This window comes from Pseudomonas sp. MPC6, assembly GCF_006094435.1.
In the GTDB taxonomy this organism is placed as follows: Bacteria; Pseudomonadota; Gammaproteobacteria; order Pseudomonadales; family Pseudomonadaceae; genus Aquipseudomonas.
Genome location: NZ_CP034783.1, coordinates 1,871,285 through 1,926,674 on the forward strand (window position 1 = coordinate 1,871,285; position 55,390 = coordinate 1,926,674).

At 60.4% G+C, this 55,390-nt stretch carries 56 protein-coding genes, 3 tRNA genes and 1 pseudogene (2 of these 60 cut by a window edge); 27 read left to right on the plus strand and 33 right to left on the minus strand.

Annotation, left to right across the window (positions count from 1 at the left end; translation table 11 throughout):
• A protein-coding gene (locus ELQ88_RS10810) for an NCS2 family permease (protein ID WP_138964970.1) crosses the window boundary here: on the minus strand, positions 1-99 show its start. 1,251 nt of this gene lie to the left of the window's left edge; 99 of the gene's 1,350 nt are visible here — the first part of the coding sequence; the start codon lies at positions 97-99; its stop codon lies off the left edge, out of view.
• A 123-nt stretch (positions 100-222) separates the two neighbouring features.
• Between ELQ88_RS10810 and ELQ88_RS10815 the strand changes: the two genes are divergently transcribed.
• Positions 223-462, plus strand: coding sequence for a hypothetical protein (locus ELQ88_RS10815; RefSeq protein ID WP_128871842.1), 240 nt, complete (start codon positions 223-225; stop codon positions 460-462).
• A 125-nt stretch (positions 463-587) separates the two neighbouring features.
• Here the strand turns inward: ELQ88_RS10815 and ELQ88_RS10820 are convergent, their stop codons facing one another.
• From ELQ88_RS10820 to ELQ88_RS10840, 5 genes are all read right to left on the minus strand, one after another.
• Positions 588-959, minus strand: a complete 372-nt coding sequence (locus ELQ88_RS10820; RefSeq protein ID WP_064676623.1) for a glutathione S-transferase N-terminal domain-containing protein — start codon at positions 957-959, stop codon at positions 588-590.
• Positions 960-1,061: 102 nt separating this feature from the next.
• Positions 1,062-1,607 carry a GTP cyclohydrolase I FolE gene (gene folE, locus ELQ88_RS10825; protein ID WP_128871843.1) on the minus strand — a complete coding sequence of 182 codons (546 nt, stop codon included), beginning with the start codon at positions 1,605-1,607 and terminating at the stop codon, positions 1,062-1,064.
• 77 nt (positions 1,608-1,684) lie between these two features.
• The gene (locus tag ELQ88_RS10830) at positions 1,685-2,242 is read right to left on the minus strand and encodes a Smr/MutS family protein (RefSeq protein ID WP_007898817.1); all 558 of its coding nucleotides are present in this window, start codon (positions 2,240-2,242) and stop codon (positions 1,685-1,687) included.
• 76 nt (positions 2,243-2,318) lie between these two features.
• On the minus strand, positions 2,319-2,639 hold the full coding sequence (locus ELQ88_RS10835; protein WP_128871844.1) for a hypothetical protein: 321 nt from the start codon (positions 2,637-2,639) through the stop codon (positions 2,319-2,321).
• 131 nt (positions 2,640-2,770) lie between these two features.
• Positions 2,771-3,361, minus strand: coding sequence for a cysteine hydrolase family protein (locus tag ELQ88_RS10840; RefSeq protein ID WP_128871845.1), 591 nt, complete (start codon positions 3,359-3,361; stop codon positions 2,771-2,773).
• Between the two features lie 239 nt (positions 3,362-3,600).
• On the opposite strand from ELQ88_RS10840, the gene prmB reads away from it, so the two are divergent.
• Positions 3,601-4,509 carry a 50S ribosomal protein L3 N(5)-glutamine methyltransferase gene (prmB, locus tag ELQ88_RS10845; protein WP_128871846.1) on the plus strand — a complete coding sequence of 303 codons (909 nt, stop codon included), beginning with the start codon at positions 3,601-3,603 and terminating at the stop codon, positions 4,507-4,509.
• Positions 4,510-4,714: 205 nt separating this feature from the next.
• On the opposite strand, the gene ELQ88_RS10855 is transcribed toward prmB, so the two are convergent.
• The gene (locus ELQ88_RS10855) at positions 4,715-5,506 is read right to left on the minus strand and encodes a hypothetical protein (RefSeq protein WP_138964972.1); all 792 of its coding nucleotides are present in this window, start codon (positions 5,504-5,506) and stop codon (positions 4,715-4,717) included.
• A gap of 99 nt (positions 5,507-5,605) precedes the next feature.
• Positions 5,606-6,559: an alpha/beta fold hydrolase gene (locus ELQ88_RS10860; protein ID WP_138964974.1), complete on the minus strand. Its 954-nt coding sequence runs from the start codon at positions 6,557-6,559 to the stop codon at positions 5,606-5,608.
• Positions 6,560-6,688: 129 nt separating this feature from the next.
• Between ELQ88_RS10860 and aroC the strand changes: the two genes are divergently transcribed.
• From aroC to ELQ88_RS10875, 3 genes are read left to right on the plus strand one after another with little or no spacing between them, the layout of a single operon-like run.
• On the plus strand, positions 6,689-7,780 hold the full coding sequence (gene aroC, locus ELQ88_RS10865) for a chorismate synthase (RefSeq protein ID WP_128869692.1): 1,092 nt from the start codon (positions 6,689-6,691) through the stop codon (positions 7,778-7,780).
• A 34-nt stretch (positions 7,781-7,814) separates the two neighbouring features.
• A complete protein-coding gene (locus tag ELQ88_RS10870; protein WP_128869691.1) occupies positions 7,815-8,960 on the plus strand; it encodes an MFS transporter in 1,146 nt (381 codons plus the stop codon).
• Between the two features lie 31 nt (positions 8,961-8,991).
• Positions 8,992-9,537 (plus strand): acireductone dioxygenase, encoded by a 546-nt coding sequence (locus ELQ88_RS10875; protein ID WP_138964976.1) that lies wholly within the window; start codon positions 8,992-8,994, stop codon positions 9,535-9,537.
• 1,086 nt (positions 9,538-10,623) lie between these two features.
• On the opposite strand, the gene ELQ88_RS10880 is transcribed toward ELQ88_RS10875, so the two are convergent.
• Entirely contained in the window at positions 10,624-10,902 is a 279-nt protein-coding gene (locus ELQ88_RS10880; protein WP_064676634.1) for a DUF3509 domain-containing protein, read from the minus strand.
• A 344-nt stretch (positions 10,903-11,246) separates the two neighbouring features.
• Here ELQ88_RS10880 and ELQ88_RS10885 point away from each other — a divergent pair, with 344 nt between their 5' ends.
• Together ELQ88_RS10885 and ELQ88_RS10890 are read left to right on the plus strand one after the other, a co-directional pair.
• A complete protein-coding gene (locus tag ELQ88_RS10885; protein ID WP_138964978.1) occupies positions 11,247-13,082 on the plus strand; it encodes a long-chain-acyl-CoA synthetase in 1,836 nt (611 codons plus the stop codon).
• Positions 13,083-13,192: 110 nt separating this feature from the next.
• Positions 13,193-13,711: an ankyrin repeat domain-containing protein gene (locus ELQ88_RS10890; RefSeq protein ID WP_138964980.1), complete on the plus strand. Its 519-nt coding sequence runs from the start codon at positions 13,193-13,195 to the stop codon at positions 13,709-13,711.
• Between the two features lie 238 nt (positions 13,712-13,949).
• Here the strand turns inward: ELQ88_RS10890 and ELQ88_RS10895 are convergent, their stop codons facing one another.
• Entirely contained in the window at positions 13,950-15,290 is a 1,341-nt protein-coding gene (locus ELQ88_RS10895) for a phosphate ABC transporter substrate-binding/OmpA family protein (protein ID WP_138964982.1), read from the minus strand.
• A 126-nt stretch (positions 15,291-15,416) separates the two neighbouring features.
• Here ELQ88_RS10895 and ELQ88_RS10900 point away from each other — a divergent pair, with 126 nt between their 5' ends.
• Positions 15,417-17,777, plus strand: coding sequence for a DNA polymerase II (locus ELQ88_RS10900; RefSeq protein WP_138964985.1), 2,361 nt, complete (start codon positions 15,417-15,419; stop codon positions 17,775-17,777).
• Here ELQ88_RS10900 and ELQ88_RS10905 read toward each other — a convergent pair.
• Positions 17,763-18,212, minus strand: a complete 450-nt coding sequence (locus ELQ88_RS10905) for a DUF1810 domain-containing protein (RefSeq protein ID WP_138964987.1) — start codon at positions 18,210-18,212, stop codon at positions 17,763-17,765. The genes ELQ88_RS10900 and ELQ88_RS10905 overlap by 15 nt on opposite strands.
• A 30-nt stretch (positions 18,213-18,242) precedes the next feature.
• The gene (locus ELQ88_RS10910) at positions 18,243-19,064 is read right to left on the minus strand and encodes an aldo/keto reductase (protein WP_138964989.1); all 822 of its coding nucleotides are present in this window, start codon (positions 19,062-19,064) and stop codon (positions 18,243-18,245) included.
• Positions 19,065-19,429: 365 nt separating this feature from the next.
• On the opposite strand from ELQ88_RS10910, the gene ELQ88_RS10915 reads away from it, so the two are divergent.
• Complete coding sequence (locus ELQ88_RS10915; RefSeq protein ID WP_128869683.1) at positions 19,430-20,179, plus strand: hypothetical protein; 750 nt, start codon at positions 19,430-19,432, stop codon at positions 20,177-20,179.
• 302 nt (positions 20,180-20,481) lie between these two features.
• A complete protein-coding gene (locus tag ELQ88_RS10920; RefSeq protein ID WP_138964991.1) occupies positions 20,482-21,267 on the plus strand; it encodes a sulfite exporter TauE/SafE family protein in 786 nt (261 codons plus the stop codon).
• A 19-nt stretch (positions 21,268-21,286) separates the two neighbouring features.
• On the opposite strand, the gene ELQ88_RS10925 is transcribed toward ELQ88_RS10920, so the two are convergent.
• Positions 21,287-21,655, minus strand: coding sequence for a VOC family protein (locus ELQ88_RS10925; protein ID WP_138964993.1), 369 nt, complete (start codon positions 21,653-21,655; stop codon positions 21,287-21,289).
• Between the two features lie 45 nt (positions 21,656-21,700).
• Positions 21,701-22,168 carry a GNAT family N-acetyltransferase gene (locus tag ELQ88_RS10930; RefSeq protein WP_138964995.1) on the minus strand — a complete coding sequence of 156 codons (468 nt, stop codon included), beginning with the start codon at positions 22,166-22,168 and terminating at the stop codon, positions 21,701-21,703.
• 231 nt (positions 22,169-22,399) lie between these two features.
• On the opposite strand from ELQ88_RS10930, the gene ELQ88_RS10935 reads away from it, so the two are divergent.
• Positions 22,400-22,957, plus strand: a complete 558-nt coding sequence (locus ELQ88_RS10935; protein WP_138964997.1) for a DUF4174 domain-containing protein — start codon at positions 22,400-22,402, stop codon at positions 22,955-22,957.
• 15 nt (positions 22,958-22,972) lie between these two features.
• Here ELQ88_RS10935 and ELQ88_RS34090 read toward each other — a convergent pair whose 3' ends face one another.
• The 8 genes from ELQ88_RS34090 to ELQ88_RS10985 all read right to left on the minus strand — a co-directional run bounded on the left by ELQ88_RS34090 (position 22,973) and on the right by ELQ88_RS10985 (position 34,615).
• On the minus strand, positions 22,973-23,608 hold the full coding sequence (locus ELQ88_RS34090; RefSeq protein WP_161599954.1) for a hypothetical protein: 636 nt from the start codon (positions 23,606-23,608) through the stop codon (positions 22,973-22,975).
• Positions 23,609-23,796: 188 nt separating this feature from the next.
• Entirely contained in the window at positions 23,797-24,951 is a 1,155-nt protein-coding gene (gene ampC / locus ELQ88_RS10955; protein ID WP_346342815.1) for a class C beta-lactamase, read from the minus strand.
• A 172-nt stretch (positions 24,952-25,123) separates the two neighbouring features.
• Positions 25,124-25,393, minus strand: a complete 270-nt coding sequence (locus ELQ88_RS10960) for a PAAR domain-containing protein (protein WP_138965001.1) — start codon at positions 25,391-25,393, stop codon at positions 25,124-25,126.
• A 2-nt stretch (positions 25,394-25,395) separates the two neighbouring features.
• On the minus strand, positions 25,396-27,069 hold the full coding sequence (locus ELQ88_RS10965) for a DUF2875 family protein (RefSeq protein ID WP_138965003.1): 1,674 nt from the start codon (positions 27,067-27,069) through the stop codon (positions 25,396-25,398).
• Complete coding sequence (locus ELQ88_RS10970; protein ID WP_138965005.1) at positions 27,066-29,096, minus strand: DUF3274 domain-containing protein; 2,031 nt, start codon at positions 29,094-29,096, stop codon at positions 27,066-27,068. Before ELQ88_RS10970 ends, ELQ88_RS10965 begins: the two co-directional genes overlap by 4 nt.
• The gene (tssI, locus tag ELQ88_RS10975) at positions 29,093-31,654 is read right to left on the minus strand and encodes a type VI secretion system Vgr family protein (protein WP_138969493.1); all 2,562 of its coding nucleotides are present in this window, start codon (positions 31,652-31,654) and stop codon (positions 29,093-29,095) included. The genes ELQ88_RS10970 and tssI overlap by 4 nt, the downstream gene beginning before the upstream one ends.
• A 237-nt stretch (positions 31,655-31,891) precedes the next feature.
• Positions 31,892-33,235 (minus strand): glucarate dehydratase, encoded by a 1,344-nt coding sequence (gene gudD / locus ELQ88_RS10980; RefSeq protein ID WP_138965007.1) that lies wholly within the window; start codon positions 33,233-33,235, stop codon positions 31,892-31,894.
• Between the two features lie 33 nt (positions 33,236-33,268).
• The gene (locus ELQ88_RS10985) at positions 33,269-34,615 is read right to left on the minus strand and encodes an MFS transporter (RefSeq protein WP_138965009.1); all 1,347 of its coding nucleotides are present in this window, start codon (positions 34,613-34,615) and stop codon (positions 33,269-33,271) included.
• A 279-nt stretch (positions 34,616-34,894) separates the two neighbouring features.
• Between ELQ88_RS10985 and ELQ88_RS10990 the strand changes: the two genes are divergently transcribed.
• Entirely contained in the window at positions 34,895-35,611 is a 717-nt protein-coding gene (locus ELQ88_RS10990) for a FadR/GntR family transcriptional regulator (protein ID WP_138965011.1), read from the plus strand.
• Positions 35,612-35,700: 89 nt separating this feature from the next.
• Entirely contained in the window at positions 35,701-35,931 is a 231-nt protein-coding gene (locus tag ELQ88_RS10995) for a hypothetical protein (RefSeq protein ID WP_128871003.1), read from the plus strand.
• Positions 35,932-36,115: 184 nt separating this feature from the next.
• Here the strand turns inward: ELQ88_RS10995 and ELQ88_RS11000 are convergent, their stop codons facing one another.
• A complete protein-coding gene (locus ELQ88_RS11000; RefSeq protein WP_138965013.1) occupies positions 36,116-37,027 on the minus strand; it encodes an EamA family transporter in 912 nt (303 codons plus the stop codon).
• A 96-nt stretch (positions 37,028-37,123) separates the two neighbouring features.
• Here ELQ88_RS11000 and ELQ88_RS11005 point away from each other — a divergent pair, with 96 nt between their 5' ends.
• Positions 37,124-37,987 carry a LysR substrate-binding domain-containing protein gene (locus ELQ88_RS11005; RefSeq protein ID WP_138965015.1) on the plus strand — a complete coding sequence of 288 codons (864 nt, stop codon included), beginning with the start codon at positions 37,124-37,126 and terminating at the stop codon, positions 37,985-37,987.
• Here the strand turns inward: ELQ88_RS11005 and yegQ are convergent.
• Positions 37,905-39,317: pseudogene (gene yegQ / locus ELQ88_RS11010) on the minus strand (tRNA 5-hydroxyuridine modification protein YegQ); the annotation flags it as partial. The gene ELQ88_RS11005 and the pseudogene yegQ overlap by 83 nt on opposite strands.
• Positions 39,318-39,480: 163 nt before the next feature.
• Here yegQ and ELQ88_RS11015 point away from each other — a divergent pair.
• Positions 39,481-40,542 (plus strand): AI-2E family transporter, encoded by a 1,062-nt coding sequence (locus ELQ88_RS11015; protein ID WP_138965017.1) that lies wholly within the window; start codon positions 39,481-39,483, stop codon positions 40,540-40,542.
• On the opposite strand, the gene ELQ88_RS11020 is transcribed toward ELQ88_RS11015, so the two are convergent.
• The 3 genes from ELQ88_RS11020 to ELQ88_RS11030 all read right to left on the minus strand — a co-directional run bounded on the left by ELQ88_RS11020 (position 40,539) and on the right by ELQ88_RS11030 (position 41,705).
• Positions 40,539-40,721, minus strand: coding sequence for a hypothetical protein (locus tag ELQ88_RS11020; RefSeq protein WP_128871008.1), 183 nt, complete (start codon positions 40,719-40,721; stop codon positions 40,539-40,541). The genes ELQ88_RS11015 and ELQ88_RS11020 overlap by 4 nt on opposite strands.
• Before the next feature lie 100 nt (positions 40,722-40,821).
• Positions 40,822-41,016, minus strand: coding sequence for a hypothetical protein (locus ELQ88_RS11025; RefSeq protein WP_003179723.1), 195 nt, complete (start codon positions 41,014-41,016; stop codon positions 40,822-40,824).
• 317 nt (positions 41,017-41,333) lie between these two features.
• Positions 41,334-41,705 carry a hypothetical protein gene (locus tag ELQ88_RS11030; protein ID WP_128871009.1) on the minus strand — a complete coding sequence of 124 codons (372 nt, stop codon included), beginning with the start codon at positions 41,703-41,705 and terminating at the stop codon, positions 41,334-41,336.
• Between the two features lie 244 nt (positions 41,706-41,949).
• Here ELQ88_RS11030 and ELQ88_RS11035 point away from each other — a divergent pair, with 244 nt between their 5' ends.
• Positions 41,950-42,768 (plus strand): shikimate 5-dehydrogenase, encoded by an 819-nt coding sequence (locus ELQ88_RS11035; protein WP_138965019.1) that lies wholly within the window; start codon positions 41,950-41,952, stop codon positions 42,766-42,768.
• Between the two features lie 115 nt (positions 42,769-42,883).
• Here the strand turns inward: ELQ88_RS11035 and ELQ88_RS11040 are convergent, their stop codons facing one another.
• Positions 42,884-43,531: a DUF480 domain-containing protein gene (locus ELQ88_RS11040; protein ID WP_138965021.1), complete on the minus strand. Its 648-nt coding sequence runs from the start codon at positions 43,529-43,531 to the stop codon at positions 42,884-42,886.
• A gap of 139 nt (positions 43,532-43,670) precedes the next feature.
• On the opposite strand from ELQ88_RS11040, the gene ELQ88_RS11045 reads away from it, so the two are divergent.
• Entirely contained in the window at positions 43,671-44,180 is a 510-nt protein-coding gene (locus tag ELQ88_RS11045) for a DUF1993 domain-containing protein (RefSeq protein WP_128871012.1), read from the plus strand.
• A 184-nt stretch (positions 44,181-44,364) separates the two neighbouring features.
• On the opposite strand, the gene sstT is transcribed toward ELQ88_RS11045, so the two are convergent.
• Positions 44,365-45,597 (minus strand): serine/threonine transporter SstT, encoded by a 1,233-nt coding sequence (gene sstT, locus ELQ88_RS11050; protein ID WP_138965023.1) that lies wholly within the window; start codon positions 45,595-45,597, stop codon positions 44,365-44,367.
• Positions 45,598-45,877: 280 nt separating this feature from the next.
• Here sstT and ELQ88_RS11055 point away from each other — a divergent pair, with 280 nt between their 5' ends.
• Positions 45,878-47,032, plus strand: coding sequence for an MFS transporter (locus tag ELQ88_RS11055; RefSeq protein ID WP_128871014.1), 1,155 nt, complete (start codon positions 45,878-45,880; stop codon positions 47,030-47,032).
• Positions 47,033-47,036: 4 nt separating this feature from the next.
• On the opposite strand, the gene nhaR is transcribed toward ELQ88_RS11055, so the two are convergent.
• Entirely contained in the window at positions 47,037-47,936 is a 900-nt protein-coding gene (gene nhaR, locus ELQ88_RS11060) for a transcriptional activator NhaR (protein ID WP_128871015.1), read from the minus strand.
• Between the two features lie 293 nt (positions 47,937-48,229).
• Here nhaR and ELQ88_RS11065 point away from each other — a divergent pair, with 293 nt between their 5' ends.
• Entirely contained in the window at positions 48,230-48,472 is a 243-nt protein-coding gene (locus ELQ88_RS11065) for a hypothetical protein (protein ID WP_128871016.1), read from the plus strand.
• Positions 48,473-48,500: 28 nt separating this feature from the next.
• Entirely contained in the window at positions 48,501-49,250 is a 750-nt protein-coding gene (locus tag ELQ88_RS11070; protein ID WP_128871017.1) for a TerC family protein, read from the plus strand.
• Between the two features lie 80 nt (positions 49,251-49,330).
• Here the strand turns inward: ELQ88_RS11070 and ELQ88_RS11075 are convergent, their stop codons facing one another.
• Positions 49,331-49,513, minus strand: coding sequence for a hypothetical protein (locus tag ELQ88_RS11075; protein ID WP_128871018.1), 183 nt, complete (start codon positions 49,511-49,513; stop codon positions 49,331-49,333).
• 223 nt (positions 49,514-49,736) lie between these two features.
• Here ELQ88_RS11075 and ELQ88_RS11080 point away from each other — a divergent pair, with 223 nt between their 5' ends.
• The 3 genes from ELQ88_RS11080 (at position 49,737) to ELQ88_RS11090 (ending at position 50,963) form a co-directional block, all read left to right on the plus strand.
• Positions 49,737-50,411 carry a peptidase C39 family protein gene (locus ELQ88_RS11080; protein ID WP_228761593.1) on the plus strand — a complete coding sequence of 225 codons (675 nt, stop codon included), beginning with the start codon at positions 49,737-49,739 and terminating at the stop codon, positions 50,409-50,411.
• A 115-nt stretch (positions 50,412-50,526) separates the two neighbouring features.
• The gene (locus ELQ88_RS11085) at positions 50,527-50,733 is read left to right on the plus strand and encodes a DUF6021 family protein (RefSeq protein WP_064676671.1); all 207 of its coding nucleotides are present in this window, start codon (positions 50,527-50,529) and stop codon (positions 50,731-50,733) included.
• Between the two features lie 17 nt (positions 50,734-50,750).
• Positions 50,751-50,963: a hypothetical protein gene (locus tag ELQ88_RS11090; RefSeq protein ID WP_128871020.1), complete on the plus strand. Its 213-nt coding sequence runs from the start codon at positions 50,751-50,753 to the stop codon at positions 50,961-50,963.
• Positions 50,964-51,346: 383 nt separating this feature from the next.
• Here the strand turns inward: ELQ88_RS11090 and pbpG are convergent, their stop codons facing one another.
• Together pbpG and folD are read right to left on the minus strand one after the other, a co-directional pair.
• Positions 51,347-52,285 (minus strand): D-alanyl-D-alanine endopeptidase, encoded by a 939-nt coding sequence (gene pbpG, locus ELQ88_RS11095; RefSeq protein WP_128871021.1) that lies wholly within the window; start codon positions 52,283-52,285, stop codon positions 51,347-51,349.
• Positions 52,286-53,415: 1,130 nt separating this feature from the next.
• Positions 53,416-54,270: a bifunctional methylenetetrahydrofolate dehydrogenase/methenyltetrahydrofolate cyclohydrolase FolD gene (gene folD / locus ELQ88_RS11105; protein WP_128871022.1), complete on the minus strand. Its 855-nt coding sequence runs from the start codon at positions 54,268-54,270 to the stop codon at positions 53,416-53,418.
• A 279-nt stretch (positions 54,271-54,549) separates the two neighbouring features.
• On the opposite strand from folD, the gene ELQ88_RS11110 reads away from it, so the two are divergent.
• From ELQ88_RS11110 to tig, 4 genes are all read left to right on the plus strand, one after another.
• Positions 54,550-54,626: transfer RNA gene (locus ELQ88_RS11110), tRNA-Arg, on the plus strand.
• Between the two features lie 48 nt (positions 54,627-54,674).
• A tRNA-His gene (locus ELQ88_RS11115) sits at positions 54,675-54,750 on the plus strand.
• Between the two features lie 56 nt (positions 54,751-54,806).
• Positions 54,807-54,891, plus strand: a tRNA-Leu gene (locus ELQ88_RS11120).
• Positions 54,892-55,291: 400 nt separating this feature from the next.
• On the plus strand, positions 55,292-55,390 hold the start of the coding sequence (tig, locus tag ELQ88_RS11125) for a trigger factor (protein WP_128871023.1). It continues 1,212 nt past the right edge of the window; the window shows 99 of its 1,311 coding nt (coding positions 1-99); its start codon is at positions 55,292-55,294; the stop codon falls past the right edge of the window.

The window sequence follows — 55,390 nt, forward strand, 5'->3', positions numbered from 1 at the left end:
GGTGCCATGCATGCTCAGTTTGAAGATGCGCTCCAGCCAGCCATTGCGTATCGGCGGCGAGAGTTCCAGGGTCGGGGCTTCGGATTTGCGGCTTTCCACAGCGAGTACTCCTCAAGAGTTTTATTGTTATTTCCAGGGCAGGACCCATGAGGGTGGCAGCGGCCCTTTGAGGTGCTTGCGAATTTGTTGACCGCTTGGTCAAGATCTCGCACGAAGTGGATTATGCTTTTGTATACAAATAATGCAAATAATGTTTTTGATTTTGTAGACGAAAAGTTTGGCAATCGGGATATATCGCCGTTCGGCGGCATTCGCCGGCAAGCCGGTCTCGCACCCACAGGAATTTTGTGTGGTGGGGGAGATTTTGGCGGCGGTGGTGCGTCAGGTTCAGGCGGCGAACGCGGCCTGAGGGGAGGGCATAAGCGAATAAACCGGCGCATGGGCCGGTTTATTTTTGTCTGAAGATTGCGGTGTTTGTGCCGGCCTCTTCGCTGGCAAGCCAGCGCCTACAGGATCGGGTGAGCGCCACGGTTCAATGTAGGAGCCGGCTTGCCGGCGAAGGCGTCCTCAAGGACACCGCAAAACCATCAGGCCGCAGCGAAACGCTTATCCAGATAATCAATAATCACCTTGGACTCATACATCCAGGTGGTCTGCCCGTTCTCTTCAATGCGCAGGCACGGCACCTTGATCTTGCCGCCTTGCTCCAGCAGCGCCCGGCGATCCTGTTCGTTGTTCTTCGCGTCGCGCAACGCCACCGGCACATTCAGGCGGCGCAGGGTGCGGCGGGTTTTCACGCAGAACGGGCAGGCATGGAACTGGTACAGGGTCAGGCCCTTGGCAGCCGAGTTGACCTTGGCCTGAACCTCGGCCGGGCGTTGCTTCTTGCCGGGACGGGTGATGAAGTCGATGAAGATAATCAGTTGGCCAAGGCCGACACGAAGCGCTTTAACGAACACGGGATAAGCCTCACTGGGCAAACGGAAGGCGCGCAGCTTACCTGATTTTTCGCAGGCGAAAAAAAACCGGCGATGAATGCCGGTTTTCTTCGTGCTGCGGCCTTACTTGATCAGGCTGAGAAACTCGCTGCGGGTGGCCGCATTTTCGCGGAACTCACCCAGCATCACCGAGGTGATCATCGACGAATTCTGCTTCTCCACACCGCGCATCATCATGCACATGTGCTTGGCCTCGATCACCACCGCAACGCCCAGGGCGCCGGTGACTTCCTGGACCGCATCGGCGATCTGGCGGCTGAGGTTTTCCTGGATCTGCAGGCGGCGGGCGTACATATCGACGATCCGCGCGACTTTCGACAGCCCCAGCACCTTGCCGCTCGGGATGTAGGCGACGTGGGCCTTGCCGATGAACGGCAGCAGGTGGTGCTCGCACAACGAGTAGAGCTCGATGTCCTTGACCAGCACCATTTCGCTGTTGTCGGAGCTGAACAAGGCACCGTTGGTGACCTCTTCCAGTGTCTGTTCATAGCCGCGGCAGAGGTACTGCATGGCTTTGGCGGCACGCTTTGGCGTGTCGAGCAGGCCCTCGCGGGATACGTCCTCGCCCAATTGGCCGAGAATCGCGGTGTAATTCTGTTCCAGGGACATGAAACTACCTGTGGGATTTTACGCAAAGGCCAAGGGTACGGTGGCGGACACGGCGCTGCAAGCACGAAGCGACAGCCTCACTCGTCGCGACCTTCCATCATGGTCCGTTTGAGCATCACATAAACCGCTCCGGCGCCGCCGTGTTTCGGTTGGCACGAGGTGAAGCCGAGTACCTGGGAATGCTGGCGCAGCCAGGTGTTGACGTGGCTTTTGATCATCGGGCGCTTGCCGTCCAGGCGCACGGCCTTGCCGTGGGTGACGCGCACGCAGCGGATTTCGAATTTGGTCGCTTCGGCGAGGAAGGCCCAGAGGGTTTCCCGGGCCTTTTCGACATTCATGCCGTGCAGGTCGAGGCTGCCTTCGAACGGAATCTGGCCGATCTTGAGCTTGCGCATCTGGCTTTCCTGCACCCCGTCGCGCGCCCACATCAGCTCGTCTTCCGGGCCGACGTCGATGACGAACTGATCGGACAGCCCGTCGACGGTGGTGGCATCGGTGCGCACGGTAGCGGCCTGGCGCAGCTTGGCGATCTGCGCGCGGTCAGCTTTGGGTTTGCCGGTTTCGGCGCGATCGTGCTTGATCGGCTTGACGCCTTGAATCGCGCTTTTGAACAGGGAAAAATCGTCGTCTTGCATGTCAGCCTCCGCGAAGGGCGGCCAGTTTACCCAACTCGGGACGAATGGGGCGCGACAAAACGCCTGCGGGTTCGACTCAGTCGTGTTTTTTCATCAGGTGCGGAGCAATGTTGAGCTCCCGCGACTGGCGCGCACGACGACGGCAGCGGCGCCACAGCATCACGCCGAGGTACAGCACGAACAGGCCGATCGCCAGAATGATTGCCGAGCCCAGCGGGCTGGCATTCAACTCGCCGAGTGCCGGTGGGCGGCCGAGCAGGCTGGCCGCTCCGGCCATTGCCATCAGCACGCCACAGGTCGCCAGCAACGCAGCAAAGGCTGCGCCGAAGCGAAAACGCCAGTTGCTTTGGCTTTTGGGCCGCAAGCGGCGAGCGTCAAATCCATCGGATAACTTCATTCCGACCTTCCTCAATGAGTATCGGCCCTTCGACCGGGAGTTGACCGGGATGTTCCTGAGGCTAAGTCAATTACAGCACACAAGAGGCGTTTGCGGATGAGCGGCGGCATACACCGCTCATCGAGCGTCGATCAAATCAATTCGCGAGTCACGGCGAGGGTGGCGAAGTTGTCCGCCATGATCGCCATTTCGGTCTGTTGCACATGCTCGGCACTCAGGACGCCACCTTTGTACGGCAGGTCGCGAGTGGCACAGGCATCTTCCACCAGGGTGCAGCGAAAGCCCAGGTTCTTGGCGGCCCGCACGGTGGTGCTGACGCTGGAGTGGCTCATGAAACCGCAGACGATCAAGTCCAGCGAACCGAGATTCTGCAGGCGTTCCAGCAGTTTGGTGCCGTGAAACGCACTCGGCAGCAGTTTGCCGATGATGGTTTCGTCGTTCTGCGGTTCCAGCCCCGGAATGAATTCACCGCGCTGTCCTTGTGGATCGAACAGCCCACCGACGGTGCCAAGGTGATGCACATGCACGATCGGCCGGCCGGCAGCGCGGGCAGCGGCCATCAGTTGCTTGATGTTCGCGACGGCGGCATCCATGCCGCTCAGGGCCAGCGGACCACTGAGGTATTCTTTCTGGGCATCGATGACGACAAGGGTCGCATTGCTCAGATTGGCTGCAGCGTAACCGCGGCCGCTGAGTTGAAACATCGTTTTTGGAACGGACATTCTGGGGCTCCTTCGGGTGGGGCTTTTGCGACATTGTCCTCTGGCTGAGCGCTTCTGTGAATCGCTACTATCGCAGGCGCCGCCGTTGCTGGCTCACAGCCTTGTCAAGATGCCTGATTTGTTCAATGGCCAGACTAAAAAAGAGAATAGTCCTACAACTGGTCCGGTGCTTTTCCTGCGTCGTCGTGACGCGGTTTGGCTGTTAGAATCGCCAGTCGTTTTTTCTGGAGTTTGCCGCCGTGATCACTTCCCGCCTTCGCACCCTGCGCGACCATATCCGTTGGGCCGTCAGCCGCTTTCATGGGGAGGATCTGTTTTTCGGCCATGGGACCGACAACGCCTGGGACGAAGCCCGCCAACTGGTGTTGGGGGCCTTGCACCTGCCATGGGAAATGGCCGACAGCTACCTTGACTGCAACCTGGAAGACGATGAACTGGTCAAGCTGCAGCGCTTGCTCAAGCGGCGCATCGAAGAACGCATTCCGACCGCGTACCTGCTGGGCGAGGCCTGGTTCTGCGGTATGTCGTTCATCGTCGACGAGCGTGTGCTGATCCCGCGTTCGCCGATTGGCGAGCTGATCGAAAAACGTTTCGAACCCTGGCTGGGCACCGAGCCTGCGCGGATTCTCGACCTGTGCACCGGTTCCGGCTGCATCGGTATTGCCTGCGCCTACGAGTTCAAGAACGCCGAAGTGGTGTTGGCCGATCTGTCGTTCGAAGCACTGGAAGTGGCCAACCAGAACATCGAGCGCCACGGAGTCGACGAACGGGTGTACACGGTGCAGGGCGATGGTTTCGATGGTTTGCCGGGTCAGCGGTTCGACCTGATCGTGTCGAACCCGCCGTATGTCGATGCCGAAGACTTTGCCGACATGCCGGACGAATACCAGCACGAGCCCGAACTGGGCCTGGCCTGTGGTGACGATGGCTTGAACCTGGTACGGCGGATGCTCGCCGAAGCGGCGGATCACCTGACCGAGAAGGGGTTGCTGATGGTCGAAGTGGGCAACAGCCAGGTGCACGTCGAGGCGCTGTACCCGGAAGTCGACTTCGCCTGGCTCGATTTCGAGCGCGGCGGGCATGGGGTGTTCATGTTGACGGCGCAGCAGTGCCGGGATCATCAGGCATTGTTCGCGTCCCGCGTCTGACTTCAGAACGCTATCGCGGGCAAGCTCGCCCCCACAGGTTCCGTGTGTGTCGCATCACTTAAGCACGACACACATCCTGTAGGAGCGAGCTTGCTCGCGATGGACGTTAACGATAACGCGTGTTTACTGGTTAAACGCGGCGCTCTTGAGTCCATCGCGAGCAAGCTCGCTCCTACAGCGAAGGCCGCGCCACGGTCTCAAGCTCTCACCGGTGCGTGGCAATCCAGATCAACAACCCCGCCTGAAACACCGCAAACGCCACCAGACAAGTAATGGTAAACCGCAGCCCGGCGTCTTCGCGTTGGTACTGGCTGACTTTTTCCTCGTGTTGCCTGAGCTTCACTGCCTGCTCGGCCAGGTTCTGCTCGGCGTGCTGCAGCATCTGCGCCGCTTCGATAATCTCCACCCCCTGCAGCTTCTCGACGTTCCAGTCACCCAGCAGATCGCCGACCCGCACTTCCTTGACGCGGCCCTTCAAATGCTGGGGGTCGGCGTAGACCACATCAAAACCCTGCATCCGCAGAAAATGATCGCGGCGCAGACGGGTGTCTTCAATCAACGCGTCTTTGTTGTTCAGGTCGGTGCCGTCGACGGTGTAGCCAGGCCAGCGCTGCTTCACCCAGCCAATGCCTTGGGCCGCCATGAAGCGGCCGAGCCCGCGGTTCATCGGCTCGATCTGCAAGCCACTGTCCGGGCTGACATGCACCCGTTGGGTGCGGTGATCGACCCATATGTCCAGATGATTCTGTTCCTTGCGCACGCGCTGGCCGGGCAGGGTGATGCGCATGCGCATCAGGCTGTGTGCCTCGCCATGGCGCTGCGCATAACCGAATTCGACAAAGCGCAGCGGGCGGGCGCCGGTCGTGCGGTCGGTTTGCAGCGGTGCCAGGCGCAGCAGCCTGCGATGCTCGACGTCGACGTCTGCCCACGGCAGCTCGACCACTGGCGCAGCCTCTGTTTCAGCGGTGGTGTCGGGTGAAGCCGGAGTATCAGTCATAACGGCGAGATCCTGTCCAAGCCCTGCTTGTCGCCAGTCATAGCGCTGGCGACAAAGGCTTATCGGCCGTTTTGTTCAGGACTGGAGGGCAGGCAGCGCCTAACGGGTGCGAAGCCCGTCGATAAATCCGATGATTCGCGTGCCCAGTTCGGCCGCCAGCGGCAATTGCGGATCCTTATAGGACGCCAGTTGCCGTTTTACGTCGTTGGGCACGATGCGCATCACATGGTTCATGCCCTCGATGAGTGCCAGTTCGGCGTCCGGTTTGGCGGCCTTGAGCAACCGGGCGTCATTCACACCGACCTGGATATCGTTGCTGCCCTGGATGATCAGCGCCGGCATCTTCAACTGGCCAAAGGCTGCCGCGGGGTCCTGACGGAACAGCGAAATCAGGTATGGCTGCACGCTCGGGCGGAAAATCACCTGCAATTGCGGCGGCACGTTGTCGTCGGTGCGGCCGGCCTTGAGGCTGTCGAGCAGTTCGTTGCTGCGCAGCATCAGGGGCGGCGGCAAGCGATTGCTCAGTTGCTGGCGCAATACCTGGTCGACCGGTCGCGCGCTGCCGGACATGGAAATCACCGCGGCGGCGTCGAGGCTCGGCGCGGCGAGGCTGGCGATCAAGGCCCCCTCGCTATGGCCGAGCAGGATCAGTTGGCCAAAGCGCGGATCGGTTTTCAGCTGGCGGCCCCAGGCCTCGGCGTCGGCCACATAGGCTTCCAGCGACAGGTTACGTTCGTCGGGGGTCGCCGCGAGGCTCGCCGCCACGCCGCGCTTGTCGTAACGCACGCTGGCGATGTTGTGTTTGGCCAGGACCCAGGCCAGACGCTTCAGGCTGTCATTGCGTCCGCCGTCGGGGTTATTGCCATCGCGATCGGTCGGACCGGAGCCGGAAATGATCAGGACGACCGGCACGGGCTGGTCGGATTTTGGCAGCAGCAACGAGCCGAAAAGCTCGCCGGTGCCGGTATTCAGACTGATGGGCCGTTGCAGGACAGTGGCCTGCACAAAGCCGGTAAACAGGGTAAGGCTCAAGGCTAGAACTCGCAGCATCATCACGCCATCATGAACAAGGTGCCGATTGGACTCGCGGGCACCCGTAAGGTTCGAGGATGAACTACTTGGGTAGCCTGCGTATACTGGCGCGCATTACGTATTCAGGTTCGATTTAACGGAGCGTCCCGCATGTCCGGCAATACCTACGGCAAGCTGTTCACTGTCACCACCGCTGGCGAAAGCCATGGTCCGGCGTTGGTCGCCATTGTCGACGGCTGCCCGCCGGGGCTGGAGATCTCCCTCGACGATTTGCAGCGCGACCTCGATCGCCGCAAACCCGGCACCAGCCGCCACACCACCCAGCGCCAGGAAGCCGACGAAGTCGAGATCCTGTCCGGCGTGTTCGAAGGTCGCACCACCGGGTGCGCCATTGGCCTGTTGATCCGCAATACCGACCAGAAGTCCAAGGACTACTCGGCGATCAAGGACCTGTTCCGCCCGGCCCATGCCGACTACACCTACCACCACAAATACGGCGAACGCGATTACCGCGGCGGCGGTCGCAGCTCGGCGCGGGAAACCGCGATGCGCGTGGCGGCCGGCGCTATCGCCAAGAAATACCTGGCCACCCAAGGCATCGTCATTCGCGGCTACATGAGCCAGCTGGGCCCGATCGAGATCCCGTTCAAGACCTGGGACTCGGTGGAGGAGAACGCGTTCTTCAGCCCCGACCCGGACAAAGTGCCGGAGCTGGAAGCCTACATGGACCAGCTGCGCCGCGACCAGGATTCGGTCGGCGCGAAGATCACCGTGGTCGCCGAGGGCGTGATGCCAGGGCTGGGCGAGCCAATCTTCGACCGTCTCGATGCCGAACTGGCCCATGCGCTGATGAGCATCAACGCGGTCAAGGGCGTGGAAATCGGCGCCGGTTTCGCCAGTGTCGCCCAGCGCGGCACCGAACACCGCGATGAAATGACCCCGCAAGGTTTCCTCAGCAACAATGCCGGCGGCATTCTCGGCGGCATATCGTCCGGCCAGCCGATCGTCGCGCATCTGGCGCTGAAGCCGACCTCGAGCATCACCACGCCGGGCCGTTCCATCGACATCCACGGCAACCCGGTGGAGGTCGTCACCAAGGGCCGTCACGACCCCTGTGTCGGCATCCGCGCCACGCCGATTGCCGAAGCGATGATGGCCATCGTGCTGATGGATCACCTGCTGCGTCACCGCGGGCAGAACGCCAATGTGCAGGTGAGCACGCCGGTGCTGGGTCAGCTTTAATGGCTCATCTCACAGCCGCTGCAGTCTGACGACGGTGGCGGCGCTCCCGTACTGGCGGCTCTCCAGTTTCTATCTGTTTTATTTCGCGTTGCTCGGTTCGACGGCGCCGTTCCTGGCGCTGTACTTCGATCACCTGGGCTTTTCCAGCGCCCGTATCGGCGAGCTGGTGGCGATCCCGATGTTGATGCGCTGCGTGGCGCCGAACATCTGGGGCTGGCTCGGTGACTACACCGGCCAGCGCCTGGCCATCGTGCGCTTCGGCGCAGTCTGCACCTTGCTGACGTTCTCCCTGATTTTCGTCAGCAAGACCTACGCCTGGCTGGCGATGGTCATGGCCTTGCACGCCTTCTTCTGGCACGCGGTGCTGCCGCAGTTCGAAGTCATCACCCTGGCGCATCTGGAGGGGCAGGCATCCCGCTACAGCCAGATCCGGTTGTGGGGGTCCATCGGCTTCATCATCACCGTGGTCGCGCTGGGCCGGCTGTTCGAATGGCTCAGCCTCGACATCTATCCGGTGGCGCTGGTGCTGATCCTGGCCGGGATCGTGGTCAGCAGCCTGTGGGTGCCGAACGCACAACCGCCACAGGGGGAGCGATTGGCGGGGGACGGTTTTCTCAAGCAATTGCGCAGCCCCGGGGTATTGGCGTTTTACGCCTGTGTGGCGCTGATGCAGTTGAGCCACGGGCCGTATTACACCTTCCTGACCTTGCACCTCGAGCGACTTGGTTACAGCCGAGGCTTGATCGGCATGCTCTGGGCCGTCGGCGTGGTCGCCGAGGTCCTGATGTTTCTGGCCATGAGCAAGATCCTCGCGCGCTTCTCCGTGCGGCGGGTGCTACTGGCGAGTTTTCTGCTGGCGGCGCTGCGTTGGTTGTTGCTCGGCTCGTTTGCCGAGTATCTGTGGGTATTGCTGTTCGCCCAGGTCCTGCACGCGGCCACCTTCGGCAGCTTCCATGCGGCGGCCATCCAGTTCGTGCAACGCAGTTTCGGCGCCCGCCAGCAAGGGCAGGGGCAAGCGTTGTACGCGGCACTGGCCGGCACCGGCGGCGCAGTGGGTGCGTTGTACGCAGGCTATAGCTGGAACGCCCTCGGGGCGACATTGACCTTTAGTATTGCCAGTCTCGCCGCTTTCGCGGCTGCCGTTATGATTGCGACATGCATGCAAGAGGACCGGCCATGAGCCTGTCCTGTGAACAATCGAGGAACCAACCATGAGCAGCCTGTCCGTTTACCCTGTCAGCAGTCCGGAATTGCCGAACAAGGTACTGACCCACTTCGACGACATCGCATCGACCCTGGCCGAACAGGGTGTGCGCTTTGACCGCTGGCAAGCGGCGACCAAGCTCCAGCCAGGCGCCAGCCCGGAAGACATCATCGGCGCGTACCAGGCGCCGATCGACACGCTGATGACGGAAAACGGTTATGTCAGCGTTGATGTGGTCAGCCTGAGCAGCGATGACCCGCAATCAGCCGAGCTGCGCGCCGGGCTTCTCGAGGAACACCGCTTCGATGAGGATGTCGTGCGCTTTTTCGTTGCCGGTCGTGGCTTGTTCAGCCTGCATATCGGTGATTACGTCTACGCGGTGCTTTGCGAGAAGAACGACCTGATCTCGGTCCCGGCCGGTACTCCCCACTGGTTCGACATGGGTGAGCATCCACATTTCGTCGCGATCCGCCTGTTCAACACCCCGCAAGGCTGCGAGGCCAACTTCACCGGCGAGGACACCGCCAGTCGCTTCCCGTTGCTTGAGGATTGAGTATCGGCCGACCCGGCTCTCTGATCCGCATGCAATCCAAACTGTAGGAGCAGGCTTGCCAGCGAAGGCGGCCTTGAGCCTTGCACCGCCCATGACGACGCCTTCGCCGGCAAGCCGGGCTCCTACAGGGTGTGGCGTTGACCACAATCCATCGATAATCCGCTGATCCCTGTAGGAGCTGGCTTGCCAGCGAAGGCGGCCTTAAGCCTTGCACCGCCCATGACGACGCCTTCGCCGGCAAGCCGGGCTCCTACAGGGTGTGGCGTTGACCACAATCCATCGATAATCCGCTGATCCCTGTAGGAGCTGGCTTGCCAGCGAAGGCGGCCTTGAGCCTTGCACCGCCCATGACGACGCCTTCGCCGGCAAGCCGGGCTCCTACAGGGTGTGGCGTTGACCACAATTCATCGATACACCGCTGATCCCTGTAGGAGCTGGCTTGCCAGCGAAGGCGGCCTCGAGCCTTGCAGCGACCATGACGACGCCTTCGCCGGCAATGCCTGGCCCCTACAGGGTGTGGCGTTGACCACAATCCATCGATACACCGCTGATCCCTGTAGGAGCAGGCTTGCCAGCGAAGGCGGCCTTGAGCCTTGCACCGCCCATGACGACGCCTTCGCCGGCAAGCCGGGCTCCTACAGGGTGTGGCGTTGACCACAATCCATCGATAATCCGCTGATCCCTGTAGGAGCTGGCTTGCCAGCGAAGGCGGCCTTAAGCCTTGCACCGCCCATGACGACGCCTTCGCCGGCAAGCCGGGCTCCTACAGGGTTTGGCGTTGACCACAATCCATCGATACACCGCTGATCCCTGTAGGAGCTGGCTTGCCAGCGAAGGCGGCCTCAAGCCTTGCAGCGCCCATGACGACGCCTTCGCCGGCAAGCCGGGCTCCTACAGGGTGTGGCGTTGACCACAATTCATCGATACACCGCTGATCCCTGTAGGAGCTGGCTTGCCGGCGAAGGCGCCCTTGAGCCATGCACCGCCCATGACGACGCCTTCGCCGGCAAGCCGGGCTCCTACAGGAGCACACAGGCCGTGAAGCGAAAGCTTTCACGGCCTGTGTGTTTGCAGCGTTACAACGGTTTACGCCGAATGATAAGTCGGCAGGGCAAACCGTTGCTGGCTTTGCAGCATGGAGATTTGCGGCAGTTCGCTGGCTTGTTCCGCAAGGTCGCGACGGATCGCGCTGATCACCCACGAGAGCTGATCGCCAGCATGCAATTGCTGGTAGGAAATCGAGCGTTTAAACACTTTGCCTTCGGTGCTGCGCAGGGTCAGCAGGATGCCACCGTCAGGACGTGGCTGGGTGGTCACTTCGAAATTGGAGAACAGGGACGAAAATTTTTCTTGAATCAGGCTCATGTCTATCGGCTCCGTTAGCACTTGATTGGCAAGCATGGAGAGGTAGTTGCAGCCTTTGTGCCAGCCTTTGTATTTTTAAAAATCCTTGTAAATCAATAAGTTAAATTCATGGTGATTTGAGCCGTTCGTGCAATCTGCATGAACGGCCATCGTGCATCCTGCATTTTGCGTGGTCGTCGCCGTTTCCATGGAACCAATCGCCAGGCGCGGACTCGCGATTTCGCCCCAGCGGATCATGGATACAAAACATTGCAAAAACCGCGTGTACAGCCCCGGAAGCGCTGACGTATTTTCGGCCTCAATAAATGCCGCCCGATAATAAAAAACACCGAACGGGAGCTTCCATGAGCACGCCGCACGACACGATTACCTGGGGCATGATGCTCCGCAAACTCCCTGCCATTGCCAAAGCCATCCCCCGTGTGGTGAAAGGCATGAAAGCGGCCAACGTCAAGGACCCGGCCCAACCCTGTGGCCTGGGCTGGAGCTTCGAGCAGGCGGCCTTGCGCAATCCCGATGGCCCGGCTTTGCTGCAGGGCGACGTGGTACTGAGTTATGCACAGGTCAACCAATGGGCCAATCGCATTGCCCATCACCTGATTGCCCAAGGCATCCGCAAGGGCGATGGAGTGGCGGTGTTCATCGAGAACCGCCCGGAACTGTTGGTGGCGATTCTGGCGGTGGCCAAGGTCGGCGCGATCAGCGCCTTGCTCAATACCTCGCAAACCCGCGACACCCTGGCCCACAGCCTGAACCTGGTGGCACCCGCGGCAATCATTGTCGGCGAGGAGCTGGTCCCGGCGTTTTCGGCGGTGCGCGAACGGGTGTCGATCACGCCTGGGCGCACCTGGTTTGTCGCCGATCAAGGCACCCATACCCATCCGGGCATTGCCCCCGACGGGTTCATCAACCTGATGGCGGCCAGCGTCGATGCTTGCAGTGACAACCCCGCCAGCAGCCAGCAGGTTTTTTTCGACGACCCGTGTTTCTACATCTACACCTCAGGCACCACCGGCTTGCCCAAGGCCGGCGTGTTCAAGCACGGCCGCTGGATGCGCAGTTCCGCCAGCTTCGGCATGATCGCCCTGGATATGCGCCCCGAGGATGTTGTCTATTGCACCTTGCCGCTCTATCACGCCACCGGGCTGTGCGTGTGCTGGGGTTCGGCGATCAGTGGCGCTTCAGGCTTTGCCATCCGCCGCAAGTTCAGCGCCAGCCAGTTCTGGAACGATGTGCGTCAGTACCGCGCGACCACCCTCGGCTACGTCGGCGAGCTGTGCCGTTATCTGGTGGATCAACCGCCCGCTGCCGACGACAACCAGCACCGCGTGACGAAGATGATCGGCAATGGCCTGCGCCCCGGCGCGTGGCGCGAATTCAAGACGCGATTCGGCGTCAACCATATCTGCGAGCTGTACGCCGCCAGTGACGGCAACATCGGCTTCACCAACGTGCTGAACTTCGACAACACCGTGGGCTTCTCCCTGATGACATGGGAACTGGCGGCCTACGATCACGACAGTGGCTTGCCGACTCGCAACGCCAAGGGCTTCATGCGCAAGGTGGCCAAAGGCGAGCAGGGCTTGTTGCTGGCGAAGATCGACGACAAGGCGCCGCTGGATGGCTACACCGATCCGCAGAAAACCGCAAAGGTCGTGCTCCACGACGTATTCGCCAAAGGCGACCGCTACTTCAACACCGGCGACCTGATGCGCAACATCGGTTTCGGCCACGCCCAGTTCGTCGACCGTCTGGGGGACACCTATCGCTGGAAAGGCGAAAACGTCTCGACCACCGAGGTCGAGAACATCCTCCTGCAACACCCGAACATTTGCGAAGCCGTGGCCTATGGCGTGGAAATCCGCAACACCAACGGCCGCGCCGGTATGGCCGCGATCACCCCTGCCGAATCCCTGGCGACCCTGGATTTCAGCGAGCTGCTGGCCTTCGCCCGGGAGCAGATGCCGGCCTATGCCGTGCCTGTGTTCCTGCGGGTCAAAGTGAAAATGGAAACCACCGGAACCTTCAAATACCAGAAGACCCGGCTCAAGGATGAAGCCTTCGACCCCGGCAGGACCGGTGATGATCCGATTTACGCCTGGCTGCCAGGGACCGGGACTTACGTGCCGGTCACCGAGCAGTTGCTTGAGGACATTCATGGCGGCAAGTACCGTTATTAATGTGGCTCTTATTGAAAGTGGCTATGACCGTCCATGAGAAAAAACAAGTGACAGCTTCGGGGCTCATCGGGAAACTGTCGCTTTGCGAATAACCGAAAGTGGAGCCCCCGATGTCAGACCAAAGCCGCCAGATGACCCCCGAAGAAGCCGCTGAATTTGCCGAACAGGTATTCAACAAGGCGCGCGAGGGCGATGCGGCCATGATGGCAGCGCTGCTGACCAAAGGCCTGCCGCCGAACCTGCGCAACCACAAGGGCGATACCTTGTTGATGCTGGCCGCTTACCACGGCCATGTGGAGACGGTAAAAGTCCTGCTCGAGCACAAGGCCGACCCGGAAATCCGCAACGACAACGGCCAGAGCCCGATTGCCGGCGCGGCGTTCAAGGGCGACCTGGCGGTGGTCAAGGCGTTGGTCGAAGGCGGTGCGCAGGTTGAAGGTTCGTCCTTCGACGGCCGCACGGCGCTGATGATGGCGGCGATGTTCAATCGCGTGGAAATCGTCGACTACCTGATCGGCAAGGGCGCCGATCCGAAGGCCAGGGACGCCAATGGCATCACCGCGCTGGATGCGGCCAAGACCATGGGTGCGGTGGATACCACGGCGCAGCTGCAGAAATTGCTCGGCTGATCGGCAACGTCCTCAGGCAAGCCAAACGCCTTGGCGAGGGGAGTTAAGGCGCGGAATCTGTAGGAGCTGGCTTGCCAGCGAAGGCGGTGTGCCAGACGACATCGATATCAACTGACAGACCGCCATCGCTGGCAAGCCAGCTCCTACAGGTTCCGCGCTTAACCGGCTGGCATTGGGCCTGCCCCCTCGCTGCAGGAGTCCACTGACGCAAAAGGGAGTTTCCAGAAAAACCGAAGCCTCAATACACCCACACCTCAACCCGCCGATTCCTGATCCGCCCCTCGTCCGCGCTATTGGCCGCCACCGGCATCTCGGCGCCGAAGCCGCGAACCTCGCGCAACACCACTCCGCTTTTCACCAGCTCCCGGCGCACCGCCATGGCGCGCAGTTTCGACAGCAGATCGGCCCGCGCCGGGTCACTCTTGGCGTCGCCAAACCCGGCCAGCGTCACCTGTCGACGGGTCTTGCCGTGCTGCTTTATATAGTCGAGCACCCTTGAAAGGTCCTGCCGGGCCTTGTTGTCCAGGGTCGCACTGCCTTCTTCGAAGCGAAAATTGACCGACAGCCGCTGGGCGTGGCGACTGAGCGCCTGATAACCCTCGGGCATCAGCACATTCGGCGTGACCGTCATGGCCTGCACGGTCTGGGCGATAAAACCATTGGCCGCGACGATGGCCTGGCCCTGATGGCCCTGGGTGAAGACGACCAGCGCTTCGGCCCAGGGATTGTGCCCGGTGGGCGGCAGGTAAAAGTACAGCCGACGGGACAATGGATAGTCTTCCGTGGCGATCAGGCTGTCGAGCGGCAGCATGGCCTGGGATTGGCCGTCGGCAATGGCCACGGCTTTGGCCTGGCGCACGTAGGGCAGGCCGATGAAGCCGATGCCTTGCGGGTCCAGGCTCACCGCGTCGGACAACTGCTCGCTGGATTCGAAACGTTTCGCGGTGTTGCTCAGGGTTTTCCCACGACCTGCGAGAACCAGTTCGTTGAACGTGTCATACGTGCCCGATTGGTCATCCCGCGCATACAGATGAATCGGCCCGCCACGACCGCCGAGTGCTTCCCAGGTGCTCACCTCGCCGCTGAAAATCCGCGCCAGTTGTTCGGTGTCGAGTTGATTCAACGGGTTTTGCGGATGAAGGATGATCGCCAGGCCATCGATGGCGATCACCTGCTCGGCGTCAGGTTGTTTCAGGTCGCCCAACGATTGCAGGGCTTCCCGTTCGCTGTCCTTGATCGGGCGCGAAGACGCGGCGAGATCGGCGCTGGCGTTTTGCAGGGCGGTGAAGCCGGTGCTGGAGCCGTGAGCCGCAATGTCCACCGCCACCCGGCGCCCTTGAACGGTTTCGCCGACCACCCGCAGTTCGTTGGCGGTGTCCGGCGCTTCGCGGTGAATCTTGTGCAAACCCTGCTCGCGCATCAGGCCTTCGACCAGGGCCGGGCCCAGTGCGGCGCCGATCGTATTGGAACCCTGGATGCGCAGCACCGAACCCTGTTCGGGTGTCGGCAGATCACCGGCCGAAGCCGCCTGCGCCAGGCTCGCGCAGAGCACCCACAGGAACAACACGCGCAACATCATGCGGGCACCTTAATAAGTCAAAGAAAGTGCCGGGAGAATAAGTCAGTAAGGTGACCGAAAGATGACAGATCCATAACCCGTCTAACGCGTAGAATTGCGCTCTGGAGCAAATCTGAGGTTGCAGTGGTGGATTTACAGCGGGGCTTCGTCCTGACCCGGCATTGGCGCGACACACCGGCCGGTACGGAAGTCGAATTCTGGGTGGCGACCGATACCGGTCCCCAGCGTATCCGCCTGCCTTATCAACCTTCGGTGGCGTTCATCCCGGCGGCCCAGCGCGAGCAGGCCGAGGCGCTGTTGCAGGGGGAAAAAAACCTCGAACTGCGACCGCTGGCCTTGCAGGATTTCGAGCATCGCCCGGTGCTCGGCCTGTATTGCCAGCAGCATGGGCAACTGATGCGCCTGGAAACCGCGCTGCGCAAGGCCGGCGTCGATATGTTCGAAGCCGACGTGCGGCCGCCGGAGCGCTACATGATGGAGCGGTTCATCACGGCGCCGGTGGTCTTTGGCGGCACGCCCACTGCCGAGGGCCTGCTGCTCGACGCGCAGATGAAACCCGACCCGGACTACCGACCCACGCTCCGGCTGGTGTCCCTGGACATCGAAACCACCGCCCGGGGCGAGTTGTATTCCATCGCCCTGGAAGGCTGTGGCGAGCGTCAGGTCTATATGCTGGGCCCGCCCAACGGTGACCACGGCGCGGTGGATTTCCAGCTTGAATACTGTGACTCGCGCACCCTGCTGCTGAAAAAACTCAATGAGTGGTTCGCCCGCCATGATCCCGACGCGATCATCGGCTGGAACGTCGTGCAGTTCGACCTGCGCGTACTGCACGAGCACGCCCGGCGCCTGGCGGTGCCATTGAAACTGGGGCGTGGCGGCGAGGAAATGCAGTGGCGCGAACACGGCAGCCGCAATCATTACTTCGCCGCGGCCGCCGGGCGATTGATCATCGATGGCATCGAATCCCTGCGCTCGGCGACCTGGAGCTTCCCCTCGTTCAGCCTGGAAAACGTCGCGCAAACCCTGCTTGGCGAAGGCAAGGCGATCGACAACCCTTACCAGCGCATGGACGAAATCAACCGCATGTTCGCCGAGGACAAACCGGCCCTGGCCCGGTACAACCTCAAGGACTGCGAACTGGTGACGCGCATCTTCGCCAAGACCGAGTTGCTGACCTTCCTCCTGGAACGGGCCAGCGTCACCGGTTTGCCGGCGGACCGCAGCGGTGGGTCGGTGGCGGCCTTCACCCACCTGTACATGCCGCTGATGCACCGCCAGGGGTTCGTCGCGCCCAATCTCGGCAGCAAGCCCGCGCAAGCCAGCCCCGGCGGATTCGTCATGGACTCGCAACCGGGGCTGTATGAATCGGTGCTGGTGCTGGACTACAAAAGTCTCTATCCGTCGATCATCCGCACCTTCCTCATCGACCCGGTGGGCCTGATCGAGGGCCTCAAGCATCCCGCAGACAGCGAGTCGGTGCCGGGTTTTCGCGGCGCGCGTTTTTCCAGGACCCGGCACTGCCTGCCGGCGATCGTCGCCCGCGTCGCCGAAGGCCGGGAAACCGCCAAGCGCGAGCACAACGCGCCGCTGTCCCAGGCCTTGAAGATCATCATGAACGCTTTCTACGGCGTGCTCGGCTCCAGTGGCTGCCGCTTCTTCGATACGCGCCTGGCGTCGTCCATCACCCTGCGCGGCCACGAAATCATGCTGCGCACCCGCCAGTTGATCGAAGCCCAGGGCCACACGGTGATCTACGGCGACACCGACTCGACCTTCGTCTGGCTGCGCCGCGCCCACGGCCAGCAGGAAGCGGCGCAGATCGGCCGCGCCCTGGTGGACCACGTCAACCAGTGGTGGCGCGAACACGTGCGCCAGGAATATGGCCTGGACAGTGCTCTGGAACTGCAGTTCGAGACCCATTACAAACGCTTCCTGATGCCGACCATCCGCGGCGCCGAGGAGGGCAGCAAGAAGCGCTATGCCGGGCTGGTGACCCGCGCCGACGGCAGCGATGAAATGGTCTACAAAGGCCTGGAAACCGTGCGCACCGACTGGTCGCCGCTGGCCCGGCAATTCCAGCAGGAGCTATACCTGCGCATCTTCAATCGCCAGCCTTATCAGGATTACGTGCGCGACTATGTGCGCAAGACCCTGGCCGGTGAGTTCGATGACCGACTGATCTACCGCAAGCGCCTGCGTCGCACCCTCGACGATTACCAACGCAACGTGCCGCCCCATGTCCGCGCGGCGCGTATCGCCGACGACTACAACGACCGTCAGGGCCGGCCGCGGCAGTACCAGAACGGGGGGTGGATCAGCTATGTGATCAGCGTCGCCGGGCCCGAACCGCTGGAGATCCGCAGTGCACCCATCGATTACGACCACTACGTCACCCGGCAATTGCAACCGGTGGCGGATGCGATCCTGCCCTTCGTCGACGACGACTTCTCGACCCTGATCGGTGGGCAACTAGGCCTGTTTTGAGTCCAGCAGGGTTAACGTCCACGCGTCAGGAATGCCGTGGAAATACTGATCCAGTGCCCGGTTGAAGAGATTGTCTTCGCTATCGATCTGAGCGAACAGGGTCATCGAGGAGTGAAACTTGAGCTCGTCAGGGTGGCCGAAGATCGCCGCAATCGGGCGCGGCTCAATGTCCAGGACCAATTGCGTGCAGGTGCGCAGGCGCGTGCTCAACACCGGGTGTTGCAGGTAGGCCTGCGCTTCCGCGGCGGAGTGAATCGCGAAGTGACGGGACATCTCGCTGTCCCCCAGCCCGGTGAACTGCGGAAAGATGAACCACATCCAGTGGCTGCGCTTGCGGCCATCGCTCAGCTCATCCTGAACCCGTTCGAATACCGGGTTCTGCGCCTGAATGAAGCGTTGCAGGTCGAACCTGTCGAGTGGATCGGTGCTTCTCATGCGCAAGCCCTCTGACACAACCGCGATGGCTCAGACCATGGCCAGCCGTTGCTTTCGTTGTGGCGCGTGAAACGCATGGTCCAGCGCCTCCAGATCTCCGGTTTCAAGCCGCAATTGCGCGGCTTGCGCATTCAGTTGCACGTGTTCAGGGCTGACCGCCTTGGGGATGGCGATTACGTCGTCCTGACGCAGAATCCATGCCAGCGCGACCTGCGCCGGCGTCGCGTCGTGTCGGACGGCAACGTGCATGAGCGCCGGGTGGGCCAGCATCTCCCCACCCTGGCCGATTGGACAGTAGGCCATGACTGGCAGGCGATGCTGCTGGCACCAGGGCAGCAGATCGAATTCTATGCCACGTTCTTCCAGATTGTAGAGCACCTGGTTAGTGGCGCAGGCCGGCGCGGCCAGTTCGTGCAGGTCATCCAGGTCGAAATTGGACACGCCCCAGCGGCCGATCTTGCCGGCTTCGCGCAGGCGCTCGAACGCGTCGACGGTTTCCTCCAGGGGATACTGGCCACGCCAGTGCAACAGGTACACATCAATGTAGTCGGTACCCAGCCGTTGCAGACTGCGCTCGCACGCCTGGGGGATGCCGTCGCGGCTGGCGTTGTGCGGGTACACCTTGCTGACCAGAAACACCTGGTCGCGCCTACCGGCAATGGCTTCACCCACCACTTGCTCGGCACCGCCTTCGCCGTACATTTCAGCGGTGTCGATCAGGGTCATGCCCAGCTCGATGCCCTGGCGCAACGCCGCCACCTCCTGGCTGCGCCGTGAAGGGTCCTCCCCCATGCGCCAGGTGCCCTGGCCGATGACCGGTACGTTGACGCCTGCCAGATCGAGGGTGCGCATGCACATCTCCTTTTTTCGATCGATGGGTACTCTTCGGTTGGCAGCACAATAGCGCAGTGGTTCCATGCAAAACTCAATTATCCCGGTGTACCCCGCCCCCCTGTAGGAGCTGGCTTGCCAGCGAAAGCGTCCTGACAGCCAACACATATGTTGAATGTTCTATCGCTTTCGCTGGCAAGCCAGCTCCTACAGGGTACGGCGTACAGCGCAAGCAGCCACCAGCCACCAGCCGAGATCTTTTTATCCTGTCCACCACCCAGCATTTACAGACCACCGGTACTGCACTTTTCCCCGTTTCCCGGCTCTATCCCATGGCCAGCCTGCGGCGATCCCCACCGCAAGCCCATGTCCAAGTTCAAACACCCATGGTTCGAGTGTTACCCCTCATCACGATGCACACCCGCCGTTACAGCCTGCTGCTGGCCTGTTTGTCGACGCTCTGCTTCACCGGATGCACCCAGCAACAGGGCGGCGACATCATCGACCAGTTCCGCCAAGGAAAACCCCAGGAATTCCTCCAGACCAGCGTCGACCGCATGGCCACCCTGGCGATGCGCGACAACCTCGACAGCCTCTACTTGCTCATGAGCAAGCTCTACCTGCGCAATCCCGAGGAGTTGAAGAAGTCCGGCTTCCTCGACGCCCGCACCGCCGGGCAGCAAGTGCGCATGGCCATCGAAATGCAACAGCCGCTGCCGACCTTGGGCGGCAAAAAAGACCTGGCGGCGCTGAGTTTCGCCATGAGCCCGGAATTCCTCGGCGACCGGGTCGGTGCCTTCATCTATGCCATCGGCAGCATGCTGGTCACTGCCCACGGCAATCGTCTCGAGTTCTACATGACCGATGCGATCAACCCGACCTTCGTCAGCAACGCCGCGCGCAACATCGAGAAAGCCACCTGGATCCTCAGCCAGCGCCAGAACAAGCAGGGCGGGCCCTTGCTGTTTTCCAACGAGATTTCGGAGGAGGGCAGCAACCTGAGTTTTGCCGTGGAATTCGGCAAGATCGTCGCGCGGCTGGACCTGCTGACGCAGATGCTCGACGAGCGCTACCGGCGGATCGGCCTGAATTACGCCCAGAGCTTGCTGTTCCTCAATTTCCTGCCCGTGCAATAAATCTGGCGGACTGCCCCCGATCCATCGACCGCCCCCATCCCCCTGTAGGAGCTGGCTTGCCAGCGAAGGCGTCCTGACAGCCAGCGCCTGTGTTGAATGTGACGGACCCTTCGCTGGCAAGCCAGCTCCTACAGGGGTCCGGGTAAATCCATAGAGTCAGGTCGGCTGACACACCGCGTTCGCAGGCAAGCCCGTTCCCAGCGCACATAGGCATAACGATAGACCGCATCGATATAACTGGTTATAAGAAAAATCGCTATGCTGCGGGCCAGTTCTCTTATGCGATTTTTGTGGGCGTGTTAATGGAATTCGTTAACTTCGGGTTGGTGGTCGCAGGTTTAGTGGTGGGTTTCATCGTCGGCATGACCGGTGTGGGCGGCGGCTCATTGATGACGCCGATCCTGCTGTGGTTCGGTGTCAATCCGGCGACGGCGGTGGGCACGGATCTGCTGTACGCCGCGATTACCAAATCCAGCGGCGTTCTGGTTCATAGAAAGAACAACAACATCGATTGGTCAATCACCGGCTGGCTGACCCTCGGCAGTGTGCCGGCGGTGCTGATGACGCTGTGGTTCCTGAGCACCCTGCAGACATCCCCCGATGCCATGAACGCCGTGATCAAACAGGCCCTGGGCTTTGTCCTGTTTGCCACCGCGCTGGCGATTTTCTTCAAGAAGCGCTTGCTCGATTTCGCCCACAAACGCGCGGGCGGCAACTACAACCCCAGCGGCCCACGCCTGAACGGGCTGACCGTGCTGACCGGCCTTGTGCTCGGCACCATGGTCGCCCTGACCTCCATCGGTGCGGGCGCCCTGGGCACCGTGGCCCTGTTCATTCTTTATCCAATGCTGCCCACCCGCCGCCTGGTGGGCACGGAAATCGCCCACGCCGTACCCCTGACCCTGGTCGCCGGCCTCGGTCACGCGAGCATGGGCAACATGGATTGGCACGTACTGGGCTACTTGCTGGTCGGTTCGCTGCCGGGCATTTACCTGGGCAGTCACCTGACTGGCCGCATCTCCGACGAAATGTTGCGTCCTTGCCTGGCCACGATGCTGGCGCTGATCGGCTACAAACTGGCGTTCTGATCTGCGCCGCAGGCCTCAATCACTCACGGGTGAAAATTTCCAGCAGGTGCCCGTCCGGGTCATCGAAGTAGACCCGCCGGCCACCACCGTAGTCATCTATTTCGTCCAGTCGCTGCTTGCCGGGATCAGCCCACCAGGGTTGCTTTCGCGTTTGCAGACGGGCGAAGGCCGCATCGAACTCCTCGTCACCGAGCAAAAACGCATAGTGCTGGGAAGCGATCGGCGGGTCGTTGTTATAGAAATCCAGCGACACGCCGTTGTCGAGCTTGACGATCAACATCGGGCCAAAGGGTTCAGGAGCGGCCAGGCCGAGGATGTCTGCCAGAAAATGGGCCGATGCCTGCTTGTCGCGGCACCAGACGATGGTGTGGTTCAGCTGAGCGCTCATGGGAGGAGCCTCCAGGGACTCTCCCATGAGTTAAGCACTGTTGCTTTAAACCTTCGACGTATCGCGTGCCATCACTGTGATCTCGAGCCCGTCGTCGTCCAGTTGTTCCACGATCTCCCAGCCCAGTCTGGCGTAAAGCGACTGGGCCGAGTCGGTATATAGAAAGAGCCTGGGGATTGCGAGTGCCGCCGCCTCCTCGACGATACGCGACACCAGCCCGGAGGCGATGCCCCGACCACGATGCTCGGCCTTGACGTAAACGCCTGCCAGCCAGGGCGTCAACTCGGGCCGTGATCCCAGATCACTCTCGATCAGCAGGGCTCCGCCAAGCAGTTGCGTACCATCAAGGGCGACTAGCACGGTGGGCACGGTACCTTTGCCGCATGCAGCGCGCATACGTTCGGTTCTTGCCTGGAGGGTGTCGCCGGGTTTGAATTGACCCCATTCCTTGAAATTCAGCTCGGCCAATTCCGGGATCAGGGCGGGGTGGTTGCAGAGGTAATCGATTTCCATGTTGAATTGAAGCTCCTTTGCCTGGCGCGGACGATTCAGTCGTCGCGAAGATGAACCACAATAATGCGCTCGGAACCGCTGATCAATCCACGTTCGATACTCAATGATCTGTTGCGCAATGACCGCCCTGACCTAAGCTTGGGGCAGGGCGAAACATAATTGCGAAGCGTCCCCGGAACGAACGCCGCGATGCGCAATCATTAGAGCGTGGATATCAAAAAGGAGATGCGCATGCTCATCAGGTCATTGACCCTGGCTACCCTGCTGGCTTTCGCCGGTCCCTTGTTCGCCGCCGATGGCGACTCACCGCTGGACATGGACAAGGGCAGGGCCCGGCCATTGATCGTCATCGCTCCGAGTACGGTCGATCCCACATGGGTCAGCTTGAAAAAGGCCCTGGATGAGCCGGCCAACCGCAAGGGCTTCGACGATCGCAACATGGTGCTGTACACCGTGCTCAACCTGATGGGCCAGCGCGAAGGCAAAGACCTGGGGCCGCAAGACACGGCGGCATTGATCCGCTCGCTCAAGTTGGGCGCCGGCGCGAAGACCAAGGTGATTCTGGTCGGCAAGGACGGCGAAAAGAAACTGGAACAGTCGGATGCGGTCGACCTGCAGGCGATCTTCAAGACCATTGACGAATTGCCGGCGACAGAGAAAGAAGCAACCGTGCCGACACCACCGCCAGTGACCGAACCCGCCCCGGCCAAGGGCGCCAAGGCGACAAAACCGAGCAAACCGACCAAGTCCGCCAAGCCCGCCAAGCCGCCTGAAATGCCGGACGATTGAATCCGCGCAGAATCTTTATGGAAAATGAATTCCCTGTAGGAGCTGGCTTGCCAGCGAAAGCGGTCTACCAGCCAAAACTTCTGCTGAATGTGCCGCCGTCTTCGCCAGCAAGCCGGCTCCTACACGGGATCGCTGGTGTTCACCGATTTCATGTTCACTGAAAATCCCCTGTAGGAGCTGGCTTGCCAGCGAAAGCGGTCTACCAGCCAACACATCTGCTGAATGTGCCGCCGTCTTCGCCAGCAAGCCGGCTCCTACACAGGATCGCTGGTGTTCACCGATTTCATGTTCACTGAAAATCCCCTGTAGGAGCTGGCTTGCCAGCGAAAGCAGCCTGTCAACCACCACCTCTATTGAATGTGCCACCGTATTCGCCAGCAAGCCGGCTCCTACACGGGATCGCTGGTGTTCACCGATTTCATGTTCACTGAAAATCCCCTGTAGGAGCTGGCTTGCCAGCGAAAGCGGCCTGTCAGCCACCACCTCTATTGAATGTGCCACCGTCTTCGCCAGCAAGCCGGCTCCTACACGGGATCGCTGGTGTTCACCGATTTCTTGTTCACTGAAAATCCCCTGTAGGAGCTGGCTTGCCAGCGAAAGCAGCCTGTCAGCCACCACCTCTATTGAATGTGCCACCGTCTTCGCCAGCAAGCCGGCTCCTACACGGGATCCCTGTCGTCTACCAATCTGGTGTTCGCTGAAGACCCCCTGTAGGAGCGAGCTTGCTCGCGAAAGCGGCGTATCAGTCAGCATCGATGTTGAAGGATCCATTGCCTTCGCGGGCAACCCGCTCCTATGGGTCGCCCACTTTCATGACTGCCATTGAACCTGTGGCCAGTTTATTTGCTCAGTGCGCCCAACACCGTATGCGCCACTTTCACCCGCTCAGCATTCGGGTAGTTCTTGTTGGCGAGGATCACGATGCCGATATCTTTCGAGGGCACATACGCGACATAGGCGCCGAAGCCACCCGTCGAGCCGGTTTTATTGACCAACACAGCGTCCGATTGTGGTTGCGGCGGATTCAGCCACTGGACTTTGTGAGCTTCCATCGCCATCTGCGTCGAGTTACCGGCGAGCAACTGATCAAGCGTGACCGGGTAGTGGTAGAGCTCCCAACCCAATCCCTGAGTCATCTCACCGACCTGGTAATACCCAGTGTGCGTGGCGGCGATTGCCCGCTGCAGCGGCGCTTCAAGCCCTGCCGGTTTCATGTTCACCTGAACATAACGCAGCAGATCCGCCGCGCTGGTTTTCACCCCATACGCCTCCGAATCCAGCGCCCCCGGCCCGACCCGCACCGGCTTGTCTTCCTTGTTGTACCCCTGGGCATAAAGCCCCATCTGATCCTGCGGCACCTTGAGGAAGGTGTGCTTCAACCCGAGTGTCGGCAGCAGGATCTTTTCCATCACCTCATCGAACGGCGCGCCCATGCTCTTGGCCGCCAGATAGCCAAACAGCCCCAGGCTCGGGTTCGAATACTGCCGGTGGCTGCCAGCGGCGTAGGTCGGTTGCCACTGCTTGAAATAGCCGAGCATCTTGTCCGGCGCGTCGGCCTCCTCAGGAAATTGCAGCGGCAGGCCGCCAGCGCTGTAGGTGCCCAGTTGCAATACGCTGATGTTGTCGAACGCACTGCCGCGCAGCTCTGGCAGGACGTTGCTGGCCTTGTCTGACAGGGAAAGTTTGCCCGTCGCCTGGGCGTAGGCGGCGAGGGTGGCCGTGAAGGTCTTGCTCACCGAACCGATCTCGAACAGGGTGTCTTCGGTGACCGCCGTGCCGTTTTCCTTCGAGGCCACGCCGTAGTTGAAGTAATGCGCCTCGCCGTTGACGGTGATCGCGACCGCGACACCGGCGATCTGCTGTTGCTGCATCACCGGTTTGATGGCGGCGTTGACGATGGATTCGATACGCTCGTCCGCTACGCAGTGACCGGCACCGAGGAAAAGTACGAAAGCGCTGTAGGACGCGAATTTGTTGAGGTTGTATCTAGGCATGACTGGGCCACTTTCCATGAGTTTCAATGATATTAACCGCTACATACCGAGCGGATTTTGAATCCGGGCCACCGACGTCCGATGATCGCGATCAAGCGATCGACCTCTCGCGCCGAGAGGCTATCGGTGGGTTCATCGAACGCGGGCTCGCGTTGAATGAAAATGCCAAGCATCAGGTCACCCGAACATTCTGCGCATGACCCGCCACCCCATGGCAACCACAGGCAAGGCGATGACCTTGCAGGACCACAGGGATGCCATTCATGCGCCTGCGCGGATGCCCCTCGACGAAAGCGAACTCGCCCAAGTGCAATGGGCAGGTGCCCTTGTCACCCAATACCGCAGGGGTTTTTCCGTTTATACGGTGCGTACCCGACAGTTGGCAGGACACGACCGTGCCACCGCTGCTGGTGGAGTCGCCCAGGCAGATGGGATGGGTCATGGTTATTGCCCCGGCATGCGAAATCGGAAGGGATCGACGCCATGGGTCTGCTGGTTTTTCGCTTTGCGGGCTTCGTCAGGCGGACGGACCATTTGCACCGTGGTGCTGCCATCCTTGCCGGAGTAGACCACTGCGCTGACTCCACCCTCCTGGTAGCTGGCAATCGTGGCGAGGTTGATTTCGACCAGGACGCCACTGACGCCGGTATTGCCCAGGCGCCGCCCGATGTCGTAGCCCTCGTCGACATTGCCCAACTCGATGCCGGTGCCGTCAACGTTGAGGCCATGCAGCGCATGGGTCAGGGCGATTTCGCCGTTGACGTTGTCAGTGCTGTCGTAGAACACGCGCACTGGTTTGTCGCCATCGGGCAGGGTTTCCAAGGCTTGTCGCCAGCCTGCTTGAAGGGCCTTGGCCTGTAGCGCGGGCTTGAGCAATTTTCCGTTTTCGTCCTGCATCGGGACTTTGATCGGGCGGTGCAGGTAACCCAGGATTGGAGCCCTGTCGAACTCCTGTACTTGATGACTGGCCCAACGTACCGGGAGCCATGGGGACGGTTCGAAGTGACCGGGGCCTCGGTTGCTCAGGGTTTGCCAGAGGGTGGGGAGTTGGGATTGCCAGTAGGCGGAGGACATGGTGGTGATAGGACGAACATGACCTTTCTTACCTTTGGCACGCTCACCCTCTTTATACCAATCCAGAAATGCATCATCACGATTCCAGTAGAACGCCCATAACTTGCCCATGTCGGTGTTTGTGTTTTGGTTGTCTTCCGAGTTATTGGTGGCGAAAGGACGGATATAGCTGTCAATGCGATCCGAACGAGTGACCAGCAGACCCGTCATACTTTCGAATATCGTTGGTACGGCGTGGACATTTTGAAGACCCGGAGTGCCAGCCTCGCGATAGCCGTTTCGAGTGACGTCACCATCGCGACTTACGACCAATGCCTGCGGCACTTTTGGATTGTCATCAAAAAACTGAAACAGGCGCTCAATCATGTTCTGCGCATGAGTGGTGTTGTCTGCGTCTTGCCAAAGGAACAGGGTGACACCCAGAGTCGCGGCATTGCGACCACTGAGTATAGTATTTGGGGCACCCGCATCTTCAGGTTGCTTGGGCGGCGCAATCGCAAACACCGGTATTGGCCAGTAGGCCACTGAATCGCTGGCCGAATGCTTGAATGCAACGCGTATATTGATACTCCGGGTGATCTCTCGAGAGCTCAATGAAGCATCGTAGTCCTTGGGGTTTTGCGAATAGATCGAGGTGAAATTGCTATTCTTGTTTTTTATTTCTCGCCAAATTGAAGATTGATGCCAATCATCAATGGCAAGCCCCGTACCTCGTATTTCCAGCGCATAGGTACGCTCACGCGTGGCAATTTGCTCGGTTACTTCAGCGATGACTTTTGATTTGTAAGTCGCAAGTTCTACCTTTTCGTAGGCTAAAGCCTTTCCAAACCAGTGCCCGCTGTAAGCCAACACCAGCGCACCCAAAATACTCGCGATTCCCCAGCGCATAACCGCATCCATATCCCTAAGCTCCCTATTTTCGGCTTGTGCTGTGTAAACGACGAAAAACAGAAACCCAAGCCAAACGGCCGAGAGTATTCCTGCTGCCCAGAAGTATCCCTTCAGCTGCGGTCGCTGTGATTTGTCATGCTGACGATCCCTCATTGGGCAACTCCTTTCACCGAGGGGCTCACAATCAGTGCCGGCGGTGTCAGCGAGACCAATTCGGTCGAAGGAAATTTACCTTGGAGGTAATACTGATAGCTGGCTTCGGCCAACGCTTGAGCCTGCGCACTCAGTCGCGACCAACCCTTCATCTTGATGACATCATCGAACTGTTCTTCATCCATTCTCCAATCCGCAATCGCCACCAACACCTCACGCATCACCGGATCATCCAGACACTTCGCCTGCCCAATCGCAATATCCATCGCTGTCACCCAGCGATGGTTTTCCGGACTGCGCAATACCGCCGAGTGATAGCTGTTTTCACTCAACTCTTTTGGGTCGATGTCCATGCGGGCCCGGATTTCGTTCGGCGTTTCCTCACGTTCGTAGCGGTAGTGATCTTTGGTCTGGAGCAACGCAAAACCGGACACCGCTGTGCGGCGGAAAGCGTGGGTCTGGTCGTCCGGCTCTTTGCCCTGGTTCCAGCGGGCGCGTACAACTTCCACATCGATTCGATCGGTGATGTTCTGCACAAAAATCCATTTGAAGGTCGCGCTGGGGTTGCCCAAAGCAGCGTTTTTCGAGACCGCGTCCGAGCGGTCCTTTCCCGATTCGTGAGTTGAGCCGGTTACGGCTTCGCCGCCGAACATCTGTGGCGCATGAGGCGGGTGCAGTTGCTCGGCATTGATGTTGCGCTCCTGGCCTTTCTGGATCGGTGCTCGCGAGGCCACCGCTGCGGCTGACCAACCACCAGGGTAACGCGGCTCGCCCTTGGCTCGGATAAGATCCTGTTGTGGAACTTTGCCAACGAGCACGGGTTTGCCTTCGCGCAGACGCTTGGTCCACAAGCGCTGGTAGAAACGCAAGGATTGCAAAGCGTTCATGGCTGGCTGCCCATCAGGGAGTACGTCCGGTACGCCATAAGTACCAATGCCATGCACGTCATCCAGCGCCACCGTGGTGTCGTCCGGGCTGAAGTACAGATAAACCTTGCCGCGATTGTCGCGCTCGGGAAACACCACGGTTTTCCCGTCTGTACCCAAACGTTGCCCCTGTTCAGGTGACCATCGCGGACCGGTCCGACCGCCATACCCCGGTACGCCACAACGCGCGGCGCTCAAGGGGGGTTGCGCATGGGGCGATTGGGTGATCCGTTGCACAAGGTTTATCAGCACTTGCAGCGTCTTTGAATTTTTCGGCGTCGTACCTGGCAACACCGAATAAGGCGAGTCCACCATGATTGCGCAGTCGGCGCAGCGTTCGCCCCGATCCACCAGCATCGCTTGAGCAAGCAAAGTGATCAGCGTGCCCTGGCTGTGCCCCATGATGGTGATGGTTTCATCGGGTGAGACGCGGCGAGTCTCGCTGACCAGCATCGCCAGCCGGGTCGCCGCCAGCACAAAGTAACGCCTGTTTGGCGCCTTACCCATGAACAGAGAATTATGCATCGTGGGTTGGGCCAAATGGCGCACCCATTTAGCAAAGCCCTCTTCGTACATCTCCAGCAGGTTGTTGGTGGCGTTGGCAAAAAAACCGCCACCTTTGGCGAAGTGACGATCAAGGCGATTGCCAAATCTGTCTTGAAATTGATCACGCAGCCTGGCCGGATCGCCATTTTCATCGCGCTTTATTTCGCCGGGTTCGGCTCTGTAACCCCAGTAAAAAGGGATGAACAGACTGCGGACGTCAGAGGCATTTGAATCGCGTTGATAAAGGTAGGTGTCGGGATCGTCGAGTATTTGCCTTTCCTTGTCTCTCCAGGCTTCTTTAGGTGTGCCCAAAGCCTTGTCGTACTGGACTCCATACCGCCCAGCCCGAAGATCCGGCCGATCCAACCGCTCGTTCACCCCCTGACACAACCCCGTCTCCACCGACTCATACGATCCCCCCGGATCATTGACCCCGTGCAGGAAAATCACCACCCCAGGCAAGTCCCCAGGGACCTCCATCTTGCGCTCGGTGGTGCAGTTCGCAATCAAGCGGGTGGTGCTCTGCGCCACTGTGTGAAAGCTCGACTCGCTCATTGACGCTCTCCCGTCGGGCCGGTTTTTCGCTGGGCCTTCACCCGGGCCTGATGCATCACCTCGCGCTCCACTCTCTGCGTCAAACCGCTTGCATCCGTTGAACCTTGCACCACGCTGCCATCGCCCAGCTCGATCTGGTACGCGTGGTCCGCTGCCACTCGGGGGCTTTCATCCGCGTGGCCCGGATAGTGAAAGGCCAGGCGTTGCGCCGCTGGATCACGGCTGAAGGACGGGATGGTAACGCTGTCGGTTTTCGGTCCGACCCAGTCATGGTCGCTGGCGTGCACCGTGACCTTGTCCTGGGTGCCAATCTCGATGCCGCCACCAATCTTGATGTAGCTGCCGTCGTCCGCCACCAAGCGAATGATGGGCGCAGTCACGACCACTTCACCTTCGGTGACCGACAGGTGCAGGTTCTTTTGCGCATTGAGCGCAATGTCATCTTCCTGGGCTTGCACGAGCACCTTGCCGCGATTGGCGATGGCGCTGATGCCTGCATCTTGCGCAAAGGCCGAAATCCCTTTGCCCGCGTTCAATCGCATGGCCGCACCGCTGGTCAATTGCAGGTGGTCCTGAGCCGTTGTGTCGTGGTTCTCACCGGCGTAGTGCACTTGTGAGCGCGGTGTGGCGCTGGCGATGCCCGCCTCGGCCGCCACGGCGAGCAGTGGGTCGCCCGAACTGTTGCTCTCCGGTGCAGGCCATTGAGTCAACGACTGGCGCAGCAGGTCGATGCCTTGGCTATCGACCTGTTGGCTGCCACGGGCGGCGGCGGTCTGGCCGAGCGACTGGAACAGTTCGCCACACTCGCTCAGCAGCTTGAGCAATTCTTCGCGGTCCAACTGCGAACCCTGCGCGCCGTGACGGGCATAAGTGGTCAATAACATGCCTTGGGCCGCTCGCAGAGCGATGGCCGCGTCGGTGCGCAGTTCGGCGCCATTGCCACGGGGCTGGGCTTGGCCGTCAGTTCTGGGCGTGGTGAGTTTGCCGAGGTTCAGCGCGGTGGCGTGATGGGTCGTGCCCATGCGGGCGCGCAACGCACCGGGTGTATCGTCGAATAGCAGTTCGTTGAAGCCGTTGCCTTTGTGTTCCCGGGTCTGGATGCCCGAGAGCGTTCGATTACCCGGTAAACCCGTGGCGTTACTGAAGCGCGGCGGTAAATGGTCAGCGTTGTAGAGTACCGAAGTGACAAGGGGGCGGTCGATGTCGCCCCCGAGGAAAGTCACCAGGACCTCCTGACCGATGCGCGGCAAAAACTGATGACCAAAACCGGCGCCCGCACTGGGCATGGCGACCCTGAGCCAGGTGGTGCCGGGTGCAGGATCCTGTCCGCGCTGCCAATGAAAGCGTACTTGTACCCGCGCCAGCGCATCGGTGAAGACTTCCTCTCCTTCAGGACCCACCACGATGGCGGTGAGCGGCCCCGAAATCGTCGGGCGAGGCGTGATGATTGCGGGGCGATACGGGATTTTATGGCGCACACACACGAAGCTGTTGTCGTAGCCTGCCGGCTGATCCGATAGATAGTTGTTACTGCCACGGTGTTCGACGCTCAGCAACAGGAAGTGGCGATCCGCAATGGGGTCACGGTCGTGATCGAAGTGCTGGGTCAACTCGAAGGTGTAACCGGGCAGCATGGCGCGACAGTTGCTGCTGCCCTGAAACGTCTTGCCCTGTACTTCCATGGCTTCCAGTCGATGACGCACCAGCGTCTCGCCATTCGCGGGCATCGCGTGGCTGTAATGGCCGGGAAAGTCGTAGATTTCGTAAGACGGGACCTCACCCTGGACGTTGAGGCTGGGCATGCTGACCGGCAGTGGATTTCGCGGTTGCCTGTAGTCGAATGTCTGAATGGCCATACGACCGGACTGCAAAACCCGGTTGCTGCTCCATTGAGTGATGGAATCGGCTGTCTCGGTGACCGAAGCACTGTGGTAGCGGATCTGCGGTTGCTGCGGTAACGGCTCAAGGTTGCGGGAATGGTCGGTGATTATCAGTTGATGTCCTTCCTTCGAGTGATCGAAGTAGAAGAACAGTCCTTCGCCTTCCAGCAGGCGCAAGACGAAATCCAGATCGTTCTCGCGGTACTGCGTGATGTAGCTGTGGGACTTGAGCGGCTGGTCCAGCCGGAATTCGAAACTGGGCAGCGCCTCATAGTGGGCAAACACCGTGCGAACGATGTCTTCGATCGTTTGCTCTTGAAATATCCGCGAGTCAGAACGGCGCGACAGCATCCACAGCCAGGGACTCAATGTTGCCGAGTAGCGCGCCAGCCCACCGTCACTGCCTTGCAGGCTGAAACGGTTGATATAACCATGAATAAAACGGGCCCCACCGGTTGCCAGTTCAATCTCCAGCAACGCGGGTTGCCCTATCAGGGACTTGAGTTCCAGTCGCGCATCCTGACTGATCAGCGACAACTCGAAACTGAACAGCGTCGACAATCCTTCAGTACCGCAAAAACGCTCCAGCAGCAGCGCGTGCTGACCGATGGCCGGGGTGGTCAGCTTGATCAAGCGTCGGTTCTGTGGCGCAAATAGTGGTGTCAGTTCCATTAACAAGTGTCCTACGGCATAAGCAACCGGTGTTCGACCCATGAGCGGTGCACCTCAGTGCTCACGGCGAAATACAAACACGGGAATTAAGACGCTTATGAAATAGCTTGTATGTAGGACGCTTCCTTTTTTAACAAACTGAGCAGCAATGCTGCCACGCGCAGTTGCACACACGGATATGCAGCGAACTCAGCCTTATGTGTGACGCCAATCAACTGTGGGAGCGAGGTGCTTGCGAAGTGTCTAGCGCACCAGGCTCGGCCGCTTGTTATCGAACGTCCAGCCCGGAATCAAGAACTGCATCGCCACGCTGTCATCCCGCGCGCCCAGCCCCATGCCTTTATAGAGCTCATGGGCCTTGGCCAGTTGATCCAGGTCCAGCTCGACCCCCAGGCCCGGTTTCTTCGGCACCTGCACGCAACCCCCAACGATTTGCAACGGGGCCTTGGTCAGGCGCTGGCCGTCCTGCCAGATCCAGTGGGTGTCGATGGCGGTGATCTCACCCGGCGCGGCGGCCGCAACATGGGTGAACATCGCCAGGGAAATATCGAAGTGGTTGTTGGAATGCGAGCCCCAGGTCAGGCCCCATTCATGGCACATCTGCGCCACGCGGACCGAGCCCTGCATCGTCCAGAAGTGCGGGTCGGCCAAGGGGATGTCCACCGATTGCAGCTGGATCGCGTGGCCCATTTCCCGCCAATCGGTGGCGATCATGTTGGTGGCGGTTTTCAGGCCTGTGGCGCGGCGGAACTCGGCCATGACTTCACGGCCCGAATACCCGTTTTCTGCCCCGCAAGGGTCTTCGGCATACGCGAGGACGCGATGCTGGTCGCGGCACAAGCGGATCGCTTCTTTCAGCGACCAGGCGCCATTCGGATCGAGGGTGATGCGCGCATCGGGAAAGCGTTCGGCCAGGGCGGTCACCGCTTCGATTTCGTCATCGCCACTGAGCACGCCGCCCTTGAGCTTGAAGTCCTTGAAGCCGTAGCGAGCGTGGGCAGCCTCGGCCAGGCGCACCACTGCATCGGCGGTCATCGCGGGTTCGTGGCGCAGGCGAAACCAGTCGTTGTCGGCATCCGGTTCGCTGCGGTAGGCGAGGTCGGTCTGGCGGCGATCGCCGACATAAAACAGATAACCGAGCATCTTCACTTCGTCGCGTTGCTGGCCTTCGCCGAGCAGGGCCGCGACCGGCACGTCCAAGTGCTGCCCCAACAGATCCAGGAGCGCCGCTTCCAGGCCGGTGACCGCGTGAATGGTGATGCGCAGGTCGAACGTCTGCAGGCCACGGCCGCCGGCATCACGGTCGGCGAAGGTCTGGCGCACTTGATTGAGGATCTTCTGATAGGTCCCGATCGGGCTGCCGACCACCAGGCTGCGCGCGTCTTCGAGGGTCTGGCGAATGCGCTCGCCCCCTGGCACTTCACCGACGCCGGTGTGGCCGGCGTTGTCCTTGAGGATGACGATGTTGCGGGTGAAAAATGGCCCGTGGGCGCCGCTCAGGTTGAGCAACATGCCATCGTGCCCGGCCACCGGAACAACCTGCATGCTGGTGATGATCGGGGCTTTTGCGGTGTCTTGTGCGTTCATTGTCTTGTCCTTAAAGCATGCTGACAGGAGCGTTCAGGCGTGGTCGGGCGCGGATTCGCCCAGTACGGCGGCGGGTGCGGATTTGGCTGTGCTACGCGCGGCGAAAACGATGATCGCGGCGATGATCGATGTGGCGGCCAGGCCATACAGCCCGCCCTGGATCGACCCGGTGTGTTCTTCCAGCAGGCCGAACGTGGTCGGCGCGACGAAGCCACCGAGGTTGCCCACCGAGTTGATCAGCGCGATGACACCCGCGGCGATGCGTGCATCCAGGTAAGCCTGGGGGATCGGCCAGAACAGCGACGAGGCCGATTTGAAACCCAGCGCCGCAAAGCAGATCGCAACGAAGGCAAAGATCGGCCCGCCGGTGGTGGACATGAACATCCCGGCCGCCGCGATCAGCAGGGCGGCAGCCACCCAGGCTTGCTGATGTTTCCATCTGGCCGACAGCGAAGCGAAGGCGTACATGCCGACGATCGACAGCAACCAGGGGATCGAGTTGAACAGCCCGACCTGAATGTCGCTGAGGTCGCCCATCTTCTTGATGATGCTCGGCAGCCAGAAGGTCGCGGCGTAGATGGTCAGTTGGATGAAGAAATAGATCAGGCAGAACAGGATGATCTGGCGATCCTTGAGCAGCTTGCCCAGTGACGGCTTGATCGGCGTCGCCGCTTCGCGGGCCAGTTGTTCGTCATCGATGGCCTTGACCAGCGCGTCTTGCTCGGGGCGAGTCAGCCATTTGGCGTCGTGGGGCCTGGAATCGAGCCAGAACCACACGAACACGCACAGGCAGACCGAGAACATGCCTTCAATGAAGTACATCCATTGCCAACCGTGCAGGCCCAAACCGTTGATCTGCAGGAGCAACCCGGACAGTGGGCCGGAGATCAGCGAAGCGATCGCCGAACCGCTGAGGAAGATCGCAATGGCCTTGCCGCGCTCGACACCCGGCAACCAGCGAGTGAAGTAGTAGATCACCCCGGGAAAGAACCCGGCTTCCGCCACGCCCAACAGGAATCGCAGGATATAGAAGTGGGTTTCGTTCTGGATGAAGGCCATGCAGGCCGCCACGATGCCCCAGGTCAGCATGATGCGGGTCAGCCAGATTCGTGCGCCGACTTTCTGCAGGAGGATGTTGGAGGGCACTTCGAACAGCGCGTAACCGATGAAGAACAGCCCGGCACCGAGGCCATAGGCGGCAGCGCCGATGCCCAGGTCATGTTCCATGTGGGTGCGGACGAAGCCGATGTTCACACGGTCGATGTAGTTGACGATGAACATGATCACGAACAGCGGCAGGACGTGCCGTTTCACTTTTGAGATGGCGGACTTCAGGACCGGATCGGCGCCGTCGTGCATCCCGGATATGGATGTACTCACTTGTTTTTCTCCCACTGATTATTTTTATGCGGGGTGTGACTGGGTGTTGCTGTGTTGATAGACATCATACAACTACATTTTTTTGTCCTGCAAGCGTAAAAACCGATTAAGCGGAGGTTTTTCTAGAGTATTCAAGATTGGCGTTGTCCGCGACAAGAGCAGAAATCCCCGGTGTTCAGGCTGTTGTTGAGTGTTGTCATACAAGTTAAGCGCTTTTTCTGAGGCTTCCACTCGATCAGGGTGCTACGATCCCGTGAGCCCCGCTTTCGGATGATTGCCATGCACCAAGACCTCGACGCGCCTGCCCGCAAGCGCACCCATAACCTGGCCCATGACCTGGTCGCCAAGCTGACCCAAAGCATCCTCCTCGGTCAGATGCTGCCGGGGGACAAGCTGCCGTCGGAGAACACCATCGTTCAGGAGCACGGGGTCAGTCGCACGGTGGTGCGCGAGGCCCTCTCGAAGTTGCAGGCGTCCGGGCTGGTGGAAACCCGCCACGGCATCGGCACCTTCGTGCTCGAGCGGGCCCCGGAGCAGGGGCTGCGCCTGAATGTCGACACCGCGCTGGGGGTGCGCAGCATTCTGGAATTGCGCCTGGGCCTGGAAACCCAGGCGGCGGCGCTGGCCGCTGTCCGTCGCACGGATCGGCAAGTGGCGCAGATGCGTGAAGCGCTGGACGATTATCAAGGCCTGCTCGCCAACAACGACAGCTGCGTCGAAGCCGACAAGCGCTTTCATCTGCTGATCGCCGAAGCCACCGGCAATCTGTGCTTCAGCGAAATCATGCAGCACCTGGGCCGCTCAATGATTCCCCGGACCCGGGTCAACGCCGCCGAACGCGGTGCAGCGGATCTGAGCAAGCTCGGGCAGCTCGCCAACCTCGAGCACGAGGCGATACTCAATGCCATCAAGCGCCAGGACCCGGATGCGGCGCGGGCGGCCATGTGGCTGCACCTGACCAACAGTCGTGACCGGTTTCTGGCGGATCGCGGGTAACCGCTGGTCTACTCGATAGCACCTCCTCCCTGGCCTTGCTTCCAAACAGTACGGCCCAGATTTGCTGGACCTCACCTGTGAGGTGCGTCATGGCTAACGAATCAACGTTCCAGGGTGGAACACCCACTACCGACCCGACCCGACCCATGCCCGGCACCGATGAGCCAAGCATGGATCAGGATGCGCCACCCGGCATGGACCCGGCCCGGGACCCGGCCGGCGCAGAGGCTGATCGACCAGAAGACTGGATGGACCCGACGGCGGATGAGGACGTGCCTCCGGCAGATGAGCCAACACCGCTGTCCGATGACAGGCGGTAACCGGAACCCGGCCAGTGTGCCGGGTTTTTTGAGAGTGGCAGGGCGGGTTCACCGAGTCATCGTTCTTCGCGGGCAAGCCACGCACCCACAGGTTCCGGGTTGATCCAAATGGTGTGCTTGACACAAACCCTGTGGAAGCTGGCTTGCCTGCGAAGGCGTCAGGCGTATCAGCGCCAATAAACGATCAGACACTGGCCCCTTGAATCACTACCACCCGCCGCTCCAGATTCAACGCCAGCACACTGATCAGCACAATCGCCGAACCCACGAACACCATCAATGTGGGCTGCTCCGCCAACGCAAAAGACGCAATGCCCATGGCAGTGGGTGGAATCAGGTACAGCGTCATCGTCGCCCGGCTCAGGTCCACATGCGCCAGCACATAGGCCCAGGCCAGATAGGCAAGGGCGCTGGGAAAAACACCAAGCGCAATCACCGCCAGTTGCACCTGCAGCGGAGCACTGACGACCTCGGCGGCCAACCCCGGCAAATAAGCCAACAACAGCAACGTCCCGAACCAAACCGTGTAACACACCAGCGTCAAGCCGTCGTAGCGCCGGGCATGCTGCTTCTGCAACGCAAAGTAAAAGCTCCAGGACAGCGCCGCCAGCAGAATCAGCAAGCCGCCGCCATTGATGCTGCCCAGTCCGTGATCGCCAGCCACCACAATCACCACGCCGAGCAAACCCAGGATCACACAGCCCCAGCGCCAGGCACTCACCCGGTCCTTGAACACGAAGCGCGCCAGTAGCGTGCTGAACAAGGGGGTCGATTGCGCCAATACACTGGACGCTCCGGCGCTGACGCCCTGCTGGCCGAAATTCAACGCGACGTGATGCAGGCTGACCGCAAAGAAACCCAGGGCCGCCAGCAGCGGCAGATCGCCAAGGCTCGGCAGGCGGATGCCGCGGATCAGCGCGACGACGCCCATGAATGCCGAAGCCAGCAGAAACCGCAGCAACGCCAGATGGCCGGGATCATAAGCTTGCAAACCGATATGAATACCGGTCGGGGAATACCCCCAGCAGGCGACGACAAATGCCATCGCCAGCACGATCTTGAGGGGGGAGGGGGAGACGGCGGTGAGCGCTTGCATGGTCGGATACCTGTGGGCCTGTGCACCGAGTATCAGAATTCGAACCATTCGCCACAACTGACTTATACTGCGTTAACTGTTCACTTTTGGTGATGTATGGAGCTGGCGCAGATTCGCATGTTCAAGACCGTCGCCGACGTCGGCAGCATTGCCCGCGCCGCCGAGTTGCTGCATTGCGTGCCGTCGAATATCACGGCACGGATCAAGGCGCTGGAAGCGGAGCTGGGGGTCGCGCTGTTCCTGCGCGAGGGTCGAGGGTTGCGAATCAGCCCGTCGGGGCAGACCTTCCTCGTCTATGCCGCGAAGATGCTCGCGCTCGCGGCTGAAGCCAAGCGCGCGCTCGATCCCGCGGCGGAGCCGTCCGGACCGTTGCGCATCGGTGCCATCGAGTCCTCGGCCACCGGTCGCTTGCCGCGCTTGCTGGCCAAGTTCCACAAGCGTTTCCCGAAGGTGGCGCTGGAACTGACCACCGGCCCCTGGGGCCAGCTGCTCGACGACACCTTCAACCATCGGCTCGACGGCGCGATAGTCGCCGTGGATGTCGAGCGCTCGCAACTCAAGCGCACGCCGATGTACCGCGAGGAGCTGCTGTTGATTGCCTCGACGTCCCTGGGGCCGGTACGCGATATCGCCGATTTGCAGGACAAGACCGTGTTCATGTGGCCACAGGGTTGCCCTTACCGGGCGGCGCTGGAGCACTGGTTATTGCGGCAGGGGCAGGCGTTGCCGATTGTCAGCCTGGCCAGTTACGGCGCGATCGTCGGCTGCGTCAGCGCGGGCGCCGGTGTGGCGCTGGTGCCTAAAGGGGTTTTCGACCAGTTCGCCAAAGGCGCCGGTTGCGCGGGCTATGAATTCCCCGACCTGACGGCCATCGACAACCTGTTCTACTGGCATGAAAACGCCGGGGTTCACCCGGCGCGAGAGGCGTTTGTGGCGATGTTGCGCGAGGAGTTCGCCTAGGCGCGCTCTATAACCCCACATCCCGCATCAACAACCCAAACCGCAACTCCACCGCATCCGGAATCGGCACATACACCGTATGCCCATCCCCCGGCGCCACTTCGATTGGCTCGCCTCTGATGTTCTGCAACTGATGCAGATCGAAGTGGAAGTTGCCCGCGGGCGTCATCAGTTCCATGTGGTCACCCAGGCCGAAACGGTTCTTCACCTTGACTTCGGCCAGTCGGTCGCGCCGCTCGCCGGTCAACTCGCCGACAAACTGTTGCCGCTCCGACACCGAACTGCCGTGCTGGTAGTTCTGATACTCATCATGCACATGCCGCCGCAGGAAGCCTTCGGTGTAGCCGCGTTGCGCGAGGGACTCCAGATCCGTCATCAGGCTGCGGTCAAACGCGCGACCGGCCACCGCATCGTCGATGGCCCGGCGGTACACCTGAGTGGTCCGTGCGCAATAGAAGTGGGATTTGGTCCGGCCTTCGATTTTCAGCGAATGCACGCCCATCCGGGTCAGGCGCTCGACATGCTGCACGGCGCGCAAGTCCTTGGCGTTCATGATGTAGGTGCCGTGCTCGTCCTCGAAGGCCGGCATCAGTTCGTCCGGTCGATTGGCTTCCTGCAACAGGAACACCTGATCGGTCGGGGCGCCGATCCCCAGGGTCGGTTCAGGCTGGAAGCTCTGGACGATTTCGCCGAGTTGATTTTCCGAGGCCTGTTGCGCCGAGTACTTCCAGCGACAGGCATTGGTGCAGCTGCCTTGATTGGCGTCGCGCCTGTTCATGTATCCGGACAGCAGACAGCGGCCGGAGTAGGCCATGCACAGCGCCCCATGGACAAACACCTCCAGCTCCATGGCCGGGACCTGCTCACGAATTTCGGCGATTTCTTCCAGGGACAGTTCCCGCGACAGGATGATCCGGCTCACGCCTTGTTGCTGCCAGAACTCGACACTCGCCCAGTTCACCGTGTTGGCCTGCACCGACAGGTGAATCGGCATCTGCGGGAAATGTCGGCGCACCAGCATGATCAGGCCCGGGTCGGACATGATCAGCGCGTCCGGCGCCATGGCAATCACCGGCTGCAGATCCTTGAGAAAGGTTTTCAGCTTGGCGTTGTGCGGGGCGATGTTCACCACCACATAAAAGCGCTTCCCCTGGGCCTGGGCCTCGCGAATGCCGAGGGCCAGGTTGGCGTGATCGAATTCGTTGTTGCGCACCCGCAGGCTGTAGCGCGGCTGGCCGGCGTACACCGCGTCGGCGCCGTAGGCGAAGGCATAGCGCATGTTTTTCAGGGTGCCGGCGGGGGCGAGCAGTTCCGGTGGGACAAGGTTCATGGATGAGTCGATCGCAAAAGTCGACGAGGGTAATCGGCTTGCCCGCGGGCTTCATTGATCTGGATCTATGCTTGATGAACAAACGGATGGCACTCGCGCGAACCGTGGCGGACTAAGCATCAGGACGCGACATTGCTTCCCTGCTGACTGACATGGATCGGACATGAACGAACAGACACTGCAAAACAAATCACTGGTGATCCTGTTGGGACTGGTCACCGCCGCGTTCATCTGGATTTTGCTGCCGTTCTACGCAGCGGTGTTCTGGGCTGTCATCCTCGGCATCCTCTTCGCCCCCCTGCAGCGCCGCCTGCAAGCGAAATTCGGCTGGCAACGCAACCTGACGTCGCTGCTCACCCTGGGCATCTGCCTGGTGATCGCGATTCTGCCGGTGATCATCCTCGGTTTCCTGCTGGTGCAAGAAGGGGCCTCGGTCTACCAGAGAATCGAAAGCGGCGAACTGGATATCGCCGGCTACGTGACGCATTTCAAACACAGCCTGCCGCCATACTTCCAGCACCTGCTCGATCGGTTCGGGGTCGGCGAGTTGGACGGTCTGCGAGAGAAAATCATCAAGAGTGCGGTAACAGGCAATGAATTTATCGCCACCCAGGCCTTCAGTTTCGGTCAGGGCACGTTCGATTTTCTGGTGAGCTTTTTCATCATGCTCTACCTGCTGTTCTTTTTTTTGCGCGACGGCACCGAACTGGCACGTAAAGTTCGTTCTGCCGTACCGCTGAAAGAGCACCAGAAACGGCGTTTGCAACTCAAGTTCAACCGCGTGGTGCGGGCGACAGTCAAAGGCAACCTGCTGGTGGCGATTACGCAGGGTGCATTGGGCGGTTTGATTTTCTGGTTCCTGGGTATTCCGAGCGCGTTGCTGTGGGCAGTGCTGATGGCGTTTCTATCGCTGTTGCCGGCGGTGGGGGCGGGGATCGTCTGGGCGCCGGTGGCGGCGTTTTTCCTGTTCACCGGAGCGATCTGGCAGGGCGTGGTGCTGGGGTTGTTCGGGGTTTTTGTGATCGGGCTGGTGGATAACGTGCTGCGCCCCATTCTGGTGGGCAAGGACACGAAGATGCCGGATTACCTGATTCTGATCTCGACCCTTGGCGGCCTGGCGATCTTCGGCTTGAATGGCTTTGTCATCGGGCCGCTGATCGCCGCGCTGTTCATGTCGAGCTGGGCGATCTTCATCGAAACCAAACCGCGGGTGCAGCTGCCTTAAGCGCTGAGCTGACCTTGGCCGATTCGTTGCGACAGTGCCTGGGCGTCCGGCAACGAGGTCAGCGGACCACTGATCGCTTCGCCGTCCTGCACCAGGTACCAACAGGCAAGCAAGCCAAGCGCTCTGAGTGGTGCGGGAACGGCGCTGCCGATAACGGACATGATCTGAACCTGGGACATAAGTACCTCCATCAATCTATGGAGCTACCTTACGGACCCAACGCCGGAACGGACAATCAACGCTTTCGATAGTCGTAATTGACGCTAGTGAGTCTTGGGCTCAGTCGACCACCAGGTCAAGCATGTGGACCACTTCCTGCTCATTGAGCAGGCCTTTGCGCACCAGGTTTTCCGCCAGCAGCGAGAGAAACTTGGCGCTGCGATGGCCTTCCAGGTGCTTGAGTTCGGTCAGTGCGTTGTACACCTTGCTGGAAGTGCACAAGCCGACGATGCGGTGCGGGTTTTGCGTGGGCATGAGGTCGTCCTTGTTATTATCAACCTGCTGTTTGCGGACAGATCCAGGTTTGCGGACCTGACATGACATGAATATGACCGTTTTCCCCAAGTGGGGGGAAGAGCGGCGAGTCAATCTTGCCAACTTGAACCGCAAAGACTGTCCCGACAGCGACCTTGAGGCGATTTATCCAGACCTGTACCGACAAACGGCGACAAAAAAGCCCCGCCGTCTGTCTGTAGGAGCGAGCTTGCTCGCGATGGTCGTTAACGATAACGCATGCTTACCGGCTAACCGCGGCGCTCTTACGCCCATCGCGAGCAAGCTCGCTCCTACAGTTACCAGCGGCGATAACCGTGGGGAGGGCCGTAGTAGCCGCGCGGTGGGTAGTAACCACGGGGCGGTCCGTAGTAAACCGGTGGCGGGGCGTAATAGACCGGTTGCTGCACGTAGACCGGTGCCGGCTGGTAATAAACCGGAGGCGGTTGTTGCACGTACACCGGTTGTGGCTGAACGTAGACCGGTTGCTGCACATAGACCGGCCGGTTGCTGTTGATGATCGCCGAACCGACGATGGCCGAGCCGACGATCGCACCGAATACCGCCGGTCCTTCCCAACCGTGACCGCCGTGACCGCCGCCAGCTTCAGCCTGCCCTGCGATGGCCAGCGTACCGATCAGCAAGGCAACTATGGGGATTTTACGGATCATGATAATTCCTCGGTTCTTCGACCCGGCGCCTGGCTCTGCAATAGACCCAGGGATTGTCGCGGGGATACTTCTAAGACAGCGTTTTTCTGCAAATCAGCACAGCCATTGGGTAAATTTTGTGTAAGGTCTGTACCGGCTTTCTTAGCGTCGTACGCTGTCACCGGCAGGTACGCGAATATGATCGATCAGACCGGCTGGACTGGCTAATCCCGTCCATCCGAAAGTGCTATTGAAGGAGATTCACATGCAGATGAACCCCAACAAAGACACCCAGCTGTGCATGTCCCTCTCCGGGCGCCCTGGAAACTTTGGCCTGCGATTCCACAATCATCTGTACGAACAACTGGGCCTGAATTTCTACTACAAGGCCTTCAGCAGCCAGGACCTGCCAGGCGCCATCGCGGGCATTCGCGCCCTGGGGATTCGAGGCTGTGGCGTGTCCATGCCATTCAAGGAGGCCTGCATTGCGCTGGTCGATGAGCTGGACGCGTCGGCCGCGGCCATTCAATCGATCAACACCATCGTCAACACCAATGGCCGTCTCAAGGCCTACAACACCGACTACATCGCCATCGCTCAGTTGCTGGCAACCCACCAGGTGCCCACGGCGTCGACCTTCGCCCTGCGCGGCAGCGGCGGCATGGCCAAGGCCGTGGCCAGCGCCTTGCGTGATGGCGGTTACAAGAACGGCCTGATCGTCGCCCGTAACGAACCCGCCGGGCGTGCCCTGGCCGAGTCGCTGGGCTATGAATGGCAAGCTGAACTGGGTGCGCGGCGCCCGCACATGCTGATCAATGTCACGCCGATCGGCATGACCGGCGGGCCGGAAGCCGATCAACTGGCGTTCGACACCGACGCCATTGCCGCTGCCGAGACCGTCTTCGATGTGGTGGCGATCCCCTCGGAAACCCCGCTGATCGTGCGCGGTCGTGCCGAAGGCAAGCGAGTGATAACCGGGCTGGAGGTGATTGCGATCCAGGCGCTGGAGCAGTTTGTGCTTTATACCGGCGTGCGGCCGACGGTTGAGCAGTTCCAGAAAGCGGTGGAGTTTGCCCGCAGCTGATCCCCTGTAGGAGCTGGCTGGCCAGCGAAGAGGCCATCACTTGCAACATTAATGGCGCCTGGCACGCCGCCTTCGCCAGCAAGCCGGTTCCTACAATCCGATCGTTGTTGTCGGACTACTCGAGGCGCGCCAGGCGCTCTTCCAACGCGGCAATCCGCGCTTCCAGCTCTTCGATCCGCTCCAGCGACACACCGCCGCCGGCACCGCGCTCCACCGGATTACTCCGTGCCGCCAGAATCACCTCGATATCCGCCGGGTCCCCCAGCGCATGCATGTAGCGGTCTTCACGCTGCCCGGCCTGGCGCGGAATCAGCAGCGCCAGACCACGGGCAATCAAGCGTTCAAGCTGATGCACCACCTGCTCGGTGTCTTCGAATTCATGCATGCGGGTGCTGCGGGTCAGCAGTTCATTGACCGTTTGCGGGCCGCGCAGGAACAGCAAGCCGGTCAGGATGACCTGGGCCGGCACCAGTTCCAGCGCCTTGTCGACCCGGTGCTCCCAGCGATCGGCCCGGCTGCCCATCACCAGCCTGGTAAAACCGCGGCCTTCAAGGGCGCGCAGGCTCTGGCCGACCTGGCCCTGAGTGAGGTTCATCACCGGCTCGCGGCTGGTTTTCTGGTTGCAGGCGGTCACCAGGGCATTGAGGGTCAGCGGATAGGTTTCCGGGCTGGTGGCCTGTTTCTCGATCAGCGAACCCAGAATGCGGATTTCCGTGCTGTTGAGGCGTGGCTCGTCGATAACGGTTTCTTGCTCAGTGCTCATCGCGCTTTTCCCTAGGCAGTCGAAGCATGCAGTCGAAGCGGCCTAGCGTAATCCTTGCTGAATAAAAGACAAGTCGCAGGAGCGTTGCGCATGGCTATAATCGGCCCACATTTACCTCCTGTCACAACATGAGACTGCCATGACCATTTCCCTGTACGACGCTTCCGTTCCGGTATTCAAACAAATGCTCAACGCCCTGAGCGATGTGCTGAACAAGGCCGAAGCCCACGCCACGGCAAAAAACATCGATCCGAACGCGTTGCTGCAAGCCCGTCTGTACCCGGACATGTTCCCGCTGGTACGCCAGGTGCAGATCGCCGTCGATTTCGCCAAGGGCGTTTCCTCGCGCCTGGCCGAGATCGAAGTGCCGAAGTATGAAGACACCGAAACCACCTTCGCCGAACTGCAAGCGCTGATCGCCAAGGTCCTGGCCTACATCGGCGAGATCAAGCCGGAGCAGATCGTCGGCAAGGAAGGCATCGAGATCGTCACCCGTCCGGGCACGCCTAAAGAGAAGCGCTTCAGTGGCCAGGCTTACCTGCTGAGCTACGGCCTGCCGCAATTCTTCTTCCACGTCACCACCACCTACGCCTTGTTGCGTCACAACGGTGTGGAAGTGGGCAAGCGTGATTACATGGGCGCGTTCTAACCCCCCACCTACAAAAAAGCCCCCGCAGCCTGAGCTGCGGGGGCTTTTTCATGGGTGCACATTGTTCAGCTCCACCACCGAACCTGTGGGAGCGGGCTTGCCCGCGAAGGGGTCATCAGCTCCAACATAAACGTTGACTGACACACCGCTTTCGCGAGCAAGCCCGCTCCCACAGGGTAAGGTGTCAGGCCAGGCGCTGGGCCTTCTCTTCTTCACCCAGACACGCCGCTGCGGTAAACAGCACATCGGTAGACGAGTTCAGCGCGGTCTCCGCCGAATCCTGCAACACCCCGATGATGAAACCGACCGCCACCACCTGCATCGCGACTTCACTCGGGATGCCGAACAAACTGCACGCCAGTGGAATCAGCAGCAACGATCCCCCGGCCACGCCCGAAGCGCCACAGGCACAGATCGCCGCGACCAAGCTCAGCAGGATGGCCGTCGGAACATCGACCGCGATGCCCAGGGTATGCACCGCCGCCAGGGTCAGCACGGTAATGGTGATTGCGGCACCCGCCATGTTGATGGTGGCGCCGAGCGGGATCGAGACCGAGTACGTGTCTTCATGCAGGCCCAGGCGTCTGCTCAACTCCAGGTTGACCGGAATGTTCGCCGCCGAACTGCGGGTGAAAAACGCGGTGATGCCGCTTTCGCGCAGGCACATCAGCACCAGCGGATAGGGGTTGCGACGCAGTTTCCAGAACACGATCAGCGGGTTCATCACCAGCGCCACAAACAGCATGCAGCCCAGCAGCACGGCCAGCAGGTGCAAGTAGCCGAGCAGGGCGCCGAAACCGGACGTGGCGAGGGTCGAGGCCACCAGGCCAAAAATCCCCAGCGGCGCGAAGCGAATCACCAGGCGCACGATCACGGTCACGCCGTTGGACAGGTCACCGAGTACCTCGCGAGTGGTGTCACCGGCATGGCGAATGGCAACGCCCATGCCGATCGCCCAGGCCAGGATGCCGATGAAGTTGGCGTTCATCAGGGCGCTGACCGGGTTATCGACCACGCTCAGCAACAGGTTTTGCAGCACTTCGCTGATGCCGCCCGGGGCGCTCACCGCGACGTCATGGGTGGCGAGCACCAGGCTCGACGGGAACATCATGCTGGCAACGACCGCGACCACCGCCGCGGCAAAGGTGCCCAGCAGGTACAGGAACAGAATCGGCCGGATGTGGGTTTCCTGGCCGTGCTTGTGGTTGGCGATCGACGCCATGACCAGCACGAACACGAGGATCGGTGCGACGGCTTTCAGGGCCGAAACGAAGACTTTGCCGATGAACGCGGTGGACTTCGCCACGTCGGGCGCGACCAGCGCCAGGACAATCCCGGCGATCAGGCCGATGATGATTTGCGTGACCAGGCTCAAGCGTTTCAAACGATGCAATAGCGAAGGGGATGAAGCGGTCATAAAGCGGCATCTCTGATTTTATTGGGTACGGGGAGTCGCGACATCAGTGCCAATCGCTGGCAGATGAGCAAGGTGTACGTATCGCAGGGCGCGGACTTTATCACAGCGTCGTCCCGATCCTTCAGGCCTGTGACGATCTGCCGTCCGCGTGTCGGACGAGAAAGGCAGGTTCGTGCAACCGCTCTGGAAAACACTCTGTTAAGATTGCCCATCCTCATTTTCATGTTCTGCCAGCGAGCCTTCGGGCTGTCGCTGGTGTCGTCGTTTTCTGGAGTTGTGCATGCTGTTGCCCATCCTTCTGTTGTCCGCCGCCGGTTTCACGGTGCTGACCACGGAATTCGTCATCGTCGGCCTGTTGCCGGCGATCGCCCGCGACCTTGACGTCAGCATCCCGCAAGCGGGTTTGCTGGTGACCTTGTTCGCCTTTACCGTCGCCGCTTTCGGACCGTTCCTGACCGCGTACTTCGCCAGGTTCGAGCGCCGCAAGCTGTTCATCTCGGTGCTGATCATGTTCGGCCTGGCCAACACCCTGGCGGCGTTTGCCCCGAACATCTGGGTGATGGCCATCGCCCGCCTGATTCCCGCGCTCGGGTTGCCGGTGTACTGGGCCCTGGCCAGCGAGACGGCGGTGGACATCGTCGGGCCGGACTTCGCCGGTCGCGCCATCGCCAAGATCGGGTTCGGGATTGTCTGCGCCACGGTGTTCGGCATTCCGGTGGGCACGCTGATCTCCGACGCGTTCGGTTGGCGCAGTGCCTTCGGCATTCTGGCGGTGATCGCCTTTGCCAAGGCGCTGCTGCTGTTCATCTACCTGCCGTCGACCAACCTGCATCAGCATCAAGTGAGCTTTCGCTCGCAGTTCAAGATCCTGCGCAGCCCGCTGATGATCGGGCATGTGCTGCTGTCGATCCTGGTGTTCAGCGGCATGTTCACCGTCTACACCTACCTGGCGGACATCCTCGAGCGCCTGGCCGGCTTCAACGGCACGGTGGTCGGCTGGTGCCTGATGGGCTTCGGCGCGGTGGGGCTGATCGGCAACTCGCTGGGTGGCCGCGCAGTGGATCGTCACCCGCTGATCGCTTCGGTAACGTTCTGCGCGTTCATGATTGCCGGCATGGTGGCGTTGGTGCCGAACATTCATTCGCCACTGGGCCTGGCGGCGGCGATGGGGATCTGGGGCGTGACCCAGGCGGCCTTGTTCCTGGTCAGCCACGTGCGCCTGATGAAGGCGGCACCCGAGGCGCCGGCTTTTGCCGCGTCGCTGAACATTGCCGGGGCCAACCTCGGGATCGGCCTGGGCGCCATGGTCGGTGGCCGGGTGATCGACAGCGTGGGCTTGCAAGGCCTGGGATTTGCGGCGGCCGCTTTCATCCTGGTCTCGATCCTGTTGGCCATGGCACTGATGACCTTCAAACCTCGCGAAGTCTGCGCCTGACGCGTCACAACTCGGTGAACAGTTCGCGTCGGGCACCTTCGGTAATGGCGACAATGCCGGGGTGCTTGACCTTGCGCTCCACGGAAATGGCGTAGAACGACTCGGTGACCGCGTTGGTCTGGCCAATCGACTCCACCCCATATTGGCGTTGCACCTCGTCGGCAATCACGCTCGGACCGATGAAAATCCCGCTGCCGGATTGACCGAACGCCTGCATCAAGGCGCTGTCGTCGAATTCACCGACAATCCGTGGCTGGATCTGTTGCTCGGCAAACCAGCGTTGCAAACGACTGCGGACCACGGTTTCCGGCCCGGGAATCAGCAGGGGAGCGCCGTGCAGGCTGCGCGGAAAATCCTGGCCGTACTGCGCCGCCAGTGCAGGGGTGGCAAAGAAGCTGATCCCGCACTCGCCGAGCTTCTGGCTGTAGCCCTTGATGTCCAGGTGCGAGGGCATCGGGCTGTCGGAGATCACCAGGTCCAGGCGCTGGATCGCCAGGTCGGCGAGCAAGCGTTCGAGCTTGTCTTCGCGGCAGGTGATGCGCAGCGGCTCGCTCAACTCCATGGTCGGCGCGATCAGCCGATAGACGATGGACTTGGGCACCACGTCCGCCACGCCGACCCGAAACAGAATCTGCTGCTCGTTGGGCTGCGCCCGCAGCATCAATTCCAGTTCACCGCCCAGCTGGAACATCTGCTCGGCGTAGGGCAGGGCCTGACGCCCGGCCTCCGTCAGCTCAAGCTGGCGGCCAACCCGGCGAAACAATTCGATGCCATAGGTTTGCTCGAGCAGGGAGATCTGCCCGCTGATGGTCTGGGGTGTCAGGTTCAACTGCTCGCAAGCGCGCACGATGCTGCCGGTCTTGGCGACCACCCAGAAGTAATGCAGCTGTCGGTAATTCAACATTCTGTTTATTTCCCCTGATCACACAACCCCCTGTAGGAGCGAGCTTGCTCGCGATGGAATCAAGAGCGCCGCGTTTAACCAGTAAACACGCGTTATCGTTGACGACCGTCGCGAGCAAGCTTGCTCCTACAAGTGCGCACACACACATTTATGCGCGATTTTGATTCTGGATTCGTAAAAACCGAAGTATAGCAGCCAAAAATACGAATTTTCCTGAAGTGTTTGTCTCCTTAGAATGCCTAGCTATCGACGGGAGGCTTTGTCGGCTCTGTCTGTTCTATCGAGGAAACATCATGAAGCTTAAAACCACGGCGTTGCTGATCACGTCTTTACTGGTACTGGCCGGTTGCGACCAGGCCGAAAAAAGCGCTCAACAACTGATGGGCAAGGCGGCCGAAAGCGCGAAACAAGCGATCGACGATACGCACAAAGCCGCTGAACAAGCGATAAGCGACGCCACCGGCGGGCTGATCAGCAAAAAAGAACCATCGGCCGAAGACAAACGGAACACCGAGTCTTCGTCCCAGGAAATCTAAACCGTCTTAAACGAGTCAGGACTGACCCATGGAATACCTTTTAGAACTTGCTGTAAGCCCCACTGCCTGGGTCGCCCTGGCCACGTTGATCGTGATGGAAATCGTGCTCGGCATCGATAACCTGATCTTCATCTCGATCCTGACCAACAAACTGCCCGAGCAGCATCGGCAGAAGGCGCGGCGTATCGGTATCGGCATGGCGCTGATCCTGCGACTGGCGCTGTTGAGCACCATCGCGTTCATCGTCCAGTTGACCGCGCCGGTGATCGACCTCCTCGGCCACGCGTTCTCCTGGAAAGACATGATCCTGATCGCCGGTGGCCTGTTCCTGTTGTGGAAGGCGACCACCGAGATCCATCACAGCATGGACCCGGCGCCGGACGATCCGAAGTCGGCGACCTCGACCGTGACCCTGGGTTTCGCTGCCGCAATCGGGCAGATCCTGATGCTGGACATGGTGTTCTCCATCGACAGCATCATCACCGCAGTCGGCATGACCGAGCATTTGCCGATCATGATCATTGCAGTGGTGGTGTCGGTACTGGTGATGTTGCTGGCGGCTGACCCCTTGGCCAAGTTCATCAACGACAACCCGACCGTGGTGATGCTGGCCCTGGGCTTCTTGATCATGATCGGCATGACCCTGATCGCCGAAGGCTTTGGCGCCCACGTACCGAAAGGCTACGTCTACGCGGCAATGGCGTTCTCGGCAACGATCGAGGGGCTGAACATGATGTCCCGACGGGCGAAGCAGAAGCGGATCGCCACTGAAGCGTAACCTGCACTAAATGGAACGGCCGCCCGGACTCGCAAGAATCCGGGCGGCCGTTTTTGGTTTCAGCGACCGAAAAGCGCCAGTCAGTGCGCGGAAGCGTGGCGGCTGGCCGGTTTATCGGTATCGGTATCACTGGCGGCGGGCGACGTCGGTTGCACTGGAGGGTGATGGTGCCGGCGAGTAATGCGCAGGACTCCCCACAACATGGCGGACGCCACCGCCAGCCAGCCGGAAATCAGCATCACTATGGTCATTGTCAGGCTCATCAGTGCCTCCTCTTCGCTCCTGCTGTGGGTGCACACTCTTTAGCAAATGACAGTTTAGCCGCTGCCGTGTTTCAGACTATTGACCAAAGGTCGGCTGTGATCAACGAGTTCGTACTATCGAATGCGATCAACTGCCGTTCAAGGCTATACCGCTGCCGCCTGGCGTCCTATGATCGATGGCCAAGCCGGGAGCGCGTACGCCTGGCGCCTGAACAAGTGAGTGATGATGGTGCGGGTATTTTCTCGAATTCTTTCTGTGGCGGTGCTGGTTGGCAGTGTCGCGGGTCTGGCGGGGTGTGCGGGAAGCGTTGCGCCGGAAATCCAGCGGCTGCCGGAGCGGGTTGAGCTCAGCGGTACCTTCTACCGCGGGCAGGACAATCAAAGCGGGCCCCAGGTCCTGGCCAGCCTGTTGTCCCAGCAGGGCATCGTGATTACCCCGGGTTTGCTCGACAAGCCCCTGCATTTGCCGGGTGCCGAAACCCAATTGCAGCAGAACATGCTGAATCTTGCCCGCGAGTACGGCCTGGTGGTCTATCCCCTGGACGCCAACCTGCCTGCGCTGCTGGCCCAGGTCGCGGCCGGAAATCCGGTGATGGTGCGGTTCACTGAAGGCTCGGCGTTCTGGGCGGGACCGCGTTATGCGATTCTCGCCGGGTACAACCGGGAGAAACAGACCGTGCTCCTGCGTGCCGGGATGAATCGCCGGACGCTGATGAGCTTCGGTTCATTTGAATCTGCGTTCAAGGACGCCGGGGGATGGGCGGTGCTGATCCAGAAACCGGACCAGCTTCCGGCCAACGTCGATCAGCAGCGCTGGCTGAAGGCGGCCAGCGACCTGGCCCAGGCAGGCCAGGAGCAGGCGGCTGCCCGGGCGAAGAAGGCGTTGTCCGCGCAGTAGTGTTCCGTTCGTCATCTGCAGGGCACTGTCACCTGCAATTGGCCTCTCAGGTATAAGGACCCGGAATTTTTTCCGGGTCGGTCCTTATAGTTCAGGACATACCCAGGAGGCGCAGATGGCACATTCCAATACTCCCGATGGCCCGCACTCGTCCGAGCATTCATCCGGCGATGAGCTGGGCTTCGACCCCGATTCGCCGGACCTCGCCGATCCCCAGGTCGATCCCATCGGACCGGCCAAGGCCCCCAGGGACGTGAAGCCGGGCGATGACGACAAGGCGCCGGCGAAGCCTTATGACCCTCTCGCCAACCTGAAACCCTGACCCCAAGTGAGGTGCGTATGTCTACCGATTCGAGTTTCAACGACAAACGTCCGGACAGCGTTCCAACCACCCCCGAAGCGGACACCGATCCAGTGATGGATCCGAACAGCCCGCTGCGGGATCCGTTGGCCAGGCCCGTGGTGACCCCAACCGAGCATCAGGGCCACAGAGACCCGAGCGCAGGAGATGGCATCCCGGACGACGACCAGATGCCGCTGCCCAATGATTAACCGTCTGACGATAACGCGCTAATCCAGAATAAACGCATACCCTGTAGGAGCTGGCTTGCCAGCGAAGAACGTCAACGATAACGCGCTAATCCAGAATAAACGCATACCCTGTAGGAGCTGGCTTGCCAGCGAAGAACGTCAACGATAACGCGCTAATCCAGAATAAACGCATACCCTGTAGGAGCTGGCTTGCCAGCGAAGAACGTCAACGATAACGCGCTAATCCAGAATAAACGCATGACCTGTAGGAGCGAGCTTGCTCGCGATGGACGTCAACGATGACGCGTTTATCCTGAATAAACGCGTCGCCCTTCAAACCATCGCGAGCAAGCTTGCTCCTACAGAAGCGGGCAAGCGGGAAAGCGGCAATTGCCGGTTTCGTCCTACTTCGACGCCTCCACCACACCACTTTGCCGATTCTTCAGATTTTTGTCTGACTTGTACTGCAACGCCACCGACGGCACATCAGCGCCCCTGCCAGTCTCGACCCAGCTGCGAATACGGCTGGCATCGGCAAAGTGGGTGTATTTGCCAAAGGCATCGAGAATAACCAGCGCCACCTGACGATTACCCATGCTGGTCACCAGCACCAGGCAGTGACCGGCCTCGTTGGTGAACCCGGTTTTCGTCAGTCGGATGTCCCAGTTCGGCTTCCTGACCAAGTGGTCGGTGTTACGAAAACCCAGGCTGTAATTGGGTTTACGGAACGAAACAGTCTTTTCCTTGGTAGTACTCAATTCAGTCAGCAACGGGTACTTGTGCGCGGCCACCAGCAACTTGCTCAGGTCGCGGGCGGTGGACACGTTGCGCGGGGACAGGCCGGTCGGCTCGACAAAATGGGTGCTGGTCATGCCCAGCGCCCGGGCCTTGGCATTCATGGCGGCAATGAACGCGACATAGCCGCCCGGATAATGATGGGCGAGGCTCGCGGCGGCGCGGTTTTCCGAAGACATCAGGGCGATCAGCAGCATTTCCCGACGCGGCAATTCGCTCTTGAGCTTGACCCGGGAAAACACGCCTTTCATTTCCGGCGTATCGCTGATGTTGACGGCAAGGTATTCATCCATGTTCTGCCGGGCTTCGACCACGACCAGGCCGGTCATCAGTTTGCTGACGGAAGCGATGGGGACGACCACGTCAGGATTGCTGGCATAGATGATCTTGTTGGTCTGCATATCCATCAGCAGGGCACTGCCGGAAGCGATCTTGAGTTGTTTCGTATCCCGTGGTGCCGAGGTGGTTTCGGCAGCGTTGGTTATTGGCGTGATGAAAGCCCCTGTAACAGCAAAAAACAGGCTCAGGATGGAAAGACGGATTTTCACGCTGGCAGACTCATAAGGAGTTGATAAGCCGTTATGTAACGGGCTGTTTCATAAAAAAGCGCGGTATTCTGGAGTATGGCTGAATAACTGTCGATGGTTGTTCAAGGATGGACGCAAAGTCCCTGGGAACATGAAAAAAAAGCTAATTTCCGGCGGATGGTCGAGGGATTCTCTGCTGGCGAAAAGAACCCTGCCATGGGGCGTAAATACCGTTTGCTTGAGAAGGGGGTTGGCGGGCGGATGGATTGCTTTTGGAGGGGGGGGCGTATCCGTTTGTGAGGAAGCGGCTCTTCCGGTTCGGGTACATATCCGTTTTCGCGGTAACCGCCACTTAGGGTTCCGCCCTTACGGCGGGTCACTTGGAAAAGCGCCAAGTAACCAAGCGCTTTTGCCCCTTTCGTTCGGTGCCTCGCCTAGGCTCGGCATGCCCTCGCTCCGGTCCTGCTCCGTGGGCCCGCCGCGATCGGCCATCCATGGCCGTGCGCGGCTACCTCGGCATCCATGCCGAGGTACCCACTGCGCAGAACCTCCACTCAGCCTCTCGAGGGGGCGGGCACCGCCAAAAAGCCGAAGCGAGGCGGCCTGCCAGCCGACCTGGCTCCAAGCGAACGCTTTACCCCGTAGGTACTGTCGAGCGAAGCGCGGCTGCGATCTTTTGATTTTGATCTTCTCGAGATCGCAGCCTGCGGCAGCTCCTACAGGAGGAATCGAGTACGTTCGAAATAGATGGGTCGGCTGTCAGGGCGCCTTCGCCAGCAAGCCGGCTCCTACATTTAGACCTGCATGCGGATCAGAGAGCCAGGTCGGCCCGTAGGCCGCCTCGGCTTTTGCTTTTGCTGTGCGCGCCCCCTCGAGAGGCCGAGTGGAGGTTCTGCGCAGTGGGCAACCCGGCATGGATGCCGGGTTAGCCGCCCCCGGCCATGGATGGCCGATGGCGGCGGGCCCACGGAGCAGGACCGGAGCGAGGGCATGCCGAGCCTAGGCGAGGCACCGAACGAAAGGGGCAAGAGCGTTTGGTTACTTTGCGCTTTTCAAAGTGACCCGCTGTAAGAGCGGAACCGTCAGCGGCCATGCCCGCAGCAACGGATATGTACACGTTCAACAAAAGGCGGCAACGCCCCTAACCGCAATCAACCGTGCAGCGTTTCCGCCGCATACAGCGTATTTTCCAGCAGGCACGCGCGCGTCATCGGGCCAACGCCACCCGGCACCGGCGTAATCCAGCCAGCGCGGGGCAGGGCGGTGTCGTAGATCACGTCACCCACCAGCTTGCCGTCTGCCTGGCGATTGATGCCGACGTCGATCACGATCGCGCCTTCCTTGATCCACTCGCCCTTCACCAGCCCCGGCTTGCCGGCAGCCACCACGACCAGGTCGGCACGGCCGACGTGGCCCGCCAGGTCCTTGGTAAAGCGGTGGGTGACAGTCACGGTGCAGCCGGCCAGCAACAGCTCCATCGCCATCGGGCGGCCAACGATGTTGGAGGCGCCGACAATCACCGCGTCCATCCCGTAAAGATCGGCACCGGTGCTTTCCAGCAGCGCCATGATCCCTTTAGGGGTGCACGGACGCAGCAACGGAATACGCTGGGCCAGGCGACCGACGTTATAAGGGTGGAAACCGTCGACGTCCTTGTCCGGACGAATGCGCTCCAGCAATCGGGAGGCGTCCAGGTGTTCAGGTAAAGGCAGCTGAAGCAGAACGCCGTCGATTGCCGGGTCGTCGTTCAGGCGATCGATCAGATCGGTCAGTGCTTCTTGAGTGGTTTCAGAAGGCAGGTCATAAGCTTGGGACAGAAAGCCGACCTCTTCACAGTCTTTACGCTTGTGCGAGACATAAACCTGAGAGGCAGGATCGCTGCCGACCAGGATCACCGCGAGGCCGGGCGTGCGCAGGCCTTGCTGGCGACGCTCGGTGACGCGTTTGGCGATCTGCTGGCGCAGGCTGGCGGCGATCGATTTGCCGTCGATTAGTTGTGCAGTCATTGCGCGTGATTAACCATCGAGAGGTGAAAAAAAGAGAGCGCATTCTCGCATGTCAGGAGGTGAGGGCAAAGGCGCTTGGTCTGCAAATTCCCCTAACCCCTTTAATTAAATGAATTTTTTTTAAAAAAGAGTTGACGACCTTCAGGGTCACCTATAACATTCGTCGCACTTGTCGGGCACAGCCTAGCACTGGTTAAGAAGGTTGAGCGGAGTTGATGTTTGATTCGGCGAGACTGAAAGCACTTAGTTTGTAATCGTCCAAGAATACAGATTAACAAGGCGCCCGTAGCTCAGCTGGATAGAGCATCCGCCTTCTAAGCGGATGGTCGCAGGTTCGAGTCCTGCCGGGTGCGCCATTAGGCAGCTTTGGCACAAGTAACGCAACATGGCAACATGGCAATATGGTGGGCGTAGCTCAGTTGGTAGAGCACGGGATTGTGACTCCCGTTGTCGAGGGTTCGATCCCCTTCGTCCACCCCATATTTAGAAAGGCGCCAGATTAACAGTCTGGCGCCTTTGCTTTAAAAGCTTGATACGCGGATGTGGTGGAATTGGTAGACACACTGGATTTAGGTTCCAGCGCCGCAAGGTGTGAGAGTTCGAGTCTCTCCGTCCGCACCATACAAGTCGCTATTTAATAGCAGAAAACGGCGCAGCACCTGAAAAGGGCTGCGCCGTTTTTGTTTTAGAAGTCGACATTTTCAAGGCAACCGCGGGTTCCGGGTTGAGAGGGCAGGTCGGCTCGTCGCATTTTTGTTTCTCGATGATGCCGATTCGCCCGCTGTCAGGGGTGCATGACCGCTTCCTCCTATATATAGAAGGACTGCGGCAGAGCCTTGGCCTGATTGACTGTATTTGCTAACAGGGCGAGGCATAACCGTTTGTCCCCGCCTATAAATTGCCTGCTGCTTTTTTACCCGTTTTCAGTAGGGTGACTTCTTGAGTTTGACCCACTAGAATGCATGCCCTTGATTCTGGGGTCGGAAACGGCCGGCTAACGTCTGTGCAACGAGGAATATCCATGCAAGTTTCTGTTGAAAATACTTCTGCTCTTGAGCGCCGCATGAGCATCACCGTGCCGGCTGAGCGCATCGAGACTCAGGTCAACAAGCGTCTGCAG

Bases quoted from the DNA above. Each gene is read 5' to 3' on its own strand.
- ELQ88_RS10855 (WP_138964972.1), bottom strand. From the start codon at position 5,506: ATGACTGATACTCCGGCTTCACCCGACACCACCGCTGAAACAGAGGCT.
- ELQ88_RS11020 (WP_128871008.1), bottom strand. From the start codon at position 40,721: ATGTCCCAGGTTCAGATCATGTCCGTTATCGGCAGCGCCGTTCCCGCA.
- ELQ88_RS10920 (WP_138964991.1), top strand. From the start codon at position 20,482: ATGGAATTCGTTAACTTCGGGTTGGTGGTCGCAGGTTTAGTGGTGGGT.
- ELQ88_RS10960 (WP_138965001.1), bottom strand. From the start codon at position 25,393: ATGACCCATCCCATCTGCCTGGGCGACTCCACCAGCAGCGGTGGCACG.
- ELQ88_RS10990 (WP_138965011.1), top strand. From the start codon at position 34,895: ATGCACCAAGACCTCGACGCGCCTGCCCGCAAGCGCACCCATAACCTG.
- ELQ88_RS10995 (WP_128871003.1), top strand. From the start codon at position 35,701: ATGGCTAACGAATCAACGTTCCAGGGTGGAACACCCACTACCGACCCG.
- ELQ88_RS11055 (WP_128871014.1), top strand. From the start codon at position 45,878: ATGCTGTTGCCCATCCTTCTGTTGTCCGCCGCCGGTTTCACGGTGCTG.
- ELQ88_RS10860 (WP_138964974.1), bottom strand. From the start codon at position 6,559: ATGATGCTGCGAGTTCTAGCCTTGAGCCTTACCCTGTTTACCGGCTTT.
- ELQ88_RS11040 (WP_138965021.1), bottom strand. From the start codon at position 43,531: ATGAGCACTGAGCAAGAAACCGTTATCGACGAGCCACGCCTCAACAGC.
- ELQ88_RS11000 (WP_138965013.1), bottom strand. From the start codon at position 37,027: ATGCAAGCGCTCACCGCCGTCTCCCCCTCCCCCCTCAAGATCGTGCTG.
- gudD (WP_138965007.1), bottom strand. From the start codon at position 33,235: ATGAACGCACAAGACACCGCAAAAGCCCCGATCATCACCAGCATGCAG.
- ELQ88_RS11080 (WP_228761593.1), top strand. From the start codon at position 49,737: ATGATGGTGCGGGTATTTTCTCGAATTCTTTCTGTGGCGGTGCTGGTT.
- ELQ88_RS11075 (WP_128871018.1), bottom strand. From the start codon at position 49,513: ATGAGCCTGACAATGACCATAGTGATGCTGATTTCCGGCTGGCTGGCG.
- ELQ88_RS10890 (WP_138964980.1), top strand. From the start codon at position 13,193: ATGTCAGACCAAAGCCGCCAGATGACCCCCGAAGAAGCCGCTGAATTT.
- folE (WP_128871843.1), bottom strand. From the start codon at position 1,607: ATGTCCCTGGAACAGAATTACACCGCGATTCTCGGCCAATTGGGCGAG.
- ELQ88_RS10965 (WP_138965003.1), bottom strand. From the start codon at position 27,069: ATGAGGGATCGTCAGCATGACAAATCACAGCGACCGCAGCTGAAGGGA.
- ELQ88_RS11070 (WP_128871017.1), top strand. From the start codon at position 48,501: ATGGAATACCTTTTAGAACTTGCTGTAAGCCCCACTGCCTGGGTCGCC.
- ELQ88_RS10895 (WP_138964982.1), bottom strand. From the start codon at position 15,290: ATGATGTTGCGCGTGTTGTTCCTGTGGGTGCTCTGCGCGAGCCTGGCG.
- nhaR (WP_128871015.1), bottom strand. From the start codon at position 47,936: ATGTTGAATTACCGACAGCTGCATTACTTCTGGGTGGTCGCCAAGACC.
- ELQ88_RS10910 (WP_138964989.1), bottom strand. From the start codon at position 19,064: ATGCGCACCCTCGATCTGGCAGGCGTCAACGTACCGGTCATCGGCCAG.
- ELQ88_RS11030 (WP_128871009.1), bottom strand. From the start codon at position 41,705: ATGATCCGTAAAATCCCCATAGTTGCCTTGCTGATCGGTACGCTGGCC.
- ELQ88_RS10835 (WP_128871844.1), bottom strand. From the start codon at position 2,639: ATGAAGTTATCCGATGGATTTGACGCTCGCCGCTTGCGGCCCAAAAGC.
- ELQ88_RS10880 (WP_064676634.1), bottom strand. From the start codon at position 10,902: ATGAGCCTGATTCAAGAAAAATTTTCGTCCCTGTTCTCCAATTTCGAA.
- ELQ88_RS10830 (WP_007898817.1), bottom strand. From the start codon at position 2,242: ATGCAAGACGACGATTTTTCCCTGTTCAAAAGCGCGATTCAAGGCGTC.
- ELQ88_RS10930 (WP_138964995.1), bottom strand. From the start codon at position 22,168: ATGGAAATCGATTACCTCTGCAACCACCCCGCCCTGATCCCGGAATTG.
- ELQ88_RS11085 (WP_064676671.1), top strand. From the start codon at position 50,527: ATGGCACATTCCAATACTCCCGATGGCCCGCACTCGTCCGAGCATTCA.
- ELQ88_RS10840 (WP_128871845.1), bottom strand. From the start codon at position 3,361: ATGTCCGTTCCAAAAACGATGTTTCAACTCAGCGGCCGCGGTTACGCT.
- aroC (WP_128869692.1), top strand. From the start codon at position 6,689: ATGTCCGGCAATACCTACGGCAAGCTGTTCACTGTCACCACCGCTGGC.
- ELQ88_RS10970 (WP_138965005.1), bottom strand. From the start codon at position 29,096: ATGAGCGAGTCGAGCTTTCACACAGTGGCGCAGAGCACCACCCGCTTG.
- ELQ88_RS10815 (WP_128871842.1), top strand. From the start codon at position 223: ATGCTTTTGTATACAAATAATGCAAATAATGTTTTTGATTTTGTAGAC.
- ampC (WP_346342815.1), bottom strand. From the start codon at position 24,951: ATGCCTAGATACAACCTCAACAAATTCGCGTCCTACAGCGCTTTCGTA.
- ELQ88_RS11065 (WP_128871016.1), top strand. From the start codon at position 48,230: ATGAAGCTTAAAACCACGGCGTTGCTGATCACGTCTTTACTGGTACTG.
- ELQ88_RS11045 (WP_128871012.1), top strand. From the start codon at position 43,671: ATGACCATTTCCCTGTACGACGCTTCCGTTCCGGTATTCAAACAAATG.
- ELQ88_RS11025 (WP_003179723.1), bottom strand. From the start codon at position 41,016: ATGCCCACGCAAAACCCGCACCGCATCGTCGGCTTGTGCACTTCCAGC.
- ELQ88_RS11015 (WP_138965017.1), top strand. From the start codon at position 39,481: ATGAACGAACAGACACTGCAAAACAAATCACTGGTGATCCTGTTGGGA.
- ELQ88_RS11035 (WP_138965019.1), top strand. From the start codon at position 41,950: ATGCAGATGAACCCCAACAAAGACACCCAGCTGTGCATGTCCCTCTCC.
- ELQ88_RS10875 (WP_138964976.1), top strand. From the start codon at position 8,992: ATGAGCAGCCTGTCCGTTTACCCTGTCAGCAGTCCGGAATTGCCGAAC.
- ELQ88_RS10935 (WP_138964997.1), top strand. From the start codon at position 22,400: ATGCTCATCAGGTCATTGACCCTGGCTACCCTGCTGGCTTTCGCCGGT.
- ELQ88_RS10905 (WP_138964987.1), bottom strand. From the start codon at position 18,212: ATGAGAAGCACCGATCCACTCGACAGGTTCGACCTGCAACGCTTCATT.
- ELQ88_RS11005 (WP_138965015.1), top strand. From the start codon at position 37,124: ATGGAGCTGGCGCAGATTCGCATGTTCAAGACCGTCGCCGACGTCGGC.
- ELQ88_RS10915 (WP_128869683.1), top strand. From the start codon at position 19,430: ATGGTTCGAGTGTTACCCCTCATCACGATGCACACCCGCCGTTACAGC.
- folD (WP_128871022.1), bottom strand. From the start codon at position 54,270: ATGACTGCACAACTAATCGACGGCAAATCGATCGCCGCCAGCCTGCGC.
- sstT (WP_138965023.1), bottom strand. From the start codon at position 45,597: ATGACCGCTTCATCCCCTTCGCTATTGCATCGTTTGAAACGCTTGAGC.
- ELQ88_RS10925 (WP_138964993.1), bottom strand. From the start codon at position 21,655: ATGAGCGCTCAGCTGAACCACACCATCGTCTGGTGCCGCGACAAGCAG.
- ELQ88_RS10885 (WP_138964978.1), top strand. From the start codon at position 11,247: ATGAGCACGCCGCACGACACGATTACCTGGGGCATGATGCTCCGCAAA.
- ELQ88_RS11090 (WP_128871020.1), top strand. From the start codon at position 50,751: ATGTCTACCGATTCGAGTTTCAACGACAAACGTCCGGACAGCGTTCCA.